General features: G+C 33.5%; 40 protein-coding genes (2 of these 40 cut by a window edge). 28 read left to right on the top strand and 12 right to left on the bottom strand.

Annotation, left to right across the window (positions count from 1 at the left end; translation table 11 throughout):
• On the bottom strand, positions 1 to 11,310 hold part of the coding region annotated (locus tag ACFQ0S_RS02710; protein ID WP_379819042.1) for a hypothetical protein (this coding region is incomplete at its 3' end). Its footprint begins 422 nt before the window's first position; 11,310 of 11,732 annotated nt are visible.
• A 511-nt stretch (positions 11,311 to 11,821) separates the two neighbouring features.
• Between ACFQ0S_RS02710 and ACFQ0S_RS02705 the strand changes: the two genes are divergently transcribed.
• Positions 11,822 to 11,962: a hypothetical protein gene (locus ACFQ0S_RS02705; protein ID WP_379819041.1), complete on the top strand. Its 141-nt coding sequence runs from the start codon at positions 11,822 to 11,824 to the stop codon at positions 11,960 to 11,962.
• Between the two features lie 771 nt (positions 11,963 to 12,733).
• On the opposite strand, the gene ACFQ0S_RS02700 is transcribed toward ACFQ0S_RS02705, so the two are convergent.
• Complete coding sequence (locus ACFQ0S_RS02700) at positions 12,734 to 13,309, bottom strand: zeta toxin family protein (RefSeq protein ID WP_379753028.1); 576 nt, start codon at positions 13,307 to 13,309, stop codon at positions 12,734 to 12,736.
• Positions 13,310 to 13,702: 393 nt separating this feature from the next.
• Entirely contained in the window at positions 13,703 to 17,368 is a 3,666-nt protein-coding gene (locus ACFQ0S_RS02695; RefSeq protein WP_379753025.1) for a leucine--tRNA ligase, read from the bottom strand.
• Positions 17,369 to 17,645: 277 nt separating this feature from the next.
• Between ACFQ0S_RS02695 and ACFQ0S_RS02690 the strand changes: the two genes are divergently transcribed.
• From ACFQ0S_RS02690 to truB, 4 genes are all read left to right on the top strand, one after another.
• Positions 17,646 to 18,521, top strand: coding sequence for a cell division protein FtsX (locus ACFQ0S_RS02690; protein WP_379753022.1), 876 nt, complete (start codon positions 17,646 to 17,648; stop codon positions 18,519 to 18,521).
• A 66-nt stretch (positions 18,522 to 18,587) separates the two neighbouring features.
• Positions 18,588 to 18,830, top strand: a complete 243-nt coding sequence (locus ACFQ0S_RS02685; protein WP_379753019.1) for a DUF3098 domain-containing protein — start codon at positions 18,588 to 18,590, stop codon at positions 18,828 to 18,830.
• 36 nt (positions 18,831 to 18,866) lie between these two features.
• Positions 18,867 to 19,652: an undecaprenyl-diphosphate phosphatase gene (locus ACFQ0S_RS02680; protein WP_379753016.1), complete on the top strand. Its 786-nt coding sequence runs from the start codon at positions 18,867 to 18,869 to the stop codon at positions 19,650 to 19,652.
• Positions 19,652 to 20,362, top strand: a complete 711-nt coding sequence (gene truB, locus ACFQ0S_RS02675; RefSeq protein ID WP_379753013.1) for a tRNA pseudouridine(55) synthase TruB — start codon at positions 19,652 to 19,654, stop codon at positions 20,360 to 20,362. Before ACFQ0S_RS02680 ends, truB begins: the two co-directional genes overlap by 1 nt.
• Here truB and ACFQ0S_RS02670 read toward each other — a convergent pair.
• On the bottom strand, positions 20,331 to 20,645 hold the full coding sequence (locus ACFQ0S_RS02670) for a thioredoxin family protein (RefSeq protein ID WP_379753010.1): 315 nt from the start codon (positions 20,643 to 20,645) through the stop codon (positions 20,331 to 20,333). The genes truB and ACFQ0S_RS02670 overlap by 32 nt on opposite strands.
• 37 nt (positions 20,646 to 20,682) lie before the next feature.
• On the bottom strand, positions 20,683 to 20,940 hold the full coding sequence (locus ACFQ0S_RS02665; protein ID WP_379753007.1) for a thioredoxin family protein: 258 nt from the start codon (positions 20,938 to 20,940) through the stop codon (positions 20,683 to 20,685).
• 223 nt (positions 20,941 to 21,163) lie between these two features.
• Here ACFQ0S_RS02665 and pyrH point away from each other — a divergent pair, with 223 nt between their 5' ends.
• Together pyrH and frr are read left to right on the top strand one after the other, a co-directional pair.
• Positions 21,164 to 21,871 (top strand): UMP kinase, encoded by a 708-nt coding sequence (pyrH, locus tag ACFQ0S_RS02660; RefSeq protein WP_379753004.1) that lies wholly within the window; start codon positions 21,164 to 21,166, stop codon positions 21,869 to 21,871.
• A gap of 82 nt (positions 21,872 to 21,953) precedes the next feature.
• Positions 21,954 to 22,517 (top strand): ribosome recycling factor, encoded by a 564-nt coding sequence (gene frr, locus ACFQ0S_RS02655; protein ID WP_379753002.1) that lies wholly within the window; start codon positions 21,954 to 21,956, stop codon positions 22,515 to 22,517.
• Positions 22,518 to 22,540: 23 nt separating this feature from the next.
• Here frr and ACFQ0S_RS02650 read toward each other — a convergent pair whose 3' ends face one another.
• A complete protein-coding gene (locus tag ACFQ0S_RS02650; RefSeq protein WP_379752999.1) occupies positions 22,541 to 24,811 on the bottom strand; it encodes a cation:proton antiporter domain-containing protein in 2,271 nt (756 codons plus the stop codon).
• A gap of 195 nt (positions 24,812 to 25,006) precedes the next feature.
• Here ACFQ0S_RS02650 and ACFQ0S_RS02645 point away from each other — a divergent pair, with 195 nt between their 5' ends.
• From ACFQ0S_RS02645 to ACFQ0S_RS02630, 4 genes are all read left to right on the top strand, one after another.
• Positions 25,007 to 27,427, top strand: a complete 2,421-nt coding sequence (locus ACFQ0S_RS02645) for an efflux RND transporter permease subunit (RefSeq protein WP_379752996.1) — start codon at positions 25,007 to 25,009, stop codon at positions 27,425 to 27,427.
• Between the two features lie 25 nt (positions 27,428 to 27,452).
• A complete protein-coding gene (gene asnS / locus ACFQ0S_RS02640; RefSeq protein ID WP_379752993.1) occupies positions 27,453 to 28,886 on the top strand; it encodes an asparagine--tRNA ligase in 1,434 nt (477 codons plus the stop codon).
• 70 nt (positions 28,887 to 28,956) lie between these two features.
• Positions 28,957 to 30,423, top strand: a complete 1,467-nt coding sequence (rpoN, locus tag ACFQ0S_RS02635; protein WP_379752990.1) for an RNA polymerase factor sigma-54 — start codon at positions 28,957 to 28,959, stop codon at positions 30,421 to 30,423.
• A gap of 64 nt (positions 30,424 to 30,487) precedes the next feature.
• Complete coding sequence (locus tag ACFQ0S_RS02630; protein ID WP_379752987.1) at positions 30,488 to 31,093, top strand: hypothetical protein; 606 nt, start codon at positions 30,488 to 30,490, stop codon at positions 31,091 to 31,093.
• Here ACFQ0S_RS02630 and ACFQ0S_RS02625 read toward each other — a convergent pair.
• A complete protein-coding gene (locus ACFQ0S_RS02625; RefSeq protein ID WP_379752984.1) occupies positions 31,088 to 31,786 on the bottom strand; it encodes a porin family protein in 699 nt (232 codons plus the stop codon). The genes ACFQ0S_RS02630 and ACFQ0S_RS02625 overlap by 6 nt on opposite strands.
• Positions 31,787 to 31,913: 127 nt before the next feature.
• Between ACFQ0S_RS02625 and ACFQ0S_RS02620 the strand changes: the two genes are divergently transcribed.
• From ACFQ0S_RS02620 to porT, 3 genes are all read left to right on the top strand, one after another.
• On the top strand, positions 31,914 to 32,396 hold the full coding sequence (locus tag ACFQ0S_RS02620) for a dihydrofolate reductase (RefSeq protein ID WP_379752981.1): 483 nt from the start codon (positions 31,914 to 31,916) through the stop codon (positions 32,394 to 32,396).
• A gap of 519 nt (positions 32,397 to 32,915) precedes the next feature.
• Positions 32,916 to 33,647, top strand: coding sequence for a bifunctional demethylmenaquinone methyltransferase/2-methoxy-6-polyprenyl-1,4-benzoquinol methylase UbiE (ubiE, locus tag ACFQ0S_RS02615; protein ID WP_379752978.1), 732 nt, complete (start codon positions 32,916 to 32,918; stop codon positions 33,645 to 33,647).
• Positions 33,648 to 33,672: 25 nt separating this feature from the next.
• Positions 33,673 to 34,377, top strand: coding sequence for a type IX secretion/gliding motility protein PorT/SprT (gene porT, locus ACFQ0S_RS02610; protein WP_379752975.1), 705 nt, complete (start codon positions 33,673 to 33,675; stop codon positions 34,375 to 34,377).
• Positions 34,378 to 34,380: 3 nt separating this feature from the next.
• On the opposite strand, the gene ACFQ0S_RS02605 is transcribed toward porT, so the two are convergent.
• On the bottom strand, positions 34,381 to 35,109 hold the full coding sequence (locus ACFQ0S_RS02605) for an RNA methyltransferase (protein WP_379752972.1): 729 nt from the start codon (positions 35,107 to 35,109) through the stop codon (positions 34,381 to 34,383).
• 38 nt (positions 35,110 to 35,147) lie between these two features.
• On the opposite strand from ACFQ0S_RS02605, the gene tamL reads away from it, so the two are divergent.
• From tamL to accD, 3 genes are all read left to right on the top strand, one after another.
• Positions 35,148 to 37,712 (top strand): translocation and assembly module lipoprotein TamL, encoded by a 2,565-nt coding sequence (gene tamL / locus ACFQ0S_RS02600; protein WP_379752970.1) that lies wholly within the window; start codon positions 35,148 to 35,150, stop codon positions 37,710 to 37,712.
• A 55-nt stretch (positions 37,713 to 37,767) separates the two neighbouring features.
• Positions 37,768 to 38,835, top strand: a complete 1,068-nt coding sequence (gene fbaA, locus ACFQ0S_RS02595) for a class II fructose-bisphosphate aldolase (protein WP_379752967.1) — start codon at positions 37,768 to 37,770, stop codon at positions 38,833 to 38,835.
• 64 nt (positions 38,836 to 38,899) lie between these two features.
• Positions 38,900 to 39,754 (top strand): acetyl-CoA carboxylase, carboxyltransferase subunit beta, encoded by an 855-nt coding sequence (gene accD, locus ACFQ0S_RS02590; protein WP_379752964.1) that lies wholly within the window; start codon positions 38,900 to 38,902, stop codon positions 39,752 to 39,754.
• Positions 39,755 to 39,977: 223 nt separating this feature from the next.
• Here the strand turns inward: accD and ACFQ0S_RS02585 are convergent, their stop codons facing one another.
• Positions 39,978 to 41,114, bottom strand: coding sequence for an ATP-binding protein (locus ACFQ0S_RS02585; protein ID WP_379752961.1), 1,137 nt, complete (start codon positions 41,112 to 41,114; stop codon positions 39,978 to 39,980).
• A 134-nt stretch (positions 41,115 to 41,248) separates the two neighbouring features.
• Positions 41,249 to 42,499 carry an ABC transporter permease gene (locus ACFQ0S_RS02580; protein ID WP_379752958.1) on the bottom strand — a complete coding sequence of 417 codons (1,251 nt, stop codon included), beginning with the start codon at positions 42,497 to 42,499 and terminating at the stop codon, positions 41,249 to 41,251.
• 184 nt (positions 42,500 to 42,683) lie between these two features.
• On the opposite strand from ACFQ0S_RS02580, the gene purH reads away from it, so the two are divergent.
• The 6 genes from purH to rodA are packed head-to-tail and all read left to right on the top strand — an operon-like array spanning position 42,684 to position 49,821.
• Positions 42,684 to 44,210, top strand: coding sequence for a bifunctional phosphoribosylaminoimidazolecarboxamide formyltransferase/IMP cyclohydrolase (purH, locus tag ACFQ0S_RS02575; RefSeq protein ID WP_379752955.1), 1,527 nt, complete (start codon positions 42,684 to 42,686; stop codon positions 44,208 to 44,210).
• A 55-nt stretch (positions 44,211 to 44,265) separates the two neighbouring features.
• On the top strand, positions 44,266 to 45,294 hold the full coding sequence (locus ACFQ0S_RS02570) for a rod shape-determining protein (protein WP_379752952.1): 1,029 nt from the start codon (positions 44,266 to 44,268) through the stop codon (positions 45,292 to 45,294).
• Between the two features lie 13 nt (positions 45,295 to 45,307).
• A complete protein-coding gene (gene mreC, locus ACFQ0S_RS02565; RefSeq protein ID WP_379752949.1) occupies positions 45,308 to 46,129 on the top strand; it encodes a rod shape-determining protein MreC in 822 nt (273 codons plus the stop codon).
• Entirely contained in the window at positions 46,122 to 46,628 is a 507-nt protein-coding gene (locus tag ACFQ0S_RS02560; RefSeq protein WP_379752946.1) for a rod shape-determining protein MreD, read from the top strand. The genes mreC and ACFQ0S_RS02560 overlap by 8 nt, the downstream gene beginning before the upstream one ends.
• Positions 46,625 to 48,565 carry a penicillin-binding protein 2 gene (gene mrdA / locus ACFQ0S_RS02555; protein WP_379752943.1) on the top strand — a complete coding sequence of 647 codons (1,941 nt, stop codon included), beginning with the start codon at positions 46,625 to 46,627 and terminating at the stop codon, positions 48,563 to 48,565. Before ACFQ0S_RS02560 ends, mrdA begins: the two co-directional genes overlap by 4 nt.
• Entirely contained in the window at positions 48,565 to 49,821 is a 1,257-nt protein-coding gene (rodA, locus tag ACFQ0S_RS02550; RefSeq protein ID WP_379752940.1) for a rod shape-determining protein RodA, read from the top strand. Before mrdA ends, rodA begins: the two co-directional genes overlap by 1 nt.
• 335 nt (positions 49,822 to 50,156) lie before the next feature.
• Here the strand turns inward: rodA and ACFQ0S_RS02545 are convergent, their stop codons facing one another.
• Positions 50,157 to 52,412 carry a carboxy terminal-processing peptidase gene (locus ACFQ0S_RS02545; protein ID WP_379752937.1) on the bottom strand — a complete coding sequence of 752 codons (2,256 nt, stop codon included), beginning with the start codon at positions 52,410 to 52,412 and terminating at the stop codon, positions 50,157 to 50,159.
• Between the two features lie 179 nt (positions 52,413 to 52,591).
• Here ACFQ0S_RS02545 and surE point away from each other — a divergent pair, with 179 nt between their 5' ends.
• The 5 genes from surE to ACFQ0S_RS02520 all read left to right on the top strand — a co-directional run bounded on the left by surE (position 52,592) and on the right by ACFQ0S_RS02520 (position 57,543).
• A complete protein-coding gene (gene surE, locus ACFQ0S_RS02540) occupies positions 52,592 to 53,371 on the top strand; it encodes a 5'/3'-nucleotidase SurE (protein WP_379752934.1) in 780 nt (259 codons plus the stop codon).
• Positions 53,358 to 53,630: a hypothetical protein gene (locus tag ACFQ0S_RS02535; protein WP_379752931.1), complete on the top strand. Its 273-nt coding sequence runs from the start codon at positions 53,358 to 53,360 to the stop codon at positions 53,628 to 53,630. The genes surE and ACFQ0S_RS02535 overlap by 14 nt, the downstream gene beginning before the upstream one ends.
• A gap of 34 nt (positions 53,631 to 53,664) precedes the next feature.
• A complete protein-coding gene (gene lpxB, locus ACFQ0S_RS02530; RefSeq protein WP_379752928.1) occupies positions 53,665 to 54,777 on the top strand; it encodes a lipid-A-disaccharide synthase in 1,113 nt (370 codons plus the stop codon).
• A gap of 46 nt (positions 54,778 to 54,823) precedes the next feature.
• Positions 54,824 to 55,447: a C40 family peptidase gene (locus ACFQ0S_RS02525; protein WP_379752925.1), complete on the top strand. Its 624-nt coding sequence runs from the start codon at positions 54,824 to 54,826 to the stop codon at positions 55,445 to 55,447.
• A 71-nt stretch (positions 55,448 to 55,518) separates the two neighbouring features.
• The gene (locus ACFQ0S_RS02520; protein WP_379752922.1) at positions 55,519 to 57,543 is read left to right on the top strand and encodes a ComEC/Rec2 family competence protein; all 2,025 of its coding nucleotides are present in this window, start codon (positions 55,519 to 55,521) and stop codon (positions 57,541 to 57,543) included.
• A 2-nt stretch (positions 57,544 to 57,545) separates the two neighbouring features.
• On the opposite strand, the gene ACFQ0S_RS02515 is transcribed toward ACFQ0S_RS02520, so the two are convergent.
• Positions 57,546 to 57,671, bottom strand: partial view of a thioredoxin family protein gene (locus ACFQ0S_RS02515; protein ID WP_151106752.1) — the final stretch only. The gene runs 339 nt beyond the window's last position; the window shows 126 of its 465 coding nt (coding positions 340–465); its start codon lies beyond the right edge, outside the window — the gene reads right to left on this strand; it ends in the stop codon at positions 57,546 to 57,548.

Genomic DNA, 57,671 nt, shown 5'->3' with positions numbered 1-57,671 from the left:
ATAGGTAAATGTTCCTGTTGCTCCAGTAGGAACATTTACAGTTCCGTTAGAAGTTAAATTCGTAAGTGTAGTAGTAACACTATTTATTACACTAGTTCTATTATAAGTAAAAGTAAAGGGAGGAGTTCCTATTACACCTGTAAAAGTTACAGTAGGCTGTGCTAAATTTATACATTGAGTGGTGTTATCTATAGCTATAGTAGCCGTAGGTAACGGATTAACTGTTACTGTTTTACTACTGTTCATAGTAGTAGTACATGAACCGTTATCGGCTACAATACTGTAAACACCAGCCGTACTTTGAACTCCAAAATTCAATGCTGCTCCGGTTCCAGCTATTGGAGAACCTACATCAACTCCATCTAATTTTAATTGATAATTCACTAATAATTGTGAATTGTTAAGCCCTATAGATGGCGCAGTGCTACCAATACAATAAGGACCTCCACCAGTTACGGTATATGCAACAGGAGGCGCACACTCACCAATAAGGAAATCCCCAAAAGTAGTTAATCCTGTAGCTTGAGTAGAGGTTGCTGTTTTAATACCAACTGTTGGATACGTCCATGTTGTTGGATTGTAATTTCCTACTTTAAACGCATCTGTATCAGCGCTATCAAGTACATCAGCAGCATCAAAATTAAATACAGCTGCATAATTTATGTTACCCACACCAACATTCGTTAGGGTGTAGTATCTGTTTACTCTTTTAGTAGAGCTAATAGTAGCAGTACTGATGTTAGGGTGAGCACCATTAGTTTGGTTTACGATTACACTACCTGTTCCTGTTGGGGCAGCAAACGTAAGTGCAACTGGAGTATAAACAGTAGCACTACCTATGTCATAAGTTATGGCTGAAGTACTACTACCTACATAACGTTGCAAGTTTCCGTTTACCCAACCATTTGTTCTTGTAACAGAAGCTGTAGAAGTACCAATGATGGCAAAGCTTCCTGTATTAACCAAACCTTCAGTTAAGGCTAAAGCACCACTAAAAGTTACATCGCCATTTGCAGTTACCCCTCTAGTACCTGAGCTCAATGAATTGTCAATAGTTAAGTTTTTATAATCACTTCTTGACGACAACACTTGCGCAGCAGTACCATTATATTCGATGGTTGATGAAGCCCCTAAAGTAATCGTCATTCCTGTTGGGTTAATAGACGAATCGTTATTGCCAGAGAACCCATGTATGTCAGTAGTGGCAAAAGTACCGTTGATGTTAACCGCAACAGCTGCAGCGGTATCCGCTTGAAGCTCTTGATTGGTAACACTAAACACTGCTGGACCTACTATAGGTAAGCCGGATACAGGGTCATTGGCTGCACTAGCATTTACTGTAAAAGTAGCCCCATTTTTAAAAGTATAATTTCCTGAACCTCCGTTTACATTAGCACCTGAAATCACTACATTGTTGTAAGCAGTATTTACATCTGGTGAAAGAGAACTAAAAATAGGACCTCTCATTCTGTGGGATGCACTATTTCCAGCAAATTCTATTGTTCCGCCTGTCAAAAGGAATCGTCCCATATCAGGAACAGTTCCAGATTTAGACAAAATCAAACGGCTGGTATCGGTCATCGCTAGGATAGTCGTATCATAATCTCCAAAAGTATTATTCTCTGCATTTACAATAGCAGCATCTTTTATAGTCACCGTACCATCGATATTCGCTGTAGCATTCGATAATTTTTTAGTTCCACCATTAGAGAATATTAAATTTTTGTAATCCAATCCACCTCTTAAAGTTTGTTCGGTGCTAGCAGCAGCATTCAACTCTATAGTTGAACCTACGGCAAAGGTACGTGTTGTACCTGTCATACGAGGGAAATTACCTGTAGTAGTAACCACAGCAGAACGGTAAGTACCACTAGCATCAATAGTTAAATCTCCACCACCGCTTAGATTATTAGTGTCACTCTCTACAAAAATCCCTTTTTTAATATGCAACAAAGTGGATGTTTGTGTTGGAACACTTAACGTTAAAGTTAAGGCATTTGTATCCAAATCACAAATAATAGTTTTAGAAGTACTTCCTACTGTAAATATATTTCCAGTAACTTGATTCGCTCTACCAACGTAGTTAAAAGTACATCCGTTTTGTGCAAAAGTTCTAGAATCTAGCAAAACGTTACCACTAGCTGCTGGTGCAGCCATAATACCTCCTGCAGAAGTAATTTTAAGCGTGCTTCCAATTTGACTAGTAAATACAGTAGTTCCTGTAGGACCTCCTGATCTTTCAGTAACATTAAAAGCGGTTGTTGTAGCTCCTGAGAATCCAAAATCTACTGTACCGCCTGTTTTAACGGTAAAGGTACCACCATTACCCAATTCAAGGTCGGCAGCTAATTGTGTGTAAGAACCATTTTCTACAGCAAAAGCAATATTGTTATTTTCGGTAGCAGCAGTAGAACCAACATTTATGGATTGTGTTAAAGCTGCTGTTGAACCATCTCCTGTTCCTGTAAAGTTTACTAGGTTATTAGCAGTTGTAGTAGCATTAGCAAACAATATTGCATTAGTACCAATAGTTAAATCTCCTTTCAAATTCACTGTACTAATGCCACCAGTAGTTCCATTAGTATTAATAATACATCCCGTTGCACCTGATGCAGAAATATTTCCTTCAACAGTAAGCGCCAAAGTACTTGATGCACCGTTAACTAAAGTCAATGTTCTAGCGGATTTATTCTCAAGATTACCTTTTACAGTAAGATTGATAGGTGTTGCAGTTGTTGAAAGTGTGAAATTATTATTATAATCAGTATCAACAATTAAATCACCACCGATTTGAGTTGTTGTAGCACCACCAAATAAGCTATTAGTACTATTGTTGGATATCAATTTCAAATACCCATGAGTTAAATTTTTAGTACTCCATGTCGCATTAGGCATTAAACGTAATGCACCTCCACCTGAATTATCAATTTCTATATTTCCAAAACAAGCAACATAACCTCCTACAGGATTAGTATAAGTTGCAATCTCTGCCTCGGTTTGTATAATATTGTATGTACTAGCCGTATCCGAATTAGTGATTCTAAAAAGGGAATTTGGATAGAACTTCTCTACACCTTGCCAAACAGATGTTGTTCTGGATGGGGTGGTACTATTAGAATTATAAATAAAAACACCGTTATCCCTCACTTCAAAATTTGCAGTTGAAGCAAAAACAACTTGCTTACTCATCAAGAAAGTACCATATTCTTTTACTAAAAGAGTACCTGACGCTTGTATGTTAACTGTACCTGCAGTAGAAGCGGTTTCTAAAGTTCCATAATCATTAACGGTTACGTTTTGTAAATTAACAGTTCCTGTAGCAGTAACATAAGCTCTACCAGTTGCATTGATTACAATACCTGTATAGGTTCCAGTTTGAGCCAACTCAAATGTCCCACCTGCCTCAACAATAATATTAGTTGGAGAAATAGACCCAACTGTGGTAACATAATGATAAACATATACTGGACTTGCTTCATTATTCGATGGTACTCCGTTTGCTCCCGGAGCAGACCATGCGCCACCAGTATATTCAGACCAAACTGATGCTGTTGACCATAAACCATCTGCAACAGATTTCCAGGCACCATTAACAAGGGCATTGATATTAAACGTATTAGAATCAACCGTATTAGTATAAACGCCCGTTGCGCCTGTTGTTCCAGCAGCAGAAAACGTAATACCAGTTTGAGCAGTGCTAAATTGAATACCATTAATAGTAGCCGTTCCTGACACTAAAGAATAATTTGCAGGTAAGCTAGGAGAAACATTTGTTCCATTAGTAGAAAGACTTATGGTAAAATTATAATCCTTGTCCACACTACCATTTACATCTACAGTATTAACAGTGAAAGAACTTAAATTTGTACCTGTAAATCCACTCGATACTGTTCCAAACGCTAGCTTGGTTGCGGTAACTACTAATCTATTGCTCGCGCCAGTAGCGATACTCGCTGCACCACCCGCATTGTTTGCTGCAAATACAGACCTAGAAGCTTGAGCTGTAGCTAAGGTTATAGTTACACCAACATTCTGTTTATCGATAACTGTTGTATTAAAACTAACATAAACACTAAAGGTTCTAGCTCCTGCTGTAGGACCTGAAAAATCTTTATCATTTGCTGTTAAACTTAAGCCAGACCAAGAGACGCTTGAAGCCCCTGGAAGAACACTACCAGTAATAATTGTGGTATTCAAATCATCATATAAAGCAATGTATCGAATATTGGCCGAATTAGTAAGACCTAAAGTAATGGCTTGTAAAGTGGTTTGAACAGTGTCACTATCACTTTGAGTATCGCCACCATCCTGAATAGTAAACTCTGCAATCTTAACTGCACCTGTTATAAATCCTGTTGTACCAGTACTGGTATCAGTAGATTGATACAATCTATAGTCTATATCCGTAGGCTCTGTAAAGGTAGCACTACGAATAATGTTAGAGGTATTAGAAAGAGAAAACGCTCTAGTAACCGTACTTAAGGTTCCAGACTCTGCTAAAGTAGTCGTAAAATTACTTGCAGGAGAAATAGCCACACCTACAGAACCCGAACTAGCAGTGACATTAGCCACAATAAGATAGCTATACGTTGTACTAGCTACTAATGCCGTTTGACCTGTAAGAGTAAAAGCCATACTAGTGGCATAGGGCAAAGAAGCAGTAGAAACTTGTGCATCAGTACCTCCTGTAGTATTAATAATACCATCGCCGTTAAAATCTCTAAAAATTCTAAAACCATTTATACTTCCTGTACTACTTCCAGACCCTGTAACGGTTACAGCCGTAAAATCAGCTGTAGCATTTGGGGTAATAGTAAATCCAGCTATTGGCGCATTATTTGTTCCTTGCGCAATTGCACCTGAAATCTGAGTACTGTATGCCGCAAGAGTCGTTGTTGGTTGCAATAAAGTTCTTACCACATTAGTCATCGAACCGCTTTGAGTAGTAAGGTTCGAGGTAAAAGCACCTGATCCAATTCCAATAGTAACCGAAGCACTTGCTGGCGACGCTACTGTATTCCCCACGATAAGGTAACTATAGGTAGTAGCCGCAACTAAACTTGTTTGAGAACTAAATGTAAAAGCCGTTGAAACAGTTATACTCTGTGACTCAACCGATACTTGCGCATCTGTTCCACCTATAGTATTAATGATGCCATCTCCATTAAAATCTCTAAAAATTCTTACATTCGTTAAATCAGCTGTACCTCCTGAACTAGTTAGTGTTACACCTGTAAAACTTGCAGTAGCATTTGGAGTTACTGTGAACCCTGCCAATACTTGATTGCTACTATTGAAAGGTATTGAGCTTGAAGGCTGAGTACCGTATGACGCAAGCGTCATTTGAGTAGTAATGGTAATACCATTACTAACAGCAGCAGTATAGCCCGCAGAAGGCGTTTCATCTACTGTTATAGTAACACCAGTTCCTGGTGATGAAAACTGCAATCCTGCAAAAGTAATGACCCCAGCAGTAAATTGAGCTGGTGATGGTGTTGTATACGTCATACCAGACCCAGAGGTAGTAATGGTTACTGCTCCTGTATAATTAATATCGGTATTCCCGTTAGCATCTCTAGCTCTAACTACTGGCTGTTGTGCTAGGTTCGTGTTAAGAGCCACAGTAGTTGATGGCTGTGTAGTAAAATCTAATTGTGAAACTACAACCGCAACTCTATTGTTAGTTGATCCTGAATTCACATCGCTAGTTACAAATCCGCTACCTCCATTAAGTAAAAGATTGGTGTTTTGTACTCTAAATACAAATCCATTTCCATCTATAGTAGTTGGTAAACTACCTCCTAAAGCTGATTTTAACCAAACCTTAAGGGTATAATTTTTAGTACCATTATCCGCGACGAATCCTAAATCTCCACTAATATCATTAGATATCCCCGTAAACACTATAGTTGATGCGGTAATGGAACTTGCCGTTAAAGAGGCGGTTCCATCAGTAAGTTCTGCTCCAGCTATCGCTTGAGTCCAATCTGTTATAGTATCTCCTGATACTCCCTTAGTAATAGTAAGCCCACTAATTTTTGTTGCTAATAAATCGGTAGCTGGTGTTGCACCATCATCTGTTACGGTAAACCCAAAACTGTTTCCAGCCTCTGCCTGTGTGTCCACTAATGAAGATATCGGGGTTACTCCTGTTCCAGTTGTAATACTTGATGTTCCTACAACATCTGGTATAACATTACCCGTTATAATAATATTATCTAATCTCAAATCACCAGTACTATTTCCTCCCCAACCATAAATTCGAAAGGTTACACCAGTTGTTGAAATATTTGTAAATCCACTTAATGCAATCGAAGTATTGGCTGAACTAGTAGTAACTGTTACATTTGAAGTTAAATCAGCCGTATAACCATCTAAACTTGAACGTACATTTAAAGTGGTTGCGCCTGCACCTGTTCTAATGCGATCAAAAGCTAAATTTGTTAAACTTAAGGTATAAGTGGAATTAGGCGTAATTGAAACTTCAATGTAACGAGTGGAACTGAAAGCAGTTCCCCAACTTGAACCTCCTACACTATATGAAGTGGCTGAATTAACATTACAGGTTTGACCTGTAACACTGGCATTTGCTGCCGTATGATTCGTAAATGTTCCACTTGCTGCTAATGTTCCAGCTGCACATGCTGTACCATTAAAGGTATAGGTAGCCAATGCAACTGGCGCCAAAGTCACCGTCATTGTAGCTCCTCCCGAAGGTGCAGAATCTACTGAACCGCAAGGAGCAGTACCGCCAACTGTTACTTTATATTTATAACCGCTTGCAGCTGTTGAAGCTGGAGTGGCACTTAGTGAATTTGTTGTTGCACCAGAGTACGTTACACCGCCAGAAGTACCATTAGCTATTACGTTAAAACCAGCGCCTGTATCTACATACCAAGTGTAAGTTGCCGCATTAGTAGCTGTTACCGTGAATGTTGCAGGGCTTCCTGCATTTACAGATACATCAGCAAGCGTACCTGAAGTTATCGCAGGTGTTATGTTACGTGTTACAGTAACATCTGCCGTAGAAGTACAAGCTCCATTGGTTACTGTCCATCTAAACACATTGGCACCAGCACCCAAGCCCGTAACTCCTGAATTTATGGCTGATGCAGTGGTCACAGAACCTCCTCCACTCACAACAGACCATGCGCCTGTTCCCGTAGTAGGGGTAGTAGCACCAAGAGTAGCAGTAGTAGCATCACATACAGATTGATTACTACCTGCATTTGCAGTACTTGCCGCAGCACTACTAGTAACCGTTACTTCACTAGTAGAATCAGTACAACCAGCCGTTGAAACGGTCCATCTAAACACACTAGAAGCACCAACGGTTAATCCTGTAACTCCCGAAGTTCTTAAAGAAGGAGTAGTTACCAAACCTGTACCACTAACTACAGTCCAAGCTCCAGTACCATTGGTTGGGGCTGTTGCATTTAGTGAAGCTGTTGTAGCATTACATACAGTGATTGGAGTAGTACCAGCATCAGCAATTGATGGCGAATTATTTCGTGTAATAGTAACCGAATTTGCCGATGTACATGCGCCATTAGTAATAGTCCATGTGAAAACATTTGCTCCTACAACCAATCCTGTAACTCCTGAGTTGAAAGCCGTAGGCGAAGTAATAGTAGCTGCAGTATTTACCGTCCATAACCCTGTTTGAGGTGAAGGATCATTTCCTGCTAGTGTAGCTGTAGCCCCACAAACCGATTGAGCTGTTCCAGGAACAGAAACCGTTGCAGCAGCGCTGCTAGTAACCGTTACATCACTAGTAAAATCGGTACAACCAGAAGTTGAAACGGTCCATCTAAATACACTAGAAGCTCCTACAGTTAATCCTGTAACTCCTGAAGTTCGTAATGAAGGTGTCGTTACTGAACCTGTACCACTGACAACCGACCATGCACCAGTACCATTGCTTGGTGCTGTTGCATTTAAAGAAGCTGTTGTAGCGTTACACACAGTAACTGTGGTACCAGCATTAGCATTTGATGGCGGTGCTGATATGGTAAACGCTGTACCATTGTCTGAACCATAGGTAGCAGGCGTATCATTAATTACTCTCACCTTATAACCCGTACCTGCTGCTATACCAGAAGGAATCGTAGCACTTATAGGCGAAGTTCCTGAACCAATAATAGTCGGTCCTGTAAAAGTATTAGTAAAGTTACCCGACGCATCTGATATCTGAGCATAGAACGTTCCAGTGTAGGAGCCCGTAGAGCTATAAGCAATGCTAATACTATTACTAGAACTATTACAATAAGGACCATAGGTATTTGCTGTAGTAGTAATTGTTGTAGCACCCGCAGTTGTTGCCTGACTTGCAGGATTACCTGTGGCTGTTGCCGTTTGATAGGTTCTATCAGTGGTACAATATTCATATATTCTAAAATGGTAAGTTGTAGAAGCACTAAGACCTCCTATAGTAATAGGAGTAGCGCCACTAGCAGTACCATTAAAAACTACTTGCTGTCCTGAACCCCCATAGGTCAAGTTCGCAGATGGAGTAGAACCATCAGTAGGGGCAGTAAAACTGTTAGAAGTATTCATTATAATCACTCTACCCGCACCGTTACCATCGGTCCATCCTAAGTCTAAACCTCCTGAACCAATATTACTAAACGTAAGACTTGAAGCCTGAGTTGACGGAGCTGTACAAGCTGCTGCTGCCTTAGTAGCCAAAACAAAATATCCTAAACTTGTTACAAGATCAGAATTATTAACAGAAGGAGTACTAGCAGTACCATTTAAATTTGCATATGCCCCTGCTAATGTTGTTGCATTTTGTCCAATAGCATCAAGCGTACTTAAAGCGGCTTGTCTTGTTAATGAAACTTTACCACTTGTAAAATTACCACTCACTACAGTTCCCTGCCAATATTCAGCAGCACTGATGGCAGACAAACCTGTACCTGCTGATCCACCACTTGAAGTATTGGTTGCTTCAAAAGATATAACAGGAGTACTTGCACCAGATGTAACTGTATTAAGTGTTACCGGAAAATATATTCCGCCTTTACCAATTGGGAAAATATATGCATTAGAAGAAGAAGATAAGGATGCCGGTAAAGTTCTACTCAAGGGCCCACTAACATAATTTAAACTACTTTGTCCTGTAATTGCAGCAACAGCTGTATTGGTAACCGATAGAGTATTAGTGGACGAAGTTGTTAATACACCTCCAAGAGTCAACGTACCTGACATAGAAACAACTCTATTTAAGGTAACAGCTGCAGCAGTAGTAATATTTCCAGGATTTCCAAAACTTCCAGGAGTTCCGGTAAACGGAGTTGTAGTTACACCACTAAAAGTATAATTTGTGCCTGCAGCATAGGTCTCACTGGCGTCTGTCATCGTCATAGCAGTAGCCAAACCTCCAGTGTTACTAGTAAGTAATGAAGGAGCAGTTGAAGCGTATGTTATTGAATTTGTTCCTGCAACAGTAGGAACTTGATTTATTGTAACAGAAGTATTGGCAACAAAAGATACAACATAGCTATTTGCTGGAATACCAGTCCCCGAAACAGACATACCCACCACTATACCTGCTGTGCTAGCAACTCCAGTTATGGTGAAGGAATTTGTAGCAGTTGTACCATTTACAGAAGTAGAGTTAGCCGCAACAGTTGTAAGAGCAGTAACTGCAACGGTACCAAGAGTTTGCGTTCCTAAATTAAGAGAACCCAACACATTCACTGCGGCCATACCAGTATAGGTATTACTAAAAGTAGTTGTACTACCGGTACCTACCACAATATTTGATAAAGCATTCCAAGTAATAGGACCACTCACTGTTTGAGTACCTCCATTAAGCAATGTAGTATTCCCACCAGTTTGAGTATAGGCACCTGATGCATTTGTCGTTAAATTACCACTTATAGAAACAGTATTTGTAGCTGCAGCAAAAGTAGCGCCATTGGATATATTTAAATTACCATTAATAAATACGGGCGTATTACAAGTTACTGTGGGCGTACTTGTGGCATTAACAGTTACATTAGACAACCTTGAAGTAGTACCAGCAGCTACACCAATCTTGAAAGCAGCACCCGTACCGGATACAGTCGCCGCATTCCCAAATTGAAACGTACCTCCACTTATACTAACTACAGGAGCAGACATTCTCACATCAACAGTACTTGCTGCCTTTGCAAAAACAATAGTACCACCACTCATTGTAAAAGAAGAAGTTAAACCCGTTGCAGGAATATCAAAACTCGCAACACTACCACTTGCATTTGGTTGAGCAGCTGAACCCATAGCGGTAGTAAAAGTACCTGAAGACATAGTAAATGTAATACTATTGGCTGCAGAAGCATTTGCAAAACGAGCGGCTACATTCATAGCTCCACCTTCCATCGTAAATATAGAACCAGGACCGTAAGTCATGGAATTATTAGTCGTCCCTACATTATACGTTCCTGCAGTGACTCTTAGAAGACCATTTAAAACAGGGCTACCAGCTGCACCAGTAACTGTCATATTAGGGTTATTCAGCCACACCCCTAATGTTGTAGGAATGGTATACACTGCTACGGTGAATAATGTGGTTGACCACGTATTTGTTCCAGAAAATTTAATTATTCCGTTACCCGTCGCAGAAACCAATAATCCCGAAACATCCGCTGTACTGCCACTTACTGAAAATGCAGATGTGCTTATGTCTAAAACAGGACTTGAATTCGTTACAGTACCTGTACCCTTGTTCATGGTTATAGACCAAATATCAGTAGTACCACCAGTACCTGAAAAGGTATTATTAGCTGCGCCATTAAAAGTAATAACAGCTGCTGCTGTATTAGTATTGGTTGAAAAATCAAGAGTCCCATTATTAGTTAAGTTTGTACCAACACTTAAATTGTGCGTGATAACAGTACCTGTTGCAGCACTCCTAAAAATACCTCCTGAGGCAATAGTTACACTACCGGTAATCGTAAGTGTTCTAGCAGTTGTAGTTTCAAACTGCAAAATACCACTCGTTCCTCCACCCACAGTCAAACTCGCACTTGCGACTGCTGGGGTAACGTTTATTGTAATGGTATGACCATTTAAAATAGTAACATTTCCTGTCTCGCCAGTGACTCCTGGATATACCCCACTAGTGGCTGCAACCCATGCGCTTCCGTTGTAACGTTCCCAAGATGTGTTTATACCCCAGTTACCTGTAGCTACTAAAGACCTAAAATCTCCAGTCGCTTGAGCAAAAGTTGTTTCAGCGCTCAAAAGCAATAAGGTTAAAATTGCGAACACCCATTTGATTGATTTGCTTTTTGTGGTATAAAAAGCTTGAGTAAAATTCTTCATAAAAAAGGATTTAATTAGAAAACATTTTTGGTTTAAATCTAAAATAATAAATATATAGTGAGAGGTGTTTGCACACTTCTTAGTATAATACAGGTTAAAAAAATTTAGGGGGACTACAAACTTACTTTAAAAAATGACTTCCGCAAAGATTTTTTGTAAAAAATGCAAAAATTGTTAATAAAAAGCCATTTCCGTTATAAATAGTATTACATTTTAGCTATTTCTGTGCAATTATTTTCTTTAAAAAATACATGGTGTTATACAAAAACAATACACCTTACGCCTACTTTTAGCTCATAAATGATGTAATTTCCCCAAAAATTACAAACCAAATTTACACTGATTGAGGTGAGTCAAGATGAAACGAATGTTAAATTTTCGTGGTCTTTGCGTTAAGTTGCCGTTGGTCGGTATTTTGTGTTTTTGGACGATAAATGACAGAAATGGTGTTGTAGGAAAAGTTGGGGTTTGAGGGTTAAAGATTGCAGATTGAGGATTTGGGAATTGGGAATTGAGATTGAGGAATTGGGATTTAGGATTTGGGATTGAGGAGTTGGGATTGAGGAGTTGGGAATTGGGAATTGAGATTACTATTGCCATTGAAATTGACATTGAAATTGACATTGAAATTAATTCTTTTTTAACCACATAGACCTATCTGCCGACAGGCAGGAACATAGAGGTATAGCATGCAAGAAAGACACTTCGCTTGGTTTTAGAAAACAGAGTGGTTGTGGATTGAACTTCTAACCCCTAACTTATAACCTCTAACTTCTGATTTGAGAATTGGGAATTGAGATTACTATTGACATTGAAATTGCCATTGAAATTGACATTGAAATTGCCATTGAAATTAATTCTTTTTTAACCACATAGACCTATCTGCCGACAGGCAGGAACATAGATGTAAAGCATGCAAGAAAGACGCTTCGCTTGGTTTTAGAAAACAGATTGGTTGTGGATTGAACTTCTAACCCCTAACTTATAACCTCTAACTTCTGATTTGAGAATTGGGAATTGAGATTGAGGAATTGGGATTGAGGAATTGGGATTGAGGAGTTGGGAATTGGGATTTGAGATTGAGGAATTGAGATTACTATTGACATTGAAATTGACATTGAAATTGCCATTGAAATTAATTCTTTTTTAACCACATAGACCTATCTGCCGACAGGCAGGAACATAGATGTAAAGCATGCAAGAAAGACGCTTCGCTTGGTTTAAGAAAACAGAGTGGTTGTGGGTTGAACTTTTAACATCCCTCCCGACACTTCGCTTACTTATAATTTGATTTTAACAATTTTATTATTTCTAATAATGACAAGTTCACTTTTATGTTCTTTTTTAAAAAGAAGCATTTTTTCATATGCTTTTTCTAGACCTTTCACTATTTTATTTCGGATTTCTATTTTAGCCTCTGGAGTCATATGTTATTTTTTAGTTCGTTAAATTTTGTTTCGTTTAGAATATATAATTCCTCGCTTGCGGATATTTCTGCAATTAGCTCATGTTTTCCTTCAGAATTATCAAAAAGCAATGCTTGATCAACAATAGAAAGATAAATTTCAAATAAGTTTTTAATACCTTTATAGTATCGTCTTTCTATTATATCTTCTGGAATATTGTGGCCTCCTTCAAGCACTCTAGTTTTTACTCTTTCTTTAGCTAATTCTGTATTTTTAAGCCAAAAAAAGAGTAGTGTCACATTGTAATTCTTCTCTTTAGCTTCAAGGATTCTGTTTTTATAACTTCTAGTTGCAAGTGTAGTTTCAAATGCAAAATTTTCATTTTGTGAGAGTAATTCGGTAATTCTATGAAGCATTATTCTTCCCGCTTCAAATGAAACTTTTTCAGGCTGAAATGGAGAAAGTCCTTTTGCAATTTCGTCAGCATTGACAAACTCTTTACAATCTAAAATTTCAGGCAAAATAGTAAAAGAAGCTGTTGTTTTTCCTGCTCCATTACATCCTGCAATGATGTATAAATTCTTTTGCTTCATGGTGCAAATATAACTAAATTAGTTTTTCGTGATTCATTTTCAACTTTCAGTTATAAAATTTAAACTTTCTACTCTAATATTTTCCCACTCCATCGTGTCATGCTAACACAGGAAGCATCTCATCCATCGCAGAGGTTCAGTAATTGCTCACGGACAAAACAGATTTTCGATTTGAATATTGAAATTGGTATTGCCATAGATTTTTTAACCACTTAAACCTGTCTGCCGACAGGCAGGAACATAGAGGTATAGCATGCAAGAAAGACGCTTCGCTTGGTTTTAGAAAACAGAGTGGTTGTTGATTGAACTTATAACTTCTAACCCCTAACCTATAACTTCTAACCCCTAACTATCAATTATTAAATGGCAAATCGCTTTACGGCACAAAGCCAACTACCCCACCAAATTAATCACTTTCCCTGGAACGATAATTACTTTTTTAGGTGCATTTCCTGCTAATTGCTTGATGGTTCTATCATCTTTCATGATGATTTCTTCAATTTGAGCTGGAGTTAAATCTAAGGGCAACTCGATGGTGAAACGCATTTTTCCATTGAAAGAAACCGGATACTCCTTGCTGCTTTCTACCAAATGTTTCTCCTCTAATACTGGGAAATCAACCGTAGCAATTGAACCCGAATGGCCTAATTGACTCCACAACTCCTCAGCAATGTGTGGAGCATAAGGCGAAATCAAAATGGCTAAGGGTTCTAAAATAGCTCGAGAATGACAATTTTGAGCCGACAATTCATTCACGCAAATCATAAACTGTGAAACTGAAGTGTTGAAAGAAAATCCTTCGATATCTTCTGCTACTTTTTTGATGGTTTTATGTAAGGATTTTAGGTTGTCTTTAGATGGTTCTGTGTCATTTACGATTAAACCATTGTCATCAAAATACAAACGCCATAATTTTTTCAAGAAACCAAAAACTCCCGAAATTCCTGCTGTATTCCAAGGTTTTGCTTGTTCTAAGGGTCCTAAAAACATTTCGTATAAACGCAAAGTATCGGCTCCGTATTCGTTACAAATATCATCTGGAGTAACTACATTGTATTTGGATTTGGACATTTTTTCGATTTCGCGACTGACAAGGAATTTACCATTTTCCTCGGTGACAAATTCGGCATTTAAATCTCCTACCCTATTTCTAAACTTTTTAATATCTAATTCGTCTGATACATTTACAAAATTAACATCTGTATGAATTCTTTGAAAATCAGAATGAAATATATCAATTTCAAAATATTGATCTTTATGCATGCCTTTATTTAAATCAGTCAGATAATTAAAGATGTTTTGGCTTGGTATAAATTCAGACTTATACTTATCGCTTAAAACCAAAATTGCTATAGCTCGATATTGTAAATCGGCAATCTCTTTTATTTTTTCTTCAATTAAATCATTAAATAATTCCGAATCATGTTCCTTTTCAAGTGTTTCTATATCAATACCTTTAAGCTTATCTTTTGAAATATAAATAGTATAACTAAAAACTTGATCGTCATCCAAAATCAAATCCCCAAATTCATCAAATGCTTTAATTTTATAAAGACATTTTTTTCTATAAACAAAAGCACTCATCCCCAAAATCATTCCCTGATTAATCAGTTTTTTAAAGGGTTCTTCAGTAGGTGCAAAACCCTTATCTTTCAAGAATTTATTCCAAAAACGAGAATATAATAAATGTCCGGTTGCGTGTTCGCTTCCGCCAATGTATAAATCTACGCTTTCCCAATATTTCAGGGCTTCCTTGCCAGCAAATTCTCCTTCATTGTGCGCATCCATATACCGCATCCAATACCAAGAACTTCCTGCCCAACCTGGCATAGTGTTCAATTCTAATGGAAATATGGTCACATTATCAACCAAATTCGTTTCAACTACTTTATTCTTTACACTGTCCCAAGCCCAAACTGTCGCGTTTCCTAATGGCGGTAATCCGTCTTCGGTTGGTAAGTATTTTTCCACTTCTGGCAAGATGATTGGCAAATGTTTCGCGTCTATCATTTGTGGTAAGCCATTCACATAATATACCGGAAAGGGTTCGCCCCAATAGCGTTGACGAGAAAAAACCGCATCACGCAAACGATAATTGATTTTGCCTTTTCCTTGTCCTATTTTCTCTAATTCAGCAATTACTTTTTTAGTTGCTTCTTTGTAGTTCAGTCCATTCAAGAAATCAGAATTGGCAATAATCACATTGTCTTTAGAGCTAAATGCTTCTTTTGAAATATCGGCATTAGCAAAAATATTCTTGATCTCAGGCATACCTCCCGAAGTCTCGGGATTGTCTTTAAAGAAATTAGCAAAAGCGTAATCTCGTTCATCACCACAAGGAACTGCCATAACAGCACCCGTTCCGTAACCTGCAAGCACATAATCTCCAATCCAAACCGGAATTGGTTCTTTAGTAAACGGATGCTCAGCATACGCTCCTGTGAAAACCCCTGAAATGGTTTTTACATCTGCCATACGCTCTCTTTCGGAACGTTTTGCTGTTTTTTCGATATAGGCTTCAACAGCTGCTTTTTGTTCTGGAGTGGTAATTTCAGACACCAATTCGTGTTCTGGAGCCAATGTCATGAAAGTGACTCCAAAAATGGTGTCGGGACGGGTGGTAAATACTTCTATATACCTCACCCCCAACCCCTCTCCAGTGGAGAGGGGAGCGAGACCTTCGTTATCTTTATAAGAATTTCGCGAGCTTAATTCTTCTTTTATCTTTACTAAAACAGATTTAATATTGTTTAAAACTTCTTCATTATTAAAGCGGATTACCTTAAAAAGATGTTTTTGCTCTAATTCTAAAGTTCGTAGTTCATCTAATTCAATTTGTTCACTTGTATCGTGATAACCTCCGTCAACTTCAATAATTAATTTCTTTTCAAGACAAACAAAATCAACAATAAAATTTCCAATATAATGCTGTCTTCTAATTTTAAATCCTAGATTAGAGTTCCTGACTTCTTGCCAAAGTGCATCTTCGGCCTCAGTTGGATTCTTGCGATTTTCCCTTGCATTCTCAACCATTTGTTTAGCAATAGAACCATTAGCTGTCATATATCCTTTTTGAACAGCTTGGCTCCCCTCTCCGCTGGAGAGGGGCTGGGGGTGAGGTTTTATAGCAAACGAAACCATTGCCCCTACTGATTTTCCAATCCAGTTTCTTTGGCTTTCTTTGATGCTTTCGCTCCAATCAATATTATTCAAACCTTGCAACAAACGTTCTGCATAAGCAGAAATTCGCATGCTCCATTGGGTCATTTTCTTGCGAACAACTGGGAAGCCTCCGCGTTCTGAAACGCCATTTACAATTTCGTCATTCGCCAAAACCGTTCCTAAGCCCGGACACCAATTCACTTCGGTTTCAGCTAAATAAGTCAATCTATATTGTAAAAGTATTTTTTGTTGTTGTTCTGAAGAAAATGCCTTCCATTCGCTTGACGAAAAAACGGGGATGTTATCATCGCAAACAGCGTTTACATTTGCATTTCCTTCGCTTTCGAAAAGAGCAATCAGAGTTTCTATACCTTCGGCTTTATCAGATTTTTTATTGTACCAAGAATTGAATAATTGGATAAAAATCCACTGGGTGTGTTTGTAATAATCAGGATTGGAAGTGCGCACTTCACGGCTCCAATCGAACGAAAAACCAATTTTATCCAATTGCTTTCTATACCCTGCTATTTGTTTTCCTTCTTTGTCTACTCCACCATCAATATTTACTGAAGTGGTATCTTCCGGACGTTGACCTGTTTGAATAGCATATTGCTCCGCTGGCAATCCAAAACTGTCGTAACCCATTGGGTGCAGGACATTGAATCCGCGATGTCTTTTGTATCGCGCATACACATCTGATGCGATATATCCTAATGGATGCCCAACGTGCAAGCCTGCTCCAGAGGGATAAGGAAACATATCCAAAACATAATATTTTGGTTTATCCTCCCCCAGCCCCTCCGAAGGAGGGGAGCTAGGATTATGTGCAGCAAAAGTTTGATTTTCTGCCCAATGTTTTTGCCACTTAGCTTCTATTTCGTTCGGATTGTATTTCATTCGTGCCTTGTTTATTGTTTTTTAAAGGTCTCATGCTTTCACTTTAGCTCAAGTCATTCCTATTATTTATATTATTTTTAAATGGAGTTATGCTGTTGCATGCTCAAGTCATTTTTAGGTATCTATATTAACCCTTTCATGGTTTTGAACCCTGAAAGGGTTTTAAAAAAATTCAGGAGCAAATTTACGTTTATTGTACTAAAGTCAAAACTTTAAACGTTATAAACTATAATTAAAGAAATTCTTTATTATTTTTACCACATAATTTAAATTTATTATGAGTACCTCTTTCGAAAAATTTCAAAAACGCAGACTAATATCCTCTTATTTTTCGGTGGTGTTAAGTGTATTTCTAGTTCTATTCCTTTTGGGCCTACTCGGATTATTTGTGGTAAATTCAAAAAAACTTTCTGACGACTTTAAAGAAGAAATTGCTATGACTGTTTTCTTCAAAAATGAAGCCAATGATAGTGTTATGAATGCTTTTCACGAGGAGCTAAAAGCGGCAAAATTTGTAAAATCGATTGAATATGTTACCAAAGAAAAAGCTGCCAAACAACATACTGATATTATTGGCGAAGATTTTATGACTTTTTTAGGTGCAAATCCTTTACAAAACTCTTTTGACATACATTTGAAAGCTGATTATATAGATACTGAAAATATCCGAAAAATTGAAAGTCAATTTAGAGTCAACGAAATGGTTTCTGACATTGTATATGACAAGCAATTGATAAGTTTAGTAAACGATAATATCAAGAAAGTAAGTATGTGGATTTTGATTATTAGCGCTATCTTAGCTTTTATAGCCGTAATTTTAATAAATAGCTCTATGCGTTTGTCCATTTATGCCAATCGGTTTATCATTAAAACCATGCAAATGGTAGGAGCAACAAAATCATTTATCAGAAAACCATTTATAATGCGAAGTATAAAACTTGGTTTGATGGGTTCTGTTTTAGCCGTTTTAGCATTAATTGGTGTACTTGCCTACCTAGAGACAAGTTTCCCAAATTTAGGAATACTTGAACAGCCATTATTTATAGGCGCGGTATTGCTTGGCGTACTTATACTAGGTATTTTAATTACTTGGTTGAGTACCTTTTTTGCTACGCAACGCTATTTGAATTTGAGAACTGACGATTTATATTAAAAAACAAATTGATAAAAGACGATTATCTTACAGACGAATAGATAATAGACTGATACAAATAGACTTATGAAAAATAACGAACAACAACCGCAAGAATTTCTTTTTGACACCATAAATTATAAAATCCTTTTAATTGGGATTGCCGTTATTGTTTTTGGATTTATACTTATGTCTGGTGGCGGTAGTGATGACCCAAAGGTTTTTAATGAAGAAATTTTTAACTTCAGAAGAATTCGATTGGCGCCAACTTTAGTTTTAATAGGGTTTGGAATTACAATTTATTCTATTTTGAAAAAATCTAAAAAATAGATTATTCCACTTTTAATCTAAAACCATAACACATTCATGAATACTTTACAAGCTATCATTCTTGCTATTATTGAAGGAATAACCGAATTTTTACCAGTTTCTTCAACGGGTCATATGATTTTGGCGAGTACTTTTTTTGGAATTGAGCACGATGATTTTACCAAATTATTTACAATTGTTATTCAATTAGGAGCTATACTCTCTGTGGTAGTTTTGTATTTTAAACGGTTTTTTCAAACTTTCGATTTTTATTTAAAAATTCTAGTTGGCTTTATTCCAGCAGTTGTTTTAGGCTTATTGTTTGCCAAAAAAATTGATGCTTTATTAGAAAATCCTGTTACCGTTGCAATTTCGCTGTTAATTGGTGGGTTTTTATTAATAAAAGTTGATGACTGGTTTGGAAGCGCAACAAACACCGAAATAACTTATATTAAAGCTTTTAAAATTGGACTGTTTCAATGTTTAGCTATGATTCCAGGGGTTTCCAGAAGTGGCGCAAGTATTGTTGGCGGAATGTCTCAGCGTTTATCCCGCCCTTCGGCTGCGGAATTTTCGTTTTTTTTAGCCGTCCCTACTATGCTTGGAGCAACAGTAAAGAAATGCTTTGATTATTACAAAGACGGTTTTGTGTTGACTGACGATCAAATTAATTTATTAGTTATTGGAAATGTGATTGCTTTTATAGTAGCATTAATTGCAATTAAATCATTTATAGGATTTTTAAGCAAACACGGTTTTAAAGTTTTTGGTTATTATAGAATTATTGCGGGAATTGCGTTGCTGATTATACACTTTTTTATTCATCCACTGTCTGTAATTTAATGACTGCTGAAGACTTCTTAAACGGACAAATTTTACTCATAGACAAACCTTTGCATTGGAGTTCGTTTCAAGCGGTAAACAAACTAAAATATGTACTTATTAATAAAGTTGGGCTGCCAAAAAAGTTTAAAATTGGTCATGCGGGAACTTTAGACCCATTAGCAACAGGTTTATTGCTAATTTGCACCGGAAAATTCACCAAACGAATTACCGAACTTCAAGGACAGGCTAAAGAGTATACTGGCACTTTTCATATTGGAGCCACTACTCCATCCTATGATTTAGAAACCGAAATTGACGAAACTTTTCCAACTTCTCATATCAACGAATCTTTGATTCATGAAACTGTCAAACAATTTTTGGGAGAAATTGACCAAAAGCCACCTGTTTTTTCTGCAATTAAAAAAGACGGCGTTCGACTTTATGAACATGCTCGTGCAGGAGAAACTGTTGAAATTGCATCAAGAAAAACAACCATTCACGAATTTGAAATTACAAGAATTGCACTTCCTGAGATTGATTTTAGAGTAGTATGTAGCAAAGGGACTTACATTCGATCTTTAGCTTATGATTTTGGAAAAGCGATGGATTCTGGCGCGCATTTAACAACGTTACGAAGAACAAAAATTGGCGATTATAAAGTAACAAATGCTAAAGGGGTATCTGAATTTGAGGATTCTATTTTTCTAAATCCAACATCAAATTCATAATCTCATTTTGAGTAGAAAACCCTTTATCGTGCAAATACCAAAGTTGTAAATTGGCTTTTACACTTTCGTCTATAGCACCAACTTTCTCTTTATGCTCTTTTATGAGATTAGCCGCCCCTATTGGTCTTGGTCCCCAATGATTTAGCACACTTCCTGTAGCTTTTTCAATAATAATCAATTTTGGAATTGATTTACTTTTATTGGTTAAAAACAAGTTCATTAAAGGTTCGTTTTCATCCCGAAAAACTATTCGCAAATCAATATTATTTGATTCTTCTGACATTTTGTGGATAAATAGGAAGTATTTGAGCCGCATCTCCTCACCAGCCTTCTGAAATTACAAGCCAAATGTATTCTTTTTTTAAATCTTTAAGTTTTAGAACAATAGACTGATCAACTTTCATCGTCTTATCTAAACGATTCATTCTAGTTACATTCAAATTACTGTAATGAGTTAAATCTTCCGATTGTTCGTTTCCGCTGGATTTTCCATCTAGTAATAAATCAGAAATCCATTTTCTGTATTCTAAATAAGAATGACTGTTAAACAAGGCTTTGGCGACTGAATTTTTCATCATAATTTGAATATATACTACAAATTTACGTTTTATAAACTGTTGCTAGGTAACATTTATTACTTAATAGCTAAATAATTTATTTTTATGATTTAGAAATAAATTTATTTTTTTAAAACACTATTTCATAAAATCAGAATATAGCTATATTTGCAGAACTAAATCTAACAAAAAAATGCTGGAGAAATATGCATAATATACTCCGCATAAAAACAAAAAAACTAGAATGAAATACAAAAGAATTCTTCTGAAATTAAGCGGTGAAGCACTAATGGGCGACAGACAATATGGTATTGATCCTTTGCGATTGGCTGAATATGCTGATGAAATTAAGGAAATTCACGATAAAGGCGTAGAAATTGCTATTGTAATTGGAGGAGGAAATATTTTTAGAGGTGTTGCTGGAGCTAGCAACGGCATGGATCGCGTTCAAGGCGATTATATGGGAATGCTTGCCACCGTAATTAACGGAATGGCTTTGCAAGGAGCACTTGAAGATAAAGGCATGCTAACTCGTTTGCAAACTGCTTTAAAAATAGAAGCTATTGCTGAACCTTACATAAAAAGAAGAGCCGTGCGCCATTTAGAGAAGGGCAGAATCGTAATTTTTGGTGCAGGGACAGGAAATCCTTATTTTACTACCGATACAGCAGCCGTTTTACGTGGTGTAGAAATTCATGCTGATGTAATTTTAAAAGGTACTCGAGTAGACGGAATCTACACTTCTGACCCTGAAAAAGACCCTACAGCAACAAAATTCGATTATATTTCATTTGAAGATGTACTTAAAAAAGGATTAAATGTAATGGACACAACGGCTTTTACATTAAGCCAAGAAAATAAATTACCGATTCTTGTTTTTGATATGAACAAAAAAGGGAATCTTGTTAAAATTTGCAAAGGAGAAAATATAGGAACAGTAGTAAATATATAGACTATTAGACAAATTTAGATTATTAGACAAAAACAAAAAGTCTAAATAATCTAAAAAGTCTATCAATCTAAAAACCTTAAATATGACTGAAGAAATTGAATTTATATTAGACAGTACCGAAGAATCTATGAATGGTACTATTGCCCATTTAGAAAAAGCTTTTTTGAATATTCGTGCTGGGAAAGCTTCTCCTGCTATGTTAGGAAGTGTTTTTGTTGATTATTATGGTTCGGCAACACCGCTTTCGCAAGTATCTAAAATAAGTGTTCCTGATGCAAGAACTATTACACTTCAGCCTTTTGAAAAAAATATGCTTCAAGTCATTGAAAAGGCAATTATGATTGCCAATATTGGTTTTAACCCAATGAATAACGGCGATGTAATTATCATTAGTGTACCACCATTAACTGAAGAAAGAAGACGTGATCTTGCCAAACAAGCAAAAGGCGAAGCCGAAGATGCTAAAATAGGTATTAGAAATGCTAGAAAAGATGCTAATACTGATATAAAAAAGCTAGAAAAAGAAGGAACATCTGAAGATATTTGTAAAAGTGCCGAAGAAGAAGTTCAGACTTTAACCAATACTTTCATCCGTAAAATAGATGAACTACTTGTAAATAAGGATGCTGAAATTATGAAAGTATAATTCTAGTTATTTATACTTTTGAACTAAGGTTTAATGATTAAAACCGAAGGGATACTTGACAACCAAACACTTTGAGAGTCAACAAGCTTTTTCCAACTTTCTAGACTAACTACCATTAAGTCTTGCTTGATTAAAAACTCTTTTTTCATCGTTCTTTCGTTTGTTAAAGATATGTTTTTAGGATAATTTTTTTGTAGAGAATCGATAGCGCTTTCTATTACAAAATTGTTATCAAACATATTATTTATATCTAAAATACTTGTGTTAGAATTATTATTGAAAATTAATTTTTGGGCGTAATCCAGCAAAAAAGAATCCTCTGAATTAAAAATAGGAATAAAAACGTTATTGACTGTTTTTAAATTTTTATCAATCAAAATTCCTAGTGGCATTTTTGTTTTCGAAATGATTTGCCTGGTTCGTTCATCAAAAGGAGAGTTTTCAAACAACCCTTCTTTACCAGTAAATTTATCAATAAGTCTGTCTGGATTAATAATTCGAGTAGTAAAACCAAGTACTTTTCCTAATAAAGTGCCTTCGAAAATTGATTTTCCTAAGCCTACTAATAACAAATCGTAGTCCCCATTATTAGCAATATCTGCTATATCTGTTTCGATATCAATAGTAGCTTTAAATATTGTGGTTATTTCTTGATTTAATACTTTTGATTCTTGTAGTATTGGGTCAAATCTTCTTTTTTCTTGTTCTTCAATATCGTAGGAATGCATTTCATCGCTTAATGACAAATGCATTGCGGTAATAGTTGAAGTGTCTTTTTGTCTTTTAACCAAACAATTAGCTAATCGTAAAAGAGATTTAGCTTTCTCATTATTACCAAAAGAAATTAAAATTTTATACTTATTGTTATTGGTAACATTATCGAGAATTTCTCCTGCTTTTGATTTAAAAATAAAATTTATCAAATCAAGTGCTGGACCAGTCATTATAGTAGTAACCAATGCCATAATAACCATCATAGTAAAAACTTCGGATGTTAAAACACCCAAATCATATCCAATGTTTAAAACTACCAACTCCATTAATCCCCTAGTATTCATTAAGGCACCAATTGTTAAACTATCCTGCCAACTCTGACCAACAAATTTTGCTGCTAATGCACTTCCAAAAAACTTCCCTGCAACGGCTACTAATATAATAACACCCGTTAGTTTCCACAAATAAGGGTCGTTAATTAAACCTATTTGAGTTCTTAAACCTGTGAATACAAAAAACAGTGGCAATAATAATATAACGGAAACATCTTCAACTTTTTCAATAAAAATTGCCCTAAACTTAGTAATGTCAGGCATAATTGCACCAGCCATAAATGCTCCAAATAGCGCATGAATTCCTATAATTTCACTTGTATATGAAGATAAAATAAGTGTTAAAAAGAAAATGGCTACAACCGGTTTGCTTAATTTATTCTTTGATTTATATAAATCGCCTATTTTTTTTAAAAATGGTCTTACTATAAAAAGCATAGCACCTACATAAACTATCGCCAGTCCTATTACATACAGCGAACTAACAAACGACCCCGCTTTAACAATAGCAATTACAGCGGCAAGTATACACCAAGCAGTAATATCATCTGCGGCAGCACAAGTAATAACAATGGTTCCTAAACGGGTTTTATGCATCTCTCTTTCCTGAACAATTCGTGCTAAAACTGGAAAAGCGGTTATGCTCATTGCTATTCCCATAAACAAACTAAAAGATAAAAACTCAACACCTTCTGGAGCAAATCTATAATAGATAAAATAGGCTAAACCAATACCAAGCGAAAAAGGAACCACAATACTAGCATGACTAATTACAACAGCATCATTAGCTTTGTTTTTTAATACTTTTAAATCCAACTCCATTCCTATCACAAACATAAAGAGTATCAAGCCTATTTGGCTTAAGAACTGCAAATTCCCAAGCGATGCTGAAGGAAATAATGTAGATGAAAATTCCGGAAAATATAAACCTAACAAAGACGGTCCCAATGCTATACCAGCAACAATTTCTCCAATAACGGACGGCTGACCAATCTTTCTGAATATCCACCCAAATAATCTAGCGACTAGAATTATGGTGATAATTTGTCCTAGAAGAATGGCTAAAGGATGCTGAAGATTATGAGTTAACGAAGTTAAAAATTGAGTCCATTGATTTTCCTTAGAAGCTATGACAACTATATCTCTTCCGTTTTCTAAAAATTTTCCTTTGGATAATATCCAATAAATCAACACTAAAAAACCTCCAGTAACGACGATATAAAAGATTGAATTTTTGTAGTTTTTCATAACCTTAGACACAACTTAACAATGATTTATTCCATTCAAATTTTGAAAATCAAATATATGAATTTTAAAATTCAAAAATATTAATACATAAATTAAATCTTGTTAAAATAATATAATAATTATAATTTAATTCTAAATCTAATTATTATTAAATATGCGCTGATTTGCATACATTTGTTGCCTTTTTAAGCTGTTATGAAAAAATTGTTAGGTATTGGTTTTTGGGAAATAATTGCCCGAATAATATTAAGAAATAGAGTTGCTTTTTTATGCGTAATCGTGTTCATTTCAATCGTAATGATTGTGCAATGGAAAGATATAAAATTTACGCAAACAGAAGCCAATCTTATACCTGCAGATGATAAAGTTAATGTTGATTACACTACTTTTCTAAGCCATTTTGGAGAAGAAGGCAATCTAATTGTAATTGCTACAAAAGATAAAAAACTATTCACTCCAAAAGCTTTTAGTTCATGGAGTAGATTAATGAAAAACATTCAATCTAACAAAGAAGTAAGTTTAGTATTATCAGTCAATAATTTGCAAAAACTCAGCAAAAATGATTCTTTAAATACTTTTGAATTAACATCATTGGTTGACAATAACAAAATTCAAGATGAAAACTATTTACGACAAATAAAGTCAGAATTATTTAACAAATTACCTTTTTACGAAGGGTTATTGTTCAATAAAAAATCTGGAGCTATACGTTCGGCTATCTATTTAGACAAAAAAATTATAAATACAAAAGCCCGAAAAGACTATGTATTAAACAAATTAATTCCAGAAATTGAAAAATTTGAGTCAGAAACTGGCATCGACCTTCACACCTCTGGAATGCCTTATATCAGAACATTAAATGCCAAAACAATTATTGATGAAATCGGTTTATTTATTGGGGCCGCTTTACTAATTACATCTTTGCTTTTCTTCTTTTTCTTTAGATCCTTTAGAGCAACACTCATTTCGCTAATTATTGTGATTATTGGAGTAATGTGGTCCTTTGGAATTTTAGGATTATTAGGATACGAAATTACCGTACTTACAGCGCTTGTGCCAACGTTAGTAATTGTAATTGGATTTCCTAATTGTATTTTCCTCATCAATAAATACCATCAAGAATATCAAAAACATGCCAATAAAGCAAAAGCATTACAACGCGTAATTACAAAAACCGGTACCGCAACACTAATGACAAACCTTACTACGGCTCTAGGATTTGCAACTTTTATTGCTACAAATAATTCATTATTATCAGAATTTGGAGTAGTAACCTCTATCAATATTATTGCTATTTATCTGTTGTGCTTACTAGTTATTCCTATTTACTTTAGTTACATTCCAGCTCCCATTCCTAGACATTTAGGCCATTTAGAAAGAGAATATTTAACTGCCTTTATGAATTGGATTGTAAGAACCGTTAAGTTTAATCGCTTTGGGGTTTATACTACGGCAGTAATTCTATTAATTTTTGGAATTATCGGAATCTATGAAATCAAAATTTCAGGAAGCATTATTGAAGACATGCCTAAAAAAACAGCCTTTTTTGATGATATTCGATTTTTTGAAAAAGAATTTGATGGCGTAATGCCTTTAGAAATTATGATTGACACCAAACGAAAACAAGGTGTTTTAAAATTATCCAACCTGAAAAAAATGGAGGAATTGGAACAAACTATAATGGAAATTCCTGACCTTTCTAAGCCTCTTTCAATTGTAAATTTAGTTAAATATTCTAAACAAGCCTACTATAACGGAAATCCTGAATATTATCAATTACCCACTTCGCAGGAGCAATCATTTATATTATCATTTGCCAAAAATAGTGCAAAAAACGCCAAAAATAATTTGATGAAAAGTTATGTTGATTCAACAGGCCAATATGCCAGAATTACTACCTTTATCAAAGATGAGAACGGCGAAAAAATGGACGCAATTGAAGCTAGAATCAAACAAAAAGCTGACAACTTATTTCCGCCTGATCGTTATAATGTAATTATTACAGGAAAAGCATCGGTTTTTCAAAAAGGTACCAAATACCTTTTAGACAATTTATTATCATCATTATTATTTGCCTTTTTAATAACCGCTGGCTTGGTTGCTATAATGTTTCGTTCGTTCAAAATGGTTTTGGTTTCTATAATTCCTAATTTGCTACCATTATTAATGACCGCAGGATTAATGGGTTTTTTAGGTATACCATTAAAACCATCAACAATATTAGTATTCGGAATTGCATTTGGGATGTCGGTCGATGATACGTTACGATTCTTAGCACAATACCGATTAGAACTTTCAAGAAACGATTGGAAAATTAAAAAATCGGTGTTTGCTACTTTTGATGATGCAGGAATTAGTATGTTTTATACTTCTATAATCTTATTTTTTGGTTTTTCAGTATTTATGCTTTCTAGTTTTGGTGGTACAGTAGCTTTAGGAGGATTGGTAGCATTAACACTTTTTTTCGGAATGTTATCTAACCTTGTTTTGTTACCTTCATTGGTGTTAACTTTGAATAAAACTTTGGCAAACGAACAAGTGTTTATAGAGCCAACATTTGATATTTTAGAGCATACTGATGAAGAACTAGACGAATTAGAAAAGAAAAAGAATTAATATATTTGCATCATAATTATATCAAATGAAACATACAAAAATAAAAGATTTATTAACCAGCACAAATACACTTCAAGAAGTAAATGCAAAAGGCTGGGTAAGAACTTTCAGAAACAATCAATTTATTGCTTTAAATGATGGTTCGACTATTAATAATATTCAATGTGTAGTCGATTTTGAAAATACTTCCGAAGAAACCTTAAAAAGAATTACAACAGGAGCCGCTATATCAGTAACTGGTGAATTGATTGAAAGTAAAGGTGCAGGACAAAAATATGAAATTCAAGTAGCTACATTAGAAATTCTAGGCGATTCAGATGCTGAGAAATTTCCAATGCAACCCAAAAAACATTCCTTAGAATTTTTACGTGAAAATGCGCATTTACGAGTACGCACCAATGCCTTTGGAGCAATTATGAGAGTGCGGTCGGTTTTGTCATTTGCAGTACATAACTATTTTCAACAAAAAGGATTTGTATATGTAAACACGCCTATCATAACCGGCTCTGACGCTGAAGGTGCGGGAGAAATGTTTAAAGTAACTGCTTTACCATTTGAAAACACGCCAAGAACCGAGGAAGGAAAAGTAGATTATAAAAAAGATTTTTTTGGAAAAGAAACCAATTTAACGGTTTCAGGTCAGTTAGAAGGTGAAACTTTTGCCATGGCATTGGGTCAGATTTATACTTTCGGGCCTACTTTTCGTGCAGAAAACTCAAATACTTCTCGTCATTTAGCTGAATTTTGGATGATTGAACCCGAAGTTGCTTTCAATGATTTAAATGACAATATGGATTTGGCAGAAGACTTTATTCAATACGTTATTAAATATACGTTGGATAAATGCTCAGACGATTTGAAATTTTTAGACAGTCGTTTAACCGAAGAAGAAAAGTCGAAACCACAAGCAGAACGTAGCGAAATGACCTTGTTAGAGAAGCTAAATTTTGTTTTATCAACTAATTTCAAACGTGTTTCTTACACAGAAGCAATTGATATTTTAAGAGATTCAACTCCAAACAAAAAGAAAAAATTCAATTACATCATTAACGAATGGGGAGCCGATTTACAAAGCGAACACGAACGCTATTTGGTAGAAAAACACTTTAAATGTCCAGTAATATTATTTGATTATCCAGCCAACATAAAAGCATTTTATATGCGTTTAAATGAAGACGGAAAAACAGTTCGAGCTATGGATATCCTTTTCCCTGGAATTGGAGAAATTGTTGGCGGTTCGCAAAGAGAAGAACGTTACGAAGTTCTGGTTGAAAAAATGAAAGCTTTAGGAATTGCCGAAGAAGAATTGTGGTGGTATCTTGACACTAGAAGATTCGGTAGTGCTGTTCATTCTGGTTTTGGATTAGGATTTGAGAGATTGGTGCTTTTTGTAACTGGAATGTCTAATATTCGGGATGTAATTCCGTTTCCTAGAACACCAATGAATGCAGAATTTTAAAAATGTTTAAAGTTTAGAGTTTGTAGTTTAAAGTTAACTATAAACCATAAACAACAAACCACAAACAATTATGTTAAAGCAATTCTTAAATCTTAAATTATCACAAAAATTATCTCCTCAACAAATACAGTTGATGAAGCTAATACAGTTGCCTACACAAGCTTTTGAGCAACGTTTGAAGGAAGAGATGAATGAAAATCCAGCTCTCGAAGCAGGAAAAGAAGAGGAAGAATTATACGAAAAAGACGAATTTGATAACAATGAGGATTTTGATGATTATGAAGACAATGAAAGCATCGGTGCTGAAGAAATTAACATAGACGAATATCTAAGTAACGACGAAACCCCTGATTATAAAACCCAAACTAATAACTACAGTGATGATGATGAAGAGCGAGAATCTCCGCTGACAGCTCCTGTAAGTTTCCACCAAGATTTAATCAATCAGTTAAATACTTTTATACTCAATGATGAAGAGCGAGAAATTGCCGAATTTCTTGTAGGAAGTATTGACGACATGGGTTATATCCGCAGAAGTATTGCTGATATAGTAGATGATATGGCATTTACTCAAGGAATTTATACTGATGAGAAAACAGTAGAAAAAATGCTTCATGTCATTCATGAACTGGAGCCCTCTGGTGTTGGCGCTCGTGATTTGCAAGAATGTTTATTATTACAATTAAAACATAAAACTCCAACTGAATATATTGCATTAGCCACCGATATCATCGAAAATCAGTTTGATGCTTTTACCAAAAAACATTACGATAAACTACTTCAAAAATACAATGTTTCTAATGAGCAACTCAAAAAAGCCATTCACGAAATAGAAAAGCTGAATCCAAAACCGGGAGGTTCTTTTACTGGTAACAATAAAATTACTGAAAATGTAGTTCCCGACTTTGCTATTAGAATTGTAGATGGAGATTTAGAGTTGACTCTTAACGGAAGAAATGCTCCTTCTTTGCACGTATCTAAAGATTATCAGGAGATGATGCAAACCTATAAAGTTTCCCGAGATAAATCGAATGCTCAAAAAGATGCGGTGCAATTTATCAAGCAAAAATTAGATTCAGCCAAATGGTTTATAGATGCCATAAGACAGCGTCAGGAAACCTTATTTGTTACGATGAATGCTATAATGCATTTTCAACAAGAATTCTTCCTTGAAGGAGACGAAACCAAGATGAAGCCAATGATTTTAAAAGACATTGCAGACATGGTTGGGTTAGACATTTCGACGGTTTCTCGTGTTGCCAATAGCAAATATGTTGAAACGCCTTATGGAACAAAACTTATCAAAGAATTTTTCTCAGAAGCCATGAAAAACGACCAAGGCGAAGATGTTTCTACCTTAGAAATCAAGAAAATTCTTAAAAATACAATTGAAGAAGAAGACAAACACAAACCACTTCCTGACGATCAATTGGCTGAAATTTTAAAAGAAAAAGGCTATCCTATTGCTAGAAGAACCATTGCAAAATACCGAGAACAACTAGATATTCCTGTAGCGAGAATGAGAAAAAAAATGTAGCTGTTTTATTTTTTCGTTATAAATCATAGGATTTTGGACTATTAATATTTACAAACTTATTTCATTGAAAAAAATCCTTCCCTTATTTTCCTATCTTTTTCATCCGATATTCATTCCGGTTTTCGGAACATTTTTTTATCTATTTTTTACTCCTAATTATTTCGAATTTAATCAAAAATACTTGATTTTGCTTCAAGTGCTTCTAATTACTATTTTCATTCCTATTTCATTTTTTTATCTTTTAAAAGCAATAGGAAAAGTTGATTCTATGATGGTGTCTGAATTGTCTCAACGAAAAATTCCACTTATTATCCAAGCCTTTTTAATCTATACTTTAATTCAAAGAAGCATTACATTAGATCGAATTCCCGAATTGTTTTTTTTCTTTTTTGGCGGACTTTTAAGCACTTTGCTGACGCTTCTTTTTCTATTTGGAAAAATAAAAGCTAGTATTCATATGATTGGTATTAGTTCTTTAACGGCTTTTGTTGTTGGACTCAGTTTACACAACCAAATAAATTTTATGTGTTATATTGCCTTTTTGATTTTAATGAACGGAGTTGTTGCATCTTCAAGATTAGAAATGAAAGCTCATACTAATATAGAATTGGCGATTGGTTTTTTTGTTGGATTACTTCCACAACTTGCTTTATATTTTTTTTGGCTATAGGATATAAAACATCAAACCTAAATTTATGGTACGCATACCTAATGCCTCTCCATTTATTTTTGCAGAAGACTTAAAGAAAGGAGTTAACCCGTAGTTTACATAAAAATTCCACGTATTATAACCAAAAGCCATATAGGTCCTAAATTGTAACTGGTTTAAATCGCTATTTCCTGAAATATGATAATTAGAATCATTGTCTATATGAGAGTATTTGTCATGTATTAAATAACTTAATTTTACTCCAGCATAAATTCTCCAAAACTCGTGACTCTCTGGCTTAGAAGTTCGCCATCTAAATTCTAGAGGAACATCAACATAATACTGATCTTGTCTGTTTTTTGAAGTATTATTTGCTGAACCTAAAGTCGAATATGAAATGACTTGATCTGTTTTTGTAATCAATAAATCATGAAAACAACGGTCGTAAGAAAAACCCAAACCAGCTGCTATAGCGAAAGTTCTACTTTTATTTATAGGCATGTCTCTTAAAAAACCCAATTCAATTCCTGAAGAAAATTTATTTTGAGAAATAGCATCCGGTTTATTAAGTAAACTATTATAGGTAAATCCTAAATAAAATTGATCTTCACGATACAACGAATCTACTGCTATTATAGGTGATAGCGACTTACTTTCTTGCGAAAAGCCATTAAACATTATAAAGAACAAAAATAAATTTAGAACAAACTTCATATTACATTTTTATGGTTTAAAATTACAAAAAAACACTTATAAAAGGTAACTTTGAAAAGATTAGAATCTAAACTGTAAATTTGCGATCTGAAATCTCATATCTAATTTCAATTTTATTTAAAATAATATGGTCATACTTATTGCTGCTGCTGCAAAAAACAATGCTTTGGGAAAAAACAATGACTTGATTTGGCATTTACCAAATGATTTTAAACGATTTAAAGCAATTACTTCTGGGCATTATATTATTATGGGAAGAAAAACATTCGAAAGTTTTCCGAAACCACTTCCTAATAGAACTCACGTAGTTATTACAAGACAAAAAGGGTATCAACCTGAAGGTTGCATTATAGTTGACAGTATTGAAAAAGCATTAGCCATTTCACCTAAAAATGAAAATGTCTTTATTATAGGCGGTGGTGAGATTTATACTTTAGGATTGCCGTTTGCCCAGAAAATAGAACTTACTCGTGTACATAATGATTTTGAAGCCGACGTTTTTTTTCCTGAAATCGATTTAAAACAATGGAAACTTGTAGAAGAAAAGTTTCATCTAAAAGATGAAAAACATAAATATGATTTTAGTTTCCAAACTTTTTTAAGAAAATAAGAATTGGTTAACTTTAATACAACATCATATAGGATAAAATAAATATAACCAACGCCAATATAATACCAGTTGAGAAAATAATGACGTTGGTATATTTGTGAGAATAACTCTCGAAAAATCCTTTAATACCAAATACCACAAAGGCACTAAAGGCGGAAAAAACTAAAATTTCCAAAAACAAATTTAAACCAAAGAACGTTTTTTGCACTTCAAAATTAACACCATATAAACTTGTTGTATTTACAACCTTTACAAGAAAAAATGAAATAATGATAACGACTATTAACCATTTTATTTCTCTTATGAAATCTCTTGAAAACACATTCCAAATGTTAATTAATTACTTAGTAAAATTGATATTAATTTATCAGACCATCAATACCCATAATTAGTGATTTTTTACTCACTAAAATTAGTGAGTAAAAAGAATAATAACGTAAGACTCTCTCATTATGAGTTAATATATTTAAAACACAATTAGAGATTGTACAGTTTATATTATATTTGCAAAAAACAAAAATGCCAAAAATCATTACCCCTTATAAAGAATCTTCATTAAGCAAAAAAGAACAAGTTGCTCAAATGTTTGATACTATTTCTGAAAATTATGACGGTTTAAATCGTGTAATTTCATTTGGTATTGATGTAAAGTGGAGAAAAAAAGTGCTACAAATAGTGGCGCAATCAAATCCTAAAACTATTCTTGATATTGCTACAGGAACTGGTGACTTGGCCATATTAATGGCGAAAACAAATGCCGAAAAAATTATTGGTTTAGATATTTCACCAGGAATGTTGGAAGTGGGTATTAAAAAAATAGCTTTTAAAAATCTTACTAATAAAATTGATATGGTAATTGGCGATTCAGAAAAAATGCCTTTTGAAGATCATACTTTTGATGCTATTACTGTGGCTTTTGGAGTTCGAAACTTTGAAAATCTTGAAAAAGGATTAGCCGAAATTTTACGTGTTTTAAAACCAAATGGCGTATTTGTTATTTTAGAAACTTCAAATCCTACAAAATTTCCATTCAAGCAAGGATATGTTTTTTATACCAAATACATATTACCTCTAATAGGAAAACTATTTTCAAAAGACGATGCAGCTTATGATTATTTATCGGAATCGGCTTCAGTTTTTCCTTTTGGAGAAGCTTTAAACAATATTTTGAGAAAAATTGGGTTTATTAATGTTGTAGATAAGCCACAAACATTTGGTGTAGCAACCATTTATTCCGCTTCCAAGAAATAATACTGAAAAACAGTTCGAGTTAAATATGAAAAAAATTATTATTGTTATTTTAATATTCGTTTTTACGAAAGGATATTCCCAGTTTCCTGGCGGTGTTTTTAGTAAAGACCCTATTATTAATAATGAAAATTTTGACAAGCAAAGAGTATATTGGGGCTATTTTTTAGGATTTAATTCTTATGATTTTAAATTTGAATATAAAAATGTTGCTCCCGATGTTTTAGTCAAAACTACAACCGGTTTTAATGTTGGCTTAATAGGTGATTTACGCCTTTTTGAATATTTAAATCTGCGTTTTGAACCTGGTTTGTATTACACCCAAAGAGATTTAACTTTTGCCAATCAAACAAAACCGATAGACGCTTTAAGACCTGTAGGCGCAACTTATATCCATTTACCATTATTATTAAAATTCTCTTCTTTAAGAACCGGTAATGTGAGACCTTATCTAGTAGGAGGATTATCCTCGACATTAAATTTATCTAGCAATTCGCAATCATTAGATGATAATTTTCAGCAACGTTTTAGAGTTAAAAAATGGACTAGGAATTATGAAATTGGTTTTGGAGTAGATCTATATTTAGAATATTTTAAATTTTCACCTTCTATTCGTGGTGTCTTTGGATTAAACGATGAATTAATTAGAGATAATGACCCGAATAGTCCATGGACGGGAAACATTCAATCGATGAAAACTCGGGCTTTTTTAGTAAACTTTACTTTTCATTAAAATTTAACAATTTCGTTTAAATTCACTTAAAACAATTGCTGTTGCTGTCGCTACATTTAAGCTTTCGGTTTGCTGCAAACTACCAAATCTGGGAATTGATAATCGATCGGATACTATTTTTTCAATAGTTGAAGAAATCCCATTAGCTTCATTTCCCATAACAATTATACCTTCTTTAGGAAGTTTTTGGTTGTAAATGTTTTTACCATCCATAAAAGTTCCAAAAACGGGCAATGTAGTGTTTTCTAAAAACGAATTCAAATCTACATAATTTACATTTACTCTAGAGATAGAACCCATTGTTGCCTGTATCACTTTTGGATTGTAAATATCTACCGTAGTTTTTGAACAAACCACCTCTTTAACACCAAACCAATCACACAATCTTAGTATAGTTCCCATGTTTCCTGGATCACGAATATCATCTAATGCAACAAGTAATCCTTCTTTTTGAGTGGTTTTAGACTCAGGGACTCTAAAAACTCCTAAACACGTATTTATAGATGATAATGCAGAGATTTTTTTTAAATCACTTTCAGATACAATAGTTCTGTTTGCCGAAGTAATCTCATTAAAATCTTCTTTAGTTGTGTATAAATGTTCTAATTCGAAATTGGATTGCAACAATTCTTGAATTACTTTTGTCCCTTCGGCAATAAATAATTTTTCGATATTACGGTATTTTTTTTGTTGCAAACTCGTTATTAATTTTATTTGGTTTTTACTAACCATAGAAATAATGTACTTTTGAATTAAATATTTCACAACCCTTGAGAAACACCATTACAAAAATATCATTATTTATTTTAATTGGAATACTTATATCTGGTTGTGCCTCAGAAAAAAAAGTGCCTAACGGTAAAAAACTATTAACTAAAAACGAAATTCAAGTCAATACTAAGAAAGAGAAAAGAGAACTCATTCACAATCAGCTTTATCAAAAACCAAATAGTGACATTTTAGGATATCACTTTCGTTTAAACTTATATAATCTAGCAAAACCAAAACACGATTCTATTTATAAAGCTAAATTTATTGCAAATCCTGAAAAATACAAACGTAAATCAAAATGGTTGTCTGCTAAACAAGTAAATCGTTTGGGAGAATCTTTTTGGTATGCTGGAATTCATGAATTTCTAATGAAATCAGGGGAAGCTCCAGTTATTATAGATGAAAAAAGCACTAAAAAATCAACTGCTTTATTAAAATCATACTATTTTAACAATGGTTTTTTTAATACTAAAACCAAGTATGAAATAGATTCTATTAGCGCTAAAAAGGCAAAAATTAAATATACTGTAAATACAGGAAATGCTTTTTTTATTGACTCGTTACAAACTAAAATCTTGTCTCCAGAATTAGATTCGTTATACAATTCTAAAAAAACAAGTTCATTAATTAAAACAGGAAATCAATTTAAATCTGAAGATTTTAAAGGCGAAATAGACAGAATCACAAGTCATTTTAGAAATAATGGTATTTATCTTTTTCAACAAAACTATATTAATTTTGAGTATGACACCATTAACAAAAAAAACAAAGTCGGCATTGAACTTAAAATTAATGACTATTCCTACAGAGAGGGAGATTCCACTAAAACAAAACCATTTAAAGCTTATAAAATAAGTGAAGTTAATATTTATACCGATTACAAAGCCAGTAAAACAAAATCAGAAAAAAAAGATACAACAAAAATAACCTACAATAACTTTAATGTATTTAGCAAAGGGGAATTGAAATATAAACCAAAAGCAATCTCAGATGCGGTATTTATTACCAAAGGAAGCCTTTATTCCGATATTAAAACCAATTTAACTTCACGGTATTTTAGTAATTTAAAAGTATTTAATTACCCTACTATTCAATACGATTTCGACCCAAAAGACAGCACCCAAAGTGCTCTAATTGCAAATATTTACCTAACTCCACGTAAAAAATTTAGTTTCGGGACATCGTTAGATTTCACGCATTCAAACATTCAAGATTTTGGTATTGTAGCGACCACTTCTGTATCTATTAGAAATATATTCAATGGAGCCGAAACGCTAGATATTGCTGGTAGAGGAAACATAGGCAACTCAAAAGACCTAGCAAATCCTAGTGATAGTTTTTTTAATGTATTTGAATACGGGGTTGATATGAAATTAAATTTTCCTAGAATTTTTATGTTTTTTAACACTGATAAAATTATACCAAAAAGCATGATTCCTACTACAACTTTTAATGTGGGATATGCAAAACAAAGAAATATTGGTTTAGATAAAGAAAATTTTACAAGCACATTGTCTTATAACTGGACTCCTAAAAGAAATATACTTGCCCGTTTTGACTTATTGAATATTCAGTTTGTAAAAAACATAAATCTTGGTAATTATTTTAGAGTTTACAGTTCTTCATACAACACTTTAAATACTATTGCCAGAGAAAACCTCCCAACGGATTCTGATTTTTTTGATGAAAAGAATAATTTAATTATTGATAGTAAAACAAACGAATTTCTTACTAGTTCTTTAGGAAATAATCCAACAATTATTTTAAATGATGTCGATAGAAAAATTGTAAACAGCATAAACGAACGAAAAATAAGACTAACGGAAAACAACTTGATTTTCGCATCAAATTTTACGTATACAAAAACAACAAAAACCGATTTTAATGATGAAAATTTCTACAGCTTTAAAACAAAGGTTGAGTCTGCTGGAAACTTTTTATCACTTATGGCCAGAGCTTCTAAACAATTAAACAATCAAGATGGCAGTAATACTATTTTTGAAGTTGAATATTCACAATACATTAAAAACGAATTAGAATTTATTAAACATTGGGATTTAAACCGCAAAAAAATTGTAGCTTTTAGAAGTTTTGTTGGAATTGCAATTCCCTACGGAAACTCAAATAGTATTCCTTTTTCTCGAAGTTATTTTGCAGGCGGATCAAATGACAACAGAGCATGGCAATCGTACTCTTTAGGCCCCGGAAGAGTAGCGGCTTTTAACGATTTTAATGAAGCTAATTTAAAAATAGCAATGAGTGCTGAGTTTAGATTTAATTTCTTTGGGCAATTAAACGGAGCACTATTTGTAGATGCTGGAAATATTTGGAACGTATTAGACAATGTTACAGATGAAAAGGCAGTGTTTAGCGGACTAAATTCGCTTAAAGACACGGCTGTCGGTTCAGGATTTGGTTTTAGATACGACTTCAATTTTTTTGTAGTTCGATTAGATCTTGGCTTTAAAACCTATATTCCTTCCGAAGAATCCAACAAAAAATGGTTTAGAGATTATAATTTTAGTAACTCTGTACTAAATATTGGAATAAATTATCCTTTCTAAATTTATAAATTATTATTTTTGCGCACTTAATCTGTAAACTAAAAAAACAAACACAATGGCACACAACATTAAACCTGGTGTTGCAACAGGCGACCAAGTTCAAGAAATTTTCAATTATGCAAAAGAAAAAGGTTTTGCACTTCCTGCAGTAAACGTAATTGGTTCAAGTACGATAAACGGAGTATTAGAAACTGCTGCAAAACTAAATGCACCAGTAATTATTCAGTTTTCTAATGGTGGCGCACAATTTAATGCCGGAAAAGGATTGTCAAATGCTAATGAAAAGTCAGCCATTGCTGGAGGTATTGCTGGAGCAAAACACGTTCATACCTTAGCAGAAGCTTATGGAGCAACTGTAATTTTACATACTGACCACTGTGCTAAAAAATTATTGCCTTGGATAGATGGATTACTGGATGCTTCAGAGAAAAATTTTGCTGAAACAGGAAAACCATTGTTTAGTTCTCACATGATTGACTTATCTGAAGAACCTATTGAAGAAAATATAGAAATTTGTAAAACCTATTTGGCTAGAATGAGCAAAATGGGAATGACTCTAGAAATAGAATTAGGAATAACTGGTGGTGAAGAAGATGGTGTAGACAATTCTGATGTTGATAGTTCAAAACTATACACTCAGCCAGAAGAAGTAGCATATGCTTACGAAGAATTAATGAAAGTAAGTCCGCGTTTTACAATTGCAGCAGCTTTTGGAAACGTTCATGGTGTTTACAAACCAGGAAATGTCAAATTAACTCCTAAAATCTTGAAAAATTCTCAAGATTATGTACAAAATAAATTCAACACAGGACACAATCCAGTAGATTTTGTTTTTCATGGTGGATCTGGTTCAACAGTAGAAGAAATCCGTGAGGGTATTTCTTACGGAGTAATTAAAATGAATATCGATACTGATTTGCAATTTGCATTTACAGAAGGAATTCGCGATTATATGGTGAATAAAATTGATTATTTAAGAACTCAAATTGGAAGTCCTGAAGGGGCTGATTCTCCAAACAAAAAACATTATGATCCAAGAAAATGGATTCGTGAAGGTGAAGTAACTTTTATCAAAAGATTAGAAGAAGCATTCGCTGATTTAAACAACGTAAACACTTTGTAATTAACAATTGATAATTGACAACTACTAATTTTTAGTTGTCAATTATCCATTATCCATTAATACTATGGCTTGGTTTAAACGAACAGAAAAAGGAATTACAACAGCAACCGAAGACAAAAGAGATGTGCCAAAAGGATTGTGGTATAAATCTCCTACCGGAAAAATAATAGATGCTGATGAATTGGCACGAAATCTTTGGGTAAGTCCTGAAGATGATTTTCATGTACGTATTGGAAGTTCTGAATATTTTGAAATTTTGTTTGATAACAATGAGTTTAAAGAACTAGACAAAAACCTACAATCTAAAGACCCACTGCATTTTGAAGATACTAAAAAGTATGCTGATCGTTTAAAAGACGCTATGTCAAAAACAAACCTTAAAGATGCCGTTCGCACTGGAATTGGAAAATCTAAAGGAAAAGATTTAGTGATTTGTTGTATGGATTTTGCTTTTATAGGAGGTTCTGTTGGAGCAGTTGTTGGAGAAAAAATTGCTCGTGCAATAGATTATTCAATCAAAAACAAAGTTCCTTTTTTAATGATTTCAAAATCAGGTGGTGCTAGAATGATGGAAGCAGCCTATTCTTTAATGCAATTAGCCAAAACAGCAGCTAAATTAGCGCAACTAGCTGAAGCCAAAATTCCTTACATTTCATTATGTACTGACCCAACCACTGGAGGAACAACTGCTTCTTATGCCATGCTGGGTGACGTAAACATATCTGAACCTGGTGCCTTAATTGGGTTTGCTGGTCCTAGAGTGGTAAAAGACACTACTGGTAAAGATTTGCCCGATGGTTTTCAAACAGCAGAATTTGTTTTAGATCACGGATTCTTAGATTTTATAACTCCTAGAAAAGAGCTAAAAGATAAAATTAATTTGTATCTCGATTTGATACAAAATAATGAAATTAGATAAATAGAAATCCTGAGCAATCAGGATTTTTTTTAAAATAACAATTAAATCCCCGTTCTAATAGCCTCTATAGGATCTAATCGTGATGCTGAAATGGCTGGTAAAATGCCCGAAACAAAACCTATTGTAACGAATAAACCTGTTCCATAAAGGATATTTCTGACAAAGAAAAAGGCATCAAAATCTAATGCTTTTAAAAAAATTGATACAATTAAATTTTTGGTTTTTACAAAGCATTCTCTTTTACAATTATTTTCTCAAAAAAATTGTCAGGCGATATAAGTTGCGTTTTTGCATTGGGATAACTGTTGGTAAACGCTTTGGATATTTTTCCTTTGTTGCCCCACTTCATTTCGTAAGCCGTGATTTGTTGTTCGTCCTGAACAATAAAATCAACTTCTTGCTGCTGCAAGGTTCTCCAAAAATAATAATTATACTCTTTTTGGGCATATTCGTTAGCTTTAATGATTTCCATGACCACAAAGTTTTCCCATAAAGCTCCCACATCATTTCGCAATTCTATGGGTGAAAAATTATCAATAATGGCATTGCGAATTCCCAAATCATAAAAATAAACTTTTCGCATTTTAGTCACTTCTTTTCTTTCGTTAGTGGCGTAACTTTTTAGACGAAACAAAACAAACGATTTTTCTAGCAAATCGATGTAATTATCTACTGTTTCTGATTTAACTTTTAGTTGGCTTGCTAATTCATTTAGAGAAACTTCATTGCCTATTTGATGCGCTAAAAGTTGCAATAACTTATTTAACAGATCCGGTTTTCTAATGTCTTTCCATGCCAAAACATCTTTATAGAGATATTGATTAGCAATGCTTTTTAGGTATTTTTTAGCGTGGCCTTTATGGTTTAAAACATCGGGATACATCCCGTGCACTAGATGCCAATTTAAGTTTTCAGTAAACTTTAGAAAACCTTTTTTGGTGTATATTTCTTCCATACTCAACGGATACAAATGAAATAGAAAATGCCTTCCAGTTAAGGGTTCAAAAATTTCGTCGGCTATTTCTAAAGCAGAAGAACCGCTGGCAATAAACTGAACGTCTTTGATGTTGTCAAAAAGCATTTTCAAACAAAGTCCAATGTTTTTAATTTGTTGGGCTTCGTCTATCAGTACAATTTTGTTGTCGCCAACAATTTGACTTAATTTTTCGACTGTGGGTTCTTCAAACATTTTTTTTATATGAGACTCTTCTCCGTTTAAACTCAAAAACGGATAAGGCAATTGTTGCAACATCTCTTTCAATAAGGTAGATTTGCCTACTTGTCGAGCGCCAATAAGCACAAGGACTTTGTCTTTAAAAAGCCATTGGGTCAATGTTTGTATTTGTAATCTTTGATACATAATGAAGCAAAGATATAAAAAAAATGAATATTAACGGAAAAATTAATACTTTTTTTACTAGTATAACAGAAAAATTAATATTAATATTTACGGTATACTAGAAAAATTAATACTTTTTAAAGTTGATTACGAAGCTAAATCCCGGTTCTTATCGCCTCTACAGGATCTAATCGTGATGCCGAAATGGCTGGTAAAATACCCGAAATTAATCCAATAACTGCGGCTAAACCTGTTCCGAGAAGAATATTACCAGTACCAAGAAAGAAATCAAAATCTAATGCCTTTGTCAAAACAATCGAAATAATCCAAACTAAAAACAATCCAATTATGCCGCCAATTACGGATAGTATAACGGCTTCAAATAAAAACTGCATTAAGATGAATTTATTTTTAGCACCTAATGATTTCTGAATACCTATGAGATTGGTGCGTTCTTTTACAGAAACAAACATAATATTGGCAATTCCAAAACCGCCTACAAGAAGTGAGAAACCAGCAATTATCCACCCCACAAGATTCATTTGACTAATGATACTGTCAAGAAAATCGGTAAATCCTGATAGTACATTAATAAAAAAATTGTCGATATCTCCCGTTTTTACGCCTCTATAATTTCTTAGTTTTTGGGTTAATTCAGCTTTAAAAGCAGCGATGTCAATTCCTTTTATGGGTTTCAAAATAATTACGGGTGTCAAAAAATCGGCATTATCTCCGTACATTCTTCTTAAAAAATTAGAAGGTAAAAAAACCGAAGTATCATTACTGTCTCCAAAAAGCCCTGCTCCTTGCTTTTTTAAAACTCCTATAACCGTAAAATTTTGACCATACAATCGAACCTTTTGTCCTATTGCTTCATAATTCTCGAATAAATTTTGAGCAACATCATAACCAAGAACAATTAAAGCTGCTCCTGAGTTCGATTCCGATTCATTATAAAAACGTCCTTCTTTAAAATCCAACTTCTGAATATCATCAAATTCAGATGAAACTGGAACCACATTCAAATCACTTACCGTTTTCGATTCGAACTTTATATTTTCTGGCTTTGTAAATAATTGGTAGCACAAATTTTCGGCGCCATTCATCGAACTTTTTAAATACTGGTATTCTTCATAAGTCACATTAGGGAACTGTTCTCTTTTCCATTGCGGGATTTCTGTTGGACCAAAAGAAAATTTCATTAAATAAATAGTGTTCTTATCAAGAGTACTCAAATCTTTCTTGATTTTTCTGTCTAACGAATCTACAGCAGCTAGAACGGCAATAATAGAAAAAATTCCAATAGTTACTCCCAATAACGAAAGGATTGTCCGCAATTTATTGGTGCGAAGCGCATTCATCGCAAAACTAAAACTCTCATGGAGTAATCGAAAATAAACAACCATTTATTTACTTATTAGATACTGTAAAATTCATTACAATTTTCTTAAAAACCTAATAAAATCCTACTTCAATATTTGTACTGATTTTTAAAATATTGTTACACAAATACATTGAATTTTAGGTTTAAAAAAATTACTTTTGCATTTTTAAATCTTCCTGTCGAAAGATAGGCACAACACACACAACATGACTACTACAAAAACCATTCAGTCGGCATTAATTTCAGTCTTTTCTAAAGACGGGTTAGAGCCAATTGTTCGCAAACTACACGAACAAAATGTTACCCTTTATTCAACTGGCGGAACCGAAGATTTTATTAAAAATCTAGGAATTCCTGTTGTTCCGGTCGAAGATGTTACTTCCTATCCTTCTATCCTTGGCGGAAGAGTAAAAACATTACATCCAAAAATTTTTGGAGGAATCTTGAACCGTCAAGACAATGAAAGTGATGTACAACAAATGGAAGAATATAAAATACCTCAAATAGATTTAGTAATTGTCGATTTATATCCTTTTGAAAAAACAGTTCAATCTGGAGCTCCAGAAAGTGATATTATTGAAAAAATAGATATTGGTGGTATTTCACTTATTCGTGCTGCTGCAAAAAACTTTAAAGACACGGTTATTGTTGCTTCAGTTGACGAATATAGTTTGCTTTTGGATTTAATTTCGACTCAAAATGGCACAACAACTTTAGAAAACAGAAAACTTTTTGCAACAAAAGCTTTTCATGTTTCGTCCCATTATGACACTGCAATTTTCAATTATTTTAATACCGATGAAAGCATCTTCAAAACAAGTATTGCAAACGGTCAAGTGTTGCGATATGGAGAAAATCCGCATCAAAAAGGGTTTTTCTTTGGTGATTTTGACGCTATGTTTTCAAAATTACACGGAAAAGAATTGTCCTATAATAATTTATTAGATGTTGATGCTGCCGTAAATTTGATTTTGGAATTTAAAAACGAATCGCCAACTTTTGCAATACTAAAACACAATAATGCCTGCGGATTAGCGAGTAGAAATACTATGAAAGAAGCATATCTAGACGCATTAGCTTGCGACCCAACATCAGCTTTTGGAGGTGTTTTAATTGCAAATGGAAATATTGACGCAGCAACAGCGAGCGAAATAAACAAACTATTTTGTGAAGTTGTTATAGCGCCTAGTTATGAAAATGAAGCTATTGCTATTTTATCTGAAAAGAAAAATAGAATTATATTAATTCAAAATGATGCAGAGTTACCGCAGAAACAAGTTCGAACTTGCCTAAACGGACTTTTAGTTCAAGATAAAAACAACATTACAGATGCTAAACAAGACTTAAAAACCGTTACTATAACAAGTCCAACCGCTCAGGAAATCGAAGATTTGATATTTGCCTCTAAAGTTTGCAAGAATACCAAATCGAACACTATTGTTTTTGCAAAAAATGCAACTTTAATCTCCTCTGGAACAGGACAAACATCTAGAGTAGATGCATTGACGCAAGCTATTGAAAAAGCAAATACATTTGGTTTTGATTTAAATGGAGCGGTAATGGCAAGTGATGCTTTTTTTCCTTTTCCTGATTGTGTAGAAATTGCTAAAAAAGCAGGGATTACTGCTGTTATTCAGCCAGGAGGCTCAATAAAAGATGAATTAAGTATTAATTATTGCAATGAAAATAAAGTTGCAATGGTATTTACAGGAACACGTCATTTTAAACATTAATTTGTTTAACTTTGTATGCTAAAATTTATATAAATAATAAACCCTTAAAAAACTTATGGGATTTTTTGATTTCATGACCGAGGATATTGCGATAGACCTTGGCACCGCAAACACGTTAATCATTCACAATGACAAAGTTGTTATTGATAGTCCATCTATAGTAGCTCGTGATCGTATATCGGGTAAAATAATTGCCGTAGGAAAAGAGGCAAATATGATGCAAGGTAAAACGCATGAAAACATAAAAACCATAAGACCTTTGAAAGATGGCGTTATTGCTGATTTTGATGCTTCTGAAAAAATGATTAGCATGTTCATAAAAAGCATTCCTGCTCTAAAGAAAAGAATGTTTACTCCTGCACTACGAATGGTGGTTTGTATTCCTTCTGGAATTACTGAAGTAGAAATGCGAGCTGTAAAAGAATCTTGTGAACGTGTAAATGGAAAAGAAGTTTATCTTATACATGAACCAATGGCTGCGGCAATTGGTATTGGCATTGACATTATGCAACCTAAAGGAAATATGATTGTTGATATAGGAGGTGGAACTACTGAAATTGCTGTTATTGCATTGGGCGGAATTGTATGTGACAAATCGGTGAAAATTGCAGGTGACGTTTTTACAAATGATATCATTTATTATATGCGTACGCAACACAATTTATTTGTTGGAGAAAGTACTGCCGAGAAAATTAAAATTACTATTGGAGCCGCTATTGAAGATCTAGAAACTGCTCCAGATGATATGTCTGTTCAGGGTAGAGATTTATTAACCGGAAAACCAAAGCAAGTGGAAGTTTCTTATAGAGAAATTGCCAAAGCATTAGACAAATCTATTCAGCGTATTGAAGATGCTGTAATGGAAACCTTATCTCAAACTCCTCCAGAGTTAGCTGCCGATATTTATAATACAGGTATTTATCTTGCTGGTGGAGGTTCGATGTTGAGAGGCTTGGATAAAAGAATTTCTCAAAAAACGGATTTGCCAGTATATATAGCAGAGGATCCATTAAGAGCCGTAGTTCGTGGAACGGGAATGGCACTTAAAAATATTCCTAAATTTAGAAGTGTTTTAATTAAATAATTACGACTAATTAATGCAGCAAATATTTAATTTTATATTTAAAAACAGCTATAGATTGCTGTTTTTGCTGCTTTTGGGAACCTCATTAATCCTAACTATTCAGTCACATTCATATCATAGAAGCAAAGTAATCAGTTCGGCCAATTTTTTAACAGGCGGTGTTTATGAGAGAATAAATTCAATTAGTGAATATTTGAATTTAAAAACTCAAAATGAGGAATTAGCTCTTGAAAATGCGAGACTGAAAAGTATTATTTTTAATGCAAAGGACACTACCTCCATACCTAAAATTGACACAATTAGAGGAGTTAGCAAAGCTAATATTATAGTTTCTAAAGTAATTCACAATTCCTATAGTTCATATGAAAATTACCTCACCATCAATAGCGGAGAAGCTGCTGGGATAAAATCAGATATGGGAGTAATTAATAGCGCAGGGATAATTGGAATTATTGATAAGACTTCGAAAAATTATGCTACCGTTATTAGTATTTTGAACGTGAAATCTCAAATTAATGCAAAAATTAAAAAATCAAATCATTTTGGTTCATTGGTTTGGAATGGGAAAAGTACTGGATTTGTTCAATTAATTGATGTCCCAAGATTAGCATCCGTAAGAAAAGGAGATACCATTGTTACCGGAGGACAATCGGTTATTTTTCCTGAAAACATTGGAATAGGAACTATCAACAATATCTATATTGATAATAAAACCAATTACTATACACTAAACATAAAACTTTTTAATGATATGACAAATTTGGGTCATGTATATATCATTAAAAGTAAAGATAGCGATGAAATTAAAAACTTAGAGAAAAAAGAAGATGAATAGCACCATCTTTGTAAATATAGCTCGATTTATTCTGCTTTTAGCGGCTCAAGTTCTTATTTTTAATAATATGAATTTTTTAGGATATATCAATCCGTATCCTTATATTTTATTTATTATTCTTTATCCAGTAAATGGCAATAAATACGGTCTTTTACTTTCCAGCTTTTTATTAGGTATTATTCTAGATATGTTTTGTAATTCTGGAGGAGTTCATGCAGCTTCTTGTTTAGCATTAGCCTATTATAGACCCTACATTTTTAAGTTTTCATTTGGTTTAAGTTATGAATACCAAACCGTAAGACTAAATGATATTCTTACTCCTGAACGATTTTCATTTATTCTTTTTTCAGTTGTTCTGCATCATTTTGCTATGTTTTTACTTGAAGTTTTTAGATTAAACTTTCTATTTGAAATTCTTCTAAAAACTATTCTTAGTACGGTTTTTACCATAATTATTTGCATTATAATTATTTATATTATAAAGCCAAGTAAGCGATGAGAAAAGTATTATTACCTACAATAATTATTATTGCAACCATCTTGCTTATCTTGAGGCTTTTCTATTTGCAGGTAATTAATGATTCTTTAAAATTAAAATCAGATAACAACGCCATTAAAATTCAATATGACTATCCTGAGAGAGGTTATATTTATGATAGAAATGGAGTTCTTCTTGTAGCCAATCAACCGTCTTATGACATCATGGTTATACCACGAGAATTAAAAAATATTGATACTTTAGAATTCTGCAAATTATTAAATATTCCTAAATCAGAATATATAAGGATTATTAAAAAGGCAAAAGTATATAGTCCTAGATTACCATCTGTGTTTCTTCCGCAGTTAAATAAATTAGAATTTGCGGCTTTTCAAGAAAAAATCAGAAAGTTTGAGGGATTTTATATTCAAAAAAGATCCCTTCGTGATTACCAAGTAAATTTTGGATCAAATGTTTTTGGTTTTATAACACAAGCCAACGAAAGAACAATAGAAAAAAACCCTTACTACAACAGTGGAGACTTGCTAGGCATGCAAGGCGTAGAACAAAGTTATGAAGAAGTACTACGCGGAATAAAAGGAGTAAAATATATTCAAAAAGACAAATACAATAGAGAAATTGCCTCCTATAAAGAAGGGGAGTTTGATACAATTGCCGTTCAAGGAAAAGATATTAATTTAACTATTGATGCCGAACTTCAAAAATATGGGGAGGAATTGATGATTAATAAACGCGGAGGAATCGTTGCAATTGAGCCTAAAACTGGAGAAATCCTAGCACTGGTTACTGCTCCTTCATATGATCCTGCTATTTTAGTTGGAAGACAACGCTCAAGAAATTATACAAGATTATACCGAGATTCAATAGCTAAGCCTTTATATGACAGAGGATTGCTTGCAGAATATGCGCCAGGCTCCCCTTTTAAAATTATTACAGGATTAATTGGATTACAAGAAGGAGTAATAAACGAGCAAACAACCTTTATATGTCATCACGGTTTTAGTTATGCACCAGGTCGTTTTATGGGATGTCACGGCTTTGGGCCACATCAATTGCATAACGGAATTTATAATTCTTGCAACACTTATTTTGCCAATGTTTATTTAAGGATAATAGGGAAATATGTAAGTGCACCTTATGCAGTAGATGTATGGAGCAAACATGTTAAAAGTTTTGGGCTTGGACAATTTATGGGTTATGATTTACCTACAGGTAGAAAAGGTAAAGTTCCTACTTCAAAAACATATAAAAAAATATATCCAGACTGGAAATGGAGCGGTAAAACGATTATTTCCAATTCCATTGGGCAAGGAGAGGTTTTGATGACCCCCATTCAATTGGCGAATATGATGGCTACCTTAGCAAACCAAGGCTATTATTATACCCCTCACATTATTAAAAAAATTAAAGGCGAAAAAATAGATAAAAAATTCACAACTAAACATTTCACTTCTATAAATAAAAAATATTTTGCTCCTATGATTAGCGGTTTATTTGATGTTTATAATTTTGGAACTGCAAGCGCACTTCGTGTAGAAGGAATTGATATTTGTGGAAAAACGGGAACGGCTGAAAATTTTGCTAAAATAAATGGAAAAAGAACGCAACTAGATGATAATTCTATATTTGTTGCCTTTGCACCAAAAGACAATCCTAAAATTGCAATAGCTATTTACGTGGAAAATGGTGGTTTTGGCGCAACAATTGCAGGACCAATAGCTAGTTTGATGATTGAGAAATATCTTAGACACAAAATAACAAGGACTGATTTAGAAAAGAGAACACTGGAGAGAAGTCTACAAGACAGATATGCTAAATATACTGGAAAAAAAGTAGTTGATAGTTTATCGATTATTAAAACAAGAATAGCAGATAGTTTAGCAAAGCTAAAACCAAGATCGGTTTCAACTGACAGCATAAAGAAAAAGAATAATTAATGAAAAACCAAAGTGTAACAAATAATCTCGATTGGGTAAGTGTTGTTATCTATATCACTTTAGTGGTTATGGGTTGGTTGAATATTTACTCTTCTTCTTTATCTCTTTCAAATGATAATTATATTTTTGATTTATCACAATTTTATGGCAAACAATTATTAAGTATTGTGCTGACTATTCCATTGATTTTTATGGTTTTATCAGTGGATGGAAAATTCTACGAAAAATATTCGACTATAATCTTTGGAGTTGCTTTATTATCATTAGCCGGATTATTTGTTTTTGGAAAAACTATAAAGGGACAAGCCAATTGGTATTCGTTTGGTTCATTCGGATTACAGCCCTCTGAATTTGCTAAAGCAGCAACAGCACTGGCAATAGCCAAATATTTAAGCGATACGCAAGTAAACTTAAAAGATATAAACAAGCAAATACAAGCATTAGGTATCATCCTTTTACCTATTCTTTTAATTGTACCTCACGATCCAGGAAGTGCTTTAATATATACCATTTTCATTATCGTTTTATATCGTGAAGGATTACCTCCTTGGTATCTTTGGACTGGTTTTATTGCTATTATTGTGTTTGTATTCTCGTTAATTTTAGAACCTTGGGCAGTAATTTTAATTTCTTTTTTAGTTATTTGTTTCATCTATTATAAAAGCCGAATAATCGATAGAAACGTTGTTGCGAGTGCTGTAATTCTCGTATTAATTTCAGGATTTGTATTCTCAGTTGATTATGTTTTTGACAACGTTTTTAAACAACACCACCGTGACCGTTTTAATATTCTATTAGGTAAAGAGGTAGACATGAAAGGCATTGGCTACAACACAAACCAATCCGAAATTGCAATTGGCTCAGGAGGTTGGTTTGGAAAAGGTTTTCTTGAAGGTACACAAACTAAAGGTGGATTTGTACCGGAGCAACACACTGATTATATTTTTACGACAGTTGGTGAAGAATGGGGGTTTTTAGGAAGTTTAATAGTCATTGCTTTGTTTATAGGTTTAATTTTCAGAGTAATATATTTATCTGAAAGGCAAAAAACAAAATTTAGCAGAGTCTACGGGTATTGTGTAGCCGCCATATTATTTATGCATTTTTTTGTAAATATTGCCATGGTTGCTGGAATATTCCCAACAATAGGGGTTCCTTTGCCTTTCTTTTCCTATGGAGGATCGGGACTTTGGGGTTTTACAATATTACTATTTATCTTCTTAAAAATGGATGCCAATAAAGTAAATGAGTGGTAAATTTATCGCTTAATCAAAGCTCCATTACTTAAATGAATTACTGTTTATAGTACTTACTGTTAAATCTTCATGTGTAGGAAAAGAATCTGTTACTGTCTTTTTTTCTATATCATCTCCAGAAACAATGAAATTATATAATTTATTTCAGATTTTTTATAGAATTAAAAAGCAATCATATTTTTTTTCAGCATTTTGTCTAAGTTGAATTTTACAAATAAATAATGAAAGTAAATGATGATGTACAATAATTAAACACTAAAAAACCCATAAAAATAATTTTTTTATGGGTTTTTTATTTGAACTATCTAAACTGATTGAGTTTAAAAAATAATCAACTACGATTTAACTAATTTATCTTTTTTTAAGGGTTCAATATTCTTTTTTACAATTGGTTTAGTTTGTAAATCGTTAAGAATATTAATTGCTTCTTCTACATAAATGTCTTTAGACAAGCTTTCGTGCCATCTTTCTCTCTTTTCTTTTAAAGCTCCATCTGTTTTCATTGCCTCAATTTCAGTTGGCAAAGAATAAAACTTTAATTGCGTTTGATAATCAGCAATCGATTTGAATTTTTTTGCAGCCTCTTCAATTGTATTTTGCTCCTTCTTAAATTTATCAATATTTAAACTATAAATATTTTCTTTATTTCTGGTATCAATCCATTTTGCATTTTCCTCAATTAATTTAAACTTATCATTCAACGCTACTCTTTTCTTACTATTTTCTATGGCAGCATCAAAATTGGTTTGCTTGTCCCAAAAATTAAATAGTGCTGGATCTATTTTATCCCAAGGCATAGCATTATCAATATCACGCTCGCCCATTTTTAAGTACGAATAACGATCAGGCATTGCCACATCACTTGTTACTCCCTCCAATTGGGTTGAACCTCCGTTAATTCTATAAAATTTTTGAGTGGTTGTTTTTAATGCTCCTATATCGCCAATAGCACTATTTCTAACAAATTGATTCAAATCAATTACATTTTGAACCGTTCCTTTTCCATAGGTTTGCTTACTACCAATAATAATTCCTCTTCTGTAATCTTGTATTGCCGCAGCTAAAATCTCTGAAGCAGATGCCGAAAAACTATTTACCATTACAACTAATGGCCCGTCCCATTGTACTTTTTTATCTCTATCATAAAGCACTTCTTTTTTTCTGCCAGCCGATTTTATTTGAACTACAGGACCTTCTTCAATAAATAACCCAGCAATATCTACTACTGTTTTTAAAGAACCTCCTCCATCATCACGAACATCAACTATGATTCCGCTAACACCTTCTTTTTTTAATTTATCAACTTCAATAGCCATGTCTTTACCAGCATCCCTACCGTCGTTATTCTCAAAATCGATATAGAACTTAGGCAAATAAATGATTCCGTATTTTAAACCATCTTTTTCAACTACGCTTGATTTTGCATACGTTTCTTCAATTTCAACGATATCTCTAATGATTGAAATTATTTTAATGGTTCCATCTACTTTTTTTACGGTAAGCCGAACTTCGGTTCCTTTTGGTCCTTTTATTTTTTTAACTACATCGTCAAGATGCATTCCAACAACATCTACAGGTTCTTTGTCGGCTTGGGCGACTTTCATAATAACATCTCCAGCTTCCAGTTCTTTTCCTCTCCATGCTGGACCTCCTGAAATTAGTTCTGAGATTTCGGTGTAGTCATTTTTCTTTTGAAGTCTAGCGCCAATCCCTTCTAGTTTTCCACTTATACTAACATCAAATTGCTCTTTTGCATCTGGTGGAAAATAATTTGTATGAGGATCAAATCGAGTTGCAATAGCATTAATGTAAATAGAAAACCAGTCATTTCTTTCTAAATCTTCTACAAAATCATAATATTCATTAAACGATTTTAGCGAACTTTCTCTAGTTTCTTTTTCAAGTTGCTGAAAAGTCTTGATTGGTGCGCTATCTGAATCTTTATCTTGTTTTTTATCAGTACTGATATTCTCTGAAGAAGATTTTAAAGGATTTTCTGTTTCTTTTTTATCTTTATCTACAACCCCGTTTTTTTTATCTTCTTGCATTTTTAATTTATCTGTCAAAGAAGAAAGAGTTGATAACTTGATTTGTTTTCTCCATTTCTCTTTCAACTCCTTAGATGTTTTAGCAAAAGGCAAAGTCGCATAATCAGTATTAAAATCTTCTTGAACAGAATAATCAAAAGGTTTGTCTAAAATTTCTTTATAAAAACTTTTACTTTCAGAAAGTCTTTTTACTAATCTATCATAAGTCAAATTAAAAAAAGTTAAATCTTTATTTTTAATTTGATCGTCTATTTGCAATTCATACTTAGCAAATTCATCAACGTCAGATTGTAAAAAAAAACGCTTTGATGGATCTAATGCTTCAATATAATCTTTATAAACCCCTTTAGAAAAAGCATCATCAATAACAGCTGGATCATAATGACCTCTCTCTATTACAAAAGTCAATAACTCTAATAACAATTTGTCTTTTTCAGGGTCTTCTGTTGATTTTGGGATAAAACTCCACAAACCGATAGAAAAAGCAACAGCAATAAGTATAATTTTATAATTCCTTTTCATATATTGAATAATAACAGTCATTAAATTTTTTAACTAAAGTACACAAAAAACCATGCCAACTAATTCTTGAGCGCTTAATTTTTTGTTAAAGGTACTAATTTACATACATCCTAACAAAAAAGCTTATTTTTGTAGCATTATTTTAAAAACTACTATTTTAAATTACCTACGCTACTTTTGATTTTAACCATATATTTATAATGAAGAAACCATTAATATTAGTAACAAATGACGACGGTATTTCTGCTCCCGGAATAAGAAGTTTAATAACTGTAATGTCAGAAATTGGAGAAGTCGTTGTTGTTGCTCCAGACAAACCTCAGAGCGCAATGGGTCATGCTATAACGATAAACAGCACATTATATCTAAATAAAATATCGAAAGAAAACGCAATAATTAAAGAATATAGTTGTTCAGGAACTCCGGTTGATTGTGTAAAACTGGCAGTAAACGAAATTCTTCATAGAAAACCAGATTTGTGTGTTTCAGGGGTTAATCATGGCTCTAACTCTTCTATAAATGTTATTTATTCCGGAACAATGAGCGCTGCAGTTGAAGCTGGTATTGAAGGAATACCGGCAATTGGTTTTTCATTATTAGATTATGAATGGAATGCCGATTTTGAGCCTATCAAATCCTATATCAAAAAAATTACTATAGAAACTTTAACAAAAGGATTGCCTATAGGAGTCGTTTTGAACGTGAATTTTCCTAAACTTAAAGAAAATGAAATTAAAGGAATTAGGATTTGTAGACAAGCAAAAGCATTATGGGTCGAAAAATTCGACAAACGAAAAACCCCTCATGGCAAAGATTATTACTGGCTTACTGGTGAGTTTGTAAATGAAGATAAAGGCGAGGATACTGATGAGTGGGCTTTAGATAATGGTTATGTATCCGTTGTACCTGTTCAGTTTGACATGACGGCACATCATACGATTCAACAACTAAACACTTGGGATCTAAATGAAAAAAACTGATTTAATTTTAGGCACATTTGTAGGAATCCTTTCAGCAGTATTAGGATGTTTCATTTTTATTGAAACATTAACCAAATATTCCTTTATTGATGGTTTGGAAATGATGAAATCGAAAGGAGAATTAGGTAAAATAATTACTCTAGGCTCAATATTAAACATAATTGTCTTTTTTATTCTATTAAAATTTGATAAAGAATTAATGGCTAGAGGAGTTATTTTAGGAACCATACTTTTAACAATTGTAACTTTGTTTGTCTAAAAATAATCAAGAAAACAATAATAGATTTATTGAAATGAAATACTATATCATTGCAGGAGAAGCTTCTGGAGACTTACACGGTTCAAATTTAATGAAAGCATTATATCTAGAAGATGCCAATGCTAACATTCGGTTTTGGGGTGGCGATTTAATGAAAACTGTTGGCGGAACTTTAGTAAAACACTACCGAGAATTAGCATTTATGGGATTTATTGAAGTGATTTTCAACTTAAAAACCATTATAAACAACATCAAATTTTGTAAAAAAGACATTCTAGATTTCAATCCTGATGTAATTGTGTTTATTGATTACCCTGGTTTTAATATGCGTATTGCAAAGTGGGCTAAAGCAAATGGTATAAAAACGCATTATTACATTTCGCCACAAATTTGGGCTTGGAAAGAAAATCGTATAGAAGCCATAAAACGAGATTTTGATAAACTTTATGTCATTTTGCCTTTTGAAAAAGATTTCTACGAAAAAAAACACGGTTTTGCAGTAGAATTTGTAGGCCACCCATTAATTGATGCAATTCATAATCGAAAAGCTATTGAAGTAGATACATTTATAAGAGAAAACAAACTAGAAAAAAAACCAATTATTGCTGTTCTTCCAGGAAGTAGAAAACAAGAAATTACCAAAATGCTTTCTGTTATGTTAAGTGTTGTAGATGAGTTTCCTAATCATCAATTTGTTATTGCTGGCGCACCTAGCCAAGAGTTCGGCTTTTACCAGCAATTTTTGAAAACTAAAAACGTGCATTTTATTGCAAATAAAACCTATGATTTATTGAGTCACGCTACTGCTGCTTTAGTAACTTCTGGAACTGCAACTTTAGAAACTGCATTATTTAAAGTTCCTGAAGTAGTTTGCTACAAAGGGAGTTGGGCTTCGTATCAAATTGCGAAGCGAATTATAACCTTAAAATACATTTCTCTTGTAAATTTAATCATGGACAAAGAGGTAGTTACTGAATTGATTCAAGAGAAATGCAATTTTAAAAACTTAAAAACCGAATTGCAAAAACTACTAGAACCCAGTCACAGAAAACAACTTTTAGAACAGTATGAAATTTTAGAATCAAAACTGGGAGGAATTGGCGCAAGCGAAAAAACCGCAAAGTTAATTGTACGAAACCTGACTTAAATCCGTTTTAAATTTAATTTTCTAAATTTGTAAAAAAATTATTGTTTTGAAAAACATTGCTCTTTCCTTAATTCTTATTGTCTTTTTAAGCTCATGCAAGTCTAAATCAAGCATTATTACATCTAAAACCGAAGCCGAAAAAAGAGGAATCTATAGTTTGCCACAATCTAAAAAAGTAATTGCGAAAAATGATAGGACTACTAAACCTTCTGTACCCAAATCAACAAAAAAATCAAAACTTAACGAAAAAAATGAGGATGATTTTGTTGTTTCTGATGATGACACGAGCTATTTGGTAAAACAATTAATCAATACAGCAGCTGCAAATCTTGGTGCCAATTATAAATCAGGAGGAACCACACCAGAAGGTTATGATTGCTCCGGATTGATGTATGCTACTTTTAAAAAATTTGATATTGTTTTGCCTCGCTCCTCAGTAGATATGGCAAAAATAGGGGAGAAAATAAGTACTGATGCTATCAAAAAAGGCGACCTCATTTTCTTTAAAACCAATGGCCGAAACGTTATTAATCATGTTGGGATGGTTGTAGAAATAAACGATGATGAAATAAAGTTTATTCACTCTTCTACACAAAAAGGAGTTATTATTTCATCGACTAAAGAACCGTATTACGAAAAATCTTTTACGCAAGTAAATAGAATTTTATAATAACACATATTACTTGTTAAAATTACCTATCTTAGTTTTTGAATCGATTAAAAAACTTAAGACTATTTAGCATGAAAGTAATGCAATTTCCATTAGCAAAAATTACAATTGCTTTTGTATTTGGAATATTAATGTCTTTTTATACAAATCCCAATCCTAAATTGGCATTCACTTTTCTTTTAATCTCTTTTTTATCCATTTGTATCACTTTACTTTTATCAAAAAAAGACTTAATACAAAAAACATACTTCGGATTTTCTCTCCTATTCCTATCCTTTTTTATAGGATTTACTACTCAAGTCACTCGTTCTGATATTTTTCAGAAAAGCAATTATGTTCATCAAATTAAAGATGACAAAAAAGAACATTTGCTGGAAATTGTGCTACGAGAAAAATTGAAAAACTCAACATTTAGCAATCGTTACATTGCCATTGTAAAAAAAATAGACAACATTGAAAGTTCAGGAAAAATTCTTGTTAACATTTACAAAACTTCACTTTCAGAACAAATAAAAATAGGATCGAATTTACAAATTAAAGCCGCTGTATTTAAACACAAGCCAGCCAACAATCCTGACCAATTTGATTACGGAAAGTATTTAACTAATAAATCGATTTTGGCACAAATGTATGTTAGTGTTTACGATATAAAAATCAGTGCTGAAATCGAAAAAGATATTTACTACTACTCCGACAAACTTCGCAATAAAATAATAAATAATTTAAGACAAAGTGGCTTTAACAATGAAGAATTAAATGTAGTTGCTGCGCTAATTTTAGGACAACAACAAGATATCTCGCCAGAAATCTTACACGATTATCAGTTTGCAGGTGCTATTCATATTTTATCGGTTTCTGGATTGCATATTGGTTTTATTTTACTTTTTATTACTTTTTTGCTACAACCGCTACCTAAAAATAATTTTGGCTCTTATCTAAAATTAAGTATTATTCTACTTTCGTTATGGGGATTTGCATTTCTTGCTGGTTTATCGCCAAGTGTGATTCGTTCTGTAACTATGTTTTCATTTGTAGCTATTGGAATGTGTTTAAAAAGAAAAACAAATGTCTTTCACACATTATTAGCCTCTCTATTTTTCATTCTCCTTTTTGAGCCATCCTTTCTATTTGATGTTGGTTTTCAACTCAGTTATGTAGCACTTTTTTTTATTCTTTGGTTACAACCATTATTAGCGGGTATTTGGATTCCAAAAAATAAAATTCAAAGCTATTTTTGGGATATTATTACAGTTTCATTTGCTGCACAAATTGGAGCTATGCCTTTGAGCATCTATTATTTTCATCAATTTCCTGGATTATTTTTTGTTACCAATTTAATAATTCTTCCGGCATTAGGAGTAATAATGGCATTAGGAGTTTTTGTAATGACTTTAGCCAGTTTTGATTATGTAAACCTTTTTCTTGCAAAAATTTTAGAATGGAGCATATTTCTTTTAAACAAAACGATAAATTGGGTAGCATCTTTTGAGCAATTCATTTTTCAAGATATTCCATTCAATTGGTATATGACCGTTAGCTCCTATTTTGTAATTATTGCAATGGTTATTTGGTTTAAAAAACCCAACTATATTAAAATGGCAATCACTTTGATTACAATACTACTATTTCAGGGAACTTGTTATATTTCGATTTGGAAAACGCAAAGTCAAAGAGAATTCATTGTTTTTAATATAAAAAAATCAACTTTGATTGGAGAAAGGAATGGACAACATTTGACTATATTTAGTAAAGATAGTATTCAAAACAATTCAATGCTGAAATCGTATCAAGTTGCTAACTTCACCACATTAAAAACAATAAAAGCTTTACCAAATCTTGCTTATTTTAATGGTAAAAAAATTTTAATCATTGATAGTTTAGTTATTTATTCTTTGAATAAAAAACCTAATGTTATCATACTTACAAAATCGCCAAAATTAAATTTAGAAAGACTTTTTTTAAAAATGAAACCGCAACAAGTCGTTGCAGATGCTTCAAACTATAAAACCTATATTAAAGTTTGGAAAAAGACTTGTATCAAATATAAAATCCCTTTTCACGCTACTGGAGAAAAGGGATTTTATAGAATGGATTAATATTATCCTTTTGAAGTCAAAATTTGATTGGCATTTTCAATCCATTTAGAAGGACCTCCGGCTACATATCCTGTACTGCCAATTTTATTAAAATTTATTTTTTCATCTGCTTTTTGAGGATTTGCTAA

The sequence above is a fragment of the Flavobacterium myungsuense genome (genome assembly GCF_042677265.1).
Taxonomy (GTDB): domain Bacteria; phylum Bacteroidota; class Bacteroidia; order Flavobacteriales; family Flavobacteriaceae; genus Flavobacterium; species Flavobacterium myungsuense.
The sequence above is the reverse complement of the archived record's forward strand: the minus strand, read 5'-3'. Positions and strand labels throughout refer to the sequence as shown.

Excerpts from the sequence above, each read along its gene's own strand:
- ACFQ0S_RS02585 (WP_379752961.1), bottom strand. The coding sequence starts at position 41,114 with ATGTATCAAAGATTACAAATACAAACATTGACCCAATGGCTTTTTAAA.
- porT (WP_379752975.1), top strand. The coding sequence starts at position 33,673 with ATGAAAAAAATTATTATTGTTATTTTAATATTCGTTTTTACGAAAGGA.
- ACFQ0S_RS02570 (WP_379752952.1), top strand. The coding sequence starts at position 44,266 with ATGGGATTTTTTGATTTCATGACCGAGGATATTGCGATAGACCTTGGC.
- purH (WP_379752955.1), top strand. The coding sequence starts at position 42,684 with ATGACTACTACAAAAACCATTCAGTCGGCATTAATTTCAGTCTTTTCT.
- ACFQ0S_RS02535 (WP_379752931.1), top strand. The coding sequence starts at position 53,358 with ATGAAAAAAACTGATTTAATTTTAGGCACATTTGTAGGAATCCTTTCA.
- truB (WP_379753013.1), top strand. The coding sequence starts at position 19,652 with ATGACTGCTGAAGACTTCTTAAACGGACAAATTTTACTCATAGACAAA.
- rodA (WP_379752940.1), top strand. The coding sequence starts at position 48,565 with ATGAAAAACCAAAGTGTAACAAATAATCTCGATTGGGTAAGTGTTGTT.
- ACFQ0S_RS02695 (WP_379753025.1), bottom strand. The coding sequence starts at position 17,368 with ATGAAATACAATCCGAACGAAATAGAAGCTAAGTGGCAAAAACATTGG.
- accD (WP_379752964.1), top strand. The coding sequence starts at position 38,900 with ATGGCTTGGTTTAAACGAACAGAAAAAGGAATTACAACAGCAACCGAA.
- frr (WP_379753002.1), top strand. The coding sequence starts at position 21,954 with ATGACTGAAGAAATTGAATTTATATTAGACAGTACCGAAGAATCTATG.
- pyrH (WP_379753004.1), top strand. The coding sequence starts at position 21,164 with ATGAAATACAAAAGAATTCTTCTGAAATTAAGCGGTGAAGCACTAATG.
- ACFQ0S_RS02645 (WP_379752996.1), top strand. The coding sequence starts at position 25,007 with ATGAAAAAATTGTTAGGTATTGGTTTTTGGGAAATAATTGCCCGAATA.
- ACFQ0S_RS02685 (WP_379753019.1), top strand. The coding sequence starts at position 18,588 with ATGAAAAATAACGAACAACAACCGCAAGAATTTCTTTTTGACACCATA.
- lpxB (WP_379752928.1), top strand. The coding sequence starts at position 53,665 with ATGAAATACTATATCATTGCAGGAGAAGCTTCTGGAGACTTACACGGT.
- ACFQ0S_RS02605 (WP_379752972.1), bottom strand. The coding sequence starts at position 35,109 with ATGGTTAGTAAAAACCAAATAAAATTAATAACGAGTTTGCAACAAAAA.
- ACFQ0S_RS02625 (WP_379752984.1), bottom strand. The coding sequence starts at position 31,786 with ATGAAGTTTGTTCTAAATTTATTTTTGTTCTTTATAATGTTTAATGGC.
- ACFQ0S_RS02680 (WP_379753016.1), top strand. The coding sequence starts at position 18,867 with ATGAATACTTTACAAGCTATCATTCTTGCTATTATTGAAGGAATAACC.
- ACFQ0S_RS02620 (WP_379752981.1), top strand. The coding sequence starts at position 31,914 with ATGGTCATACTTATTGCTGCTGCTGCAAAAAACAATGCTTTGGGAAAA.
- ACFQ0S_RS02665 (WP_379753007.1), bottom strand. The coding sequence starts at position 20,940 with ATGATGAAAAATTCAGTCGCCAAAGCCTTGTTTAACAGTCATTCTTAT.
- ACFQ0S_RS02580 (WP_379752958.1), bottom strand. The coding sequence starts at position 42,499 with ATGGTTGTTTATTTTCGATTACTCCATGAGAGTTTTAGTTTTGCGATG.
- ACFQ0S_RS02520 (WP_379752922.1), top strand. The coding sequence starts at position 55,519 with ATGAAAGTAATGCAATTTCCATTAGCAAAAATTACAATTGCTTTTGTA.
- rpoN (WP_379752990.1), top strand. The coding sequence starts at position 28,957 with ATGTTAAAGCAATTCTTAAATCTTAAATTATCACAAAAATTATCTCCT.
- mrdA (WP_379752943.1), top strand. The coding sequence starts at position 46,625 with ATGAGAAAAGTATTATTACCTACAATAATTATTATTGCAACCATCTTG.
- ACFQ0S_RS02650 (WP_379752999.1), bottom strand. The coding sequence starts at position 24,811 with ATGAAAAACTACAAAAATTCAATCTTTTATATCGTCGTTACTGGAGGT.
- ACFQ0S_RS02545 (WP_379752937.1), bottom strand. The coding sequence starts at position 52,412 with ATGACTGTTATTATTCAATATATGAAAAGGAATTATAAAATTATACTT.
- ACFQ0S_RS02670 (WP_379753010.1), bottom strand. The coding sequence starts at position 20,645 with ATGTCAGAAGAATCAAATAATATTGATTTGCGAATAGTTTTTCGGGAT.
- asnS (WP_379752993.1), top strand. The coding sequence starts at position 27,453 with ATGAAACATACAAAAATAAAAGATTTATTAACCAGCACAAATACACTT.
- fbaA (WP_379752967.1), top strand. The coding sequence starts at position 37,768 with ATGGCACACAACATTAAACCTGGTGTTGCAACAGGCGACCAAGTTCAA.
- surE (WP_379752934.1), top strand. The coding sequence starts at position 52,592 with ATGAAGAAACCATTAATATTAGTAACAAATGACGACGGTATTTCTGCT.
- mreC (WP_379752949.1), top strand. The coding sequence starts at position 45,308 with ATGCAGCAAATATTTAATTTTATATTTAAAAACAGCTATAGATTGCTG.
- ACFQ0S_RS02700 (WP_379753028.1), bottom strand. The coding sequence starts at position 13,309 with ATGAAGCAAAAGAATTTATACATCATTGCAGGATGTAATGGAGCAGGA.
- ACFQ0S_RS02690 (WP_379753022.1), top strand. The coding sequence starts at position 17,646 with ATGAGTACCTCTTTCGAAAAATTTCAAAAACGCAGACTAATATCCTCT.
- ACFQ0S_RS02560 (WP_379752946.1), top strand. The coding sequence starts at position 46,122 with ATGAATAGCACCATCTTTGTAAATATAGCTCGATTTATTCTGCTTTTA.
- ubiE (WP_379752978.1), top strand. The coding sequence starts at position 32,916 with ATGCCAAAAATCATTACCCCTTATAAAGAATCTTCATTAAGCAAAAAA.